Here is a 57671-nt window from a genome sequence, read left to right on the forward strand (position 1 = left end):
CCGGGTGGGCGTACCTGTTCCTGTGCCGTCGTCCGGGGGTGCGCAGTTCCCCGCGCCCCTGGGTGCTGCCCCGGTCCGTTGTCCGTCGGGTGCGGGCCTGTCCTCGTCCGTGCGCGGTTCCTCGCGCCCCTGAGGTCTGTCCGGGTGGGCGTACCTGTTTCTGTGCCGTCGCTCGGGGGTGCGCAGTTCCCCGCGCCCCTTTGGGGCGACCCTTGAGGCCGGCTCCCGGGTGCGGGCAGACGGGAACCCGGGAACCGGTGTCTGTCTCGGTGGGGAACTATCGTCGGGGGATGCGCCAGTACTCACCGGATCTGACACCGCCCTGGAAGAAGAAGGGGCCGATCGCCGAGGTCGTCGCGGAGGCGGGCCTTGTCGTGGAGGAGGCGACCACGGGCTTCTGCGGCGCGGTCACCCGCGTGGAGGCCGGCACCGTCACCCTGGAGGACCGCTTCGGCAAGCTCCGGGTCTTCCCCCTGGAACCCCGGGGCTTCCTGCTGGACGGCAAGCCGGTGACCCTGACCCGCCCCCCGGCCGGTGGGTCCCGTCGGCCGGCGCGTACCGCGTCCGGCTCCGTCGCCGTCCCCGGCACCCGGGCCCGGGTCGCCCGCGCGGGCCGCATCTACGTCGAGGGCCGCCACGACGCGGAACTCGTCGAACGGGTCTGGGGCGACGACCTCCGTATCGAGGGCGTGGTCGTGGAGTACCTGGAGGGCGTGGACGACCTCCCGGCGATCGTCGCGGAATTCGGCCCGGGCCCCGACGCCCGTCTCGGCGTCCTGGTCGACCATCTGGTCCCGGGCAGCAAGGAGTCCCGTATCGCGGCCTCCGTGACCGACCCGCACACCCTGGTCGTCGGGCATCCGTACATCGATGTGTGGCAGGCGGTGAAGCCCGCGTCCGTCGGTATCCGCGCCTGGCCGCAGGTCCCGCGCGGACAGGACTGGAAGACGGGCGTGTGCGCGGCCCTCGGCTGGCCCGCGAACACGGGCGCGGCCTGGCAGCACATCCTGTCCCGGGTCCGTACGTACAAGGACCTGGAACCCGAGCTGCTGGGCCCGGTGGAGCATCTGATCGACCATGTGACGGTCGGCACGAGCTGACGGCCCCGGCGGCGGGTCAGTCGACCAGGTCCCGGACCACCGCGTCCGCCAGCAGCCGTCCCCGCAGGGTCAGCACCGCCAGCCCCCGCTCGAAGGGCGCGCGCTCCAGGAGCCCGTCCCCGAGGGCGCGCCCCGCCGCTTCGAGGCCCGCCGGACGCAGCAGGTCCAGCGGGCAGCCGTCCCGCAGCCGCAGCTCCAGCAGCACACGCTCCACCCGGCGGTCCTCGTCGGACAGCAGCTCGCGTCCCGCCCCGGGCGAACGCCCCTCCGCGAGGGCGGCGGCGTACGCGCCGGGGTGCTTGACGTTCCACCAGCGCACCCCGCCCACATGGCTGTGCGCACCGGGTCCCGCGCCCCACCAGTCGGCGCCCCGCCAGTACAGCTCGTTGTGCAGACAGCGGCCGCCGGGCGAGTTCGCCCAGTTCGACACCTCGTACCAGTCGTACCCGGCGGCGGCGAAGGTCTCGTCGGCGATGAGATAGCGGTCGGCGTGGACGTCGTCGTCGGTCATGGGGATCTCCCCGCGGCGGATCTGGCGGGCCAGCCGGGTGCCGTCCTCCACGATCAGCGCGTACGCCGACACATGGTCCGGCGCGGCGCCGATCGCCGCGTCGAGGGAGGCCCGCCAGTCGTCGTCGGACTCACCGGGGGTGCCGTAGATCAGATCCAGGTTGACGTGCTCGAACCCGGCGGCCCGCGCCTCCGCGACACACGCCTCGGGGCGGCCGGGGGTGTGGGTGCGGTCGAGGATCTTCAGGACGTGCGGGCGGGCGCTCTGCATCCCGAACGACACCCGGTTGAAGCCGCCCTCGCGCAGGGCGGTCAGGTACGCCGGGTCGACGGACTCGGGGTTGGCCTCCGTGGTGATCTCCGCGTCGGGCGCCAGCCCGAACTCGTCACGGACCGCGGCGAGCATCCGCACCAGGTCGTCGGCGGGCAGCAGGGTGGGCGTGCCCCCGCCGACGAAGACGGTCCGGACCGGACGGGTGTCGTCCCCGAGCACCTTGCGGGCGAGGCGGACCTCGTCGACAAGGGTCGCCGCGTAGTTGTCACGGGACGCGAGGACGCCACCCGTGCCGCGCAGCTCGGTGGCGGTGTACGTGTTGAAGTCGCAGTAACCGCAGCGGGTCGCGCAGTAGGGGACGTGGAGGTAGAACCCGAGGGGCCGGGTGTCCGCGCCTTCGAGCGCGGCGGGGGGCAGCACGCCGCTCTCGGGCACGGGTTCCCCCTCGGGGAGTACGGAAGGCATACCCCCATTGTCCCCCCGGGCCCACCTCCCCCCGCCCCTCCGGACCACCCCGGGTGAGCGTTCTCACGTCGATACGGGCACCCGGCGGCCCGCGCGGTTACCCGCGCCCCTGGATGCTGCCCCGATCCGTTGTACCTCGGGTGCGGGTCGCCCTCGTCTTTGCGCAGTTCCCCGCGCCCCTTTGGGGCGCCTCAGCCTCCTGAGGTTGTCTTTCACCCTCCTCCCCGCGCACCCGCCCGACTACCGAAGGGGGTGGGCGGGAATCTCTGCCCGCAGACTCCGATGCTCTTCAGTAGCTCCACTGGACGTGTTACCGAGCGCGTTGGAGCGAGGACGGAGAATCCCGACCGGCACCGACCCGAAGAACCGGCAGATGGCGCCCCGATAGGGGCGCGGGGAACTGCGCAAAACCCACGAACGACGGCACAGGAACGAAGTGCGCCCCGCCGGACAGACCTGGGAAGCGCAAGCGAAGGCGACCCGCGCAGAAAACCCGGGGCGGGCCGCACGGCTACGTCGCCTGGAGGACCAAGATCGCCAGGTCGTCCTCAGGCGGCTCGACCGCGAACCCGTGGACCTCCGCCCGGATCCGCTCCGCCACCGCCTCCGCCGAAAGCCCCACGCAGTGGGACAGCGCCACGGCGAGCCCCTCGCCGTCATCGAACTGCCGCCGCCCGGACCTCCGCTCCGTGACCCCGTCCGTGACGCAGAGCAACGTGTCGCCGGGCGCGAGATCGAAGGACTCGGCCCAGTACGTCGCGTCCTCGACCACCCCGAGCAGCACCTGGGGCCCGGACACCACCGACACCTCCCCGTCGGGCCGCAGCACCAGCGGCAGCGGATGTCCGGCCGACGCGAGGGTGCACCGCACACCGTGCGGGGTGGGCACGAGCTCCCCGTACAGCGCGGACAGGAACCGCGGCATGAAACCCTCGGGCGGCATCCCGATGCCGCCCGTACCCGCGAGGGCCCGCGCCCCCGCGTCCGCCGCCTCCGTCGCGTCGTCGAGCAGCAGCTGGTTGAGCCGGTCCAGCACCGCGCCGACGGCGTACCCCTCGCGGGCGAGCAGCCGCAGCCAGGGCCGGGCCAGCCCGATGACGACGGCCGCCTCGGGGCCCTTGCCCTGGACGTCGCCGAGGGCGAAGCACCAGCGGCCGTCCCCGGCGGGGAACACGTCGTAGAAGTCGCCGCCGGGGCCGCCCCGCTCCCGGGGCTCGTAGACGAGGGCGCTGCGCATGCCCGGGATCTCGGCGACGGCGCTGGGCAGCAGCCCCCGCTGGAGGACCCGGCTGATGGTGGCCTGCCGGGCGTACTGACGGGCCGCGCCGATCGCGAGCGCGACCCGGCGGCAGAAGTCCTCGACCAGCCCGGTCACCTCGTCGGGGAACCGGGTCGCCCCGGACCGGCCGATCAGCAGGGCGCCCAGCGGCCGGCCGCCCGCGACCAGCCGGAACGCCACGGCCGCGCCGGTCGGCTCGGCCTCCCCGAACGACGCGCCGGGCCAGGGGACGGGCAGCGGACCGGACCGGGCCGGGTCCCCGCCGAGGACAGGCGGCTCCTTCTCCAGGACGCGGCGCAGCTCCTCCATCCGGTTCTCGCTGCCGTGCCACACCCGGGCCAGCCGGGGGCCGCCGCCGGTCGTGGCGCCCGCGCCGGGGTCGGAGCCGGAGCGGTCGGCCTCGTCGCTGAGCCAGACCGCGCACCACTCCGCGAGCCGGGGTACGAGGAGCTGCCCGGCCAGGGCGGCGACCAGGTCCTCGTCGAGCTGTCCGGCGAGCAGTTCGGAGGCTTCCGCGAGGAAGGACAGCGCGCCCCGGTTGACCCAGTCCTGGCCGCCCTGACCGCACGAACCGTCCTCCGCGCAGCTGCCCTCCTCGCCGCTCCGGGCGCACGCGGCGGTGCCGTCGGGGACGCGGGACGGGAGGGCGGGCGCCGGGCCGGAGGGCAGCGGTCCGGCCGGGCCGGGGGTGTGCCCGGGTGCCGCTCCCCCGGTGTCGTCGCCCGGTTCGGGCCAGCCGGGTCCGGTGGGGCGCGGCCCGCCGGGCTCGGAGCCCGCCATCACGCCGTACCCGGCGACGGCCTCGTACCCCGGCATCGCCTCGTCGGGCCGGGCGTCCGGTCCGGCGGCGGGGTGGTCGGGGCGGTGTGCGGGGAGCCGCGCCCAGACGGTCTTGGTACCGGAGCGGTAGGTGACACCCCAGGCGGTGGCGAGCCGCGCGACCAGTTGCAGCCCCCGGCCGTACTCGGGGGCGTCGCTGCTGCGGGCGGCAGGGGCGCCGTTGATGGGGCGCGCGGGGTGCTGGTCGGACACCTCGATGACCAGTGCGCCGGGGTCGTGCCCGCCGGCGTCCCCGTCGTGCCCGTGCGCCGCGCCATCGATGTCATCGGAGTCCGCCGCGGAGCCGTCAGAACCCTCGGACCCGCCGGAGCCACCGGAGCCCTCGGTACCGTCCCCGCCCCCGGCCCCGGCCCCGACCTCGTCCGCTTCCTCGCCCTCGTCCCCGCCCTCGTCCTCCGTGTCGGCGGACCGTTCCTCCCAGCGGCAGAGCAGTCCCACGTCCGTGCCCGCGTGGACGACGGCGTTGGTGACCAGTTCGCTGACCAGGAGGGTCGCGTCCTGCATCAGCCGCTCGGGTATCCGTACCCGGCCGGACGGCGCGCCCGGCGTGCCGCCGCGCGACCACTCCCCGAGGACGCTGCGGGCGAACACCCGCGCGGCCGAGGGCGCCGCGGAGTTCCCGGGCAGCGATGTGCGCGCCACGCGCGCCCGTGGGCGCCCCCGGCCACGGCGTACTCCGGCACGGACCGTGTTCTCCCGTCGCATCGGAACGGACCCCACTCCTCAACTGCTGGGAACTTCGGGCGAATACGCCTCGGGCGACACGGACAGAGTGACAGACCGAGCGCACCCGTACGCGCCGGGTGACCGAAGTGCCCCGTCCCGATCAGGGGACGTGTACTGGCCGTGCGACTGAGAACACCCGCTCCGTACCGGGCCGGTCCGGTACGGAGAACGGCGTACCCGGACCCATGGGCCCGGTGCCGCGGCGTCCGCTCAGGCCTCCCTGGCCCCGGTGTACATCTCGTCGAGAAGGTGCTTGAACTCACGTTCCACGGCGGGCCGCTTGAGCTTGAGGCTCGGGGTGAGGTCACCGTGCTCGACATCGAGGTCGCGCGGCAGGAGCCGGAACTTCTTCACGGTCTGCCAGCGCTGGAGCCCCTGGTTCAGCTCCGTGACATAGCCCTGGACGAGCGCGTTCGTCTCCGGCGCGGCGAGCACCTCGCCGTACGACTTGCCCTCCAGGCCGGTCTCCGCGGCCCAGCCGAGGATCGCGGGCTCGTCCAGGGCGATCAGCGCGGTGCAGAAGTTCCGGTCGGCGCCGTGGACGACGATGTTGGAGACGTACGGGCAGACCGCCTTGAACAGTCCCTCGACCTCCGCCGGGGCGACGTACTTGCCGCCCGAGGTCTTGATGAGGTCCTTCTTGCGGTCGGTGATCCGCAGATAGCCGTCCTCGGAGAGTTCCCCGATGTCCCCGGTGTGCAGCCAGCCGTCGCTCTCCAGCACCTCGGCGGTCTTCTCGGGCAGTCCGTGGTAGCCCTGCATGATGCCGGGGCCGCGCAGCATCACCTCGCCGTCCTCGGCGATCCGCACCTCGGTACCGGGCAGCGGTTTGCCGACCGTGCCCGTGCGGTACGCCTCGCCCGGGTTGACGAACGACGCCGCCGACGACTCGGTGAGGCCGTAGCCCTCCAGGATGTGCACCCCGGCCCCGGCGAAGAAGAACCCGATCTCCGGGGAGAGGGCCGCCGAGCCGGAGATACAGGCCCGCAGCCGTCCGCCGAACGCGTCGCGGAGCTTGCTGTAGACGAGGGCGTCGGCCACCTTGTGCTTGGAGCGCAGCCCGAACGGGACATCGGCGCGGCCGGTGCGGCGGAAGCTGTCCTGGCTGGTCCGCGCGTACTCGCGGGAGACCCCGGCGGCCCACTGGAAGATCTTGTACTTGGCGGGTCCGCCCGCGCGGGCCTTGGCGGCGACGCCGTTGTAGACCTTCTCGAAGATGCGGGGTACGGCCGCCATATAGGTCGGCTGCACCACCGGCAGATTCTCGATGATCTTGTCGATACGGCCGTCGACGGCGGTGACGTGCCCGAGCTCGATCTGTCCGGAGGTGAGCACCTTGCCGAAGACATGGGCGAGCGGCAGCCACAGGTACTGCACGTCGTCGGCGCCGATCAGACCCGTCGCCGCGATCGCCTTGGCCATGTACGACCAGTTGTCGTGCGGCAGCCGTACGCCCTTGGGGCGGCCGGTGGTGCCGGAGGTGTAGATGAGGGTGGCGAGCTGGTCGGCGGTGATCGCGGCGACCCGGTCCTTGACCACACCGGGCTCGCGTTCCAGCAGGGCCGCGCCCCGGGCCTCCAGCTCGGCGAGGGTGAGGATCCAGCCCTCCGGGTCACCGGGGTCGGCCTGGTGGCCGGCGGCGTCGATGAGGACGACATGGTCCAGCTCGGGCAGCGCGGCGCGCTGGGTACGGGCCTTGGCGAGCTGTTCGGCGTTCTCCGCGATGAGGACCTTGCTCGCGGAGTCCGCGACGATGAACGCGGCTTCCTCGGCGTTGGTCTGCGGATAGACGGTGGTCGTGGCGGCGCCCGCGCACAGGATCGCCAGGTCCGTGAGGATCCACTCGACCCGGGTGGCGGACATCAGCGCGACACGGTCCTCGGCCCGGAGCCCGAGATCGACCAGTCCGGCGGCGATGGCGAACACCCGCTCGGCGGTCCCACCCCAGGTCAGGGACTTCCACTCATCGGGTCCCGTGCCGGACGCGGCCGGTACGGGATACCGGTACGCCTCGGCGTCCGGTGTCTTGACGACGCGCTCCAGGAACAGATTCGCCACCGAGGGCGGCCGGTTCTCGATCAGGGTCTGTGTGTCGCTCACGACATCCTCCGGGCCCGCGACAGTGCGTGCGTCCGACTGCGTGCGGCTGCTTGGTTTCGGCTTGTTGTTTAACTCACCAGTAACTACCGGGCAGTGATCAGAGTAGAGCGAGGTCGCCCGCCGCGTAAGAGTCCGTGAGCTGTCACTTCCACGGGCCCTGTCCTGCCACGCCCGCAGTCCGTGAGCTTTCACTCCGCGGCCCGCGGCCTGTCACTTCCGCGGCCCCCGAGCTGTCACCCCGCGGCCCGTGAGCTGTCGCTTCCGCGGTCCGTGCCGGGACCGGGCGCGCCGGGCGGGGGAGGATCGCCGCCCCGGAACGGCCGGGGGAACGTCCGGGGAAACGGTCCGGCGGAACGGCCTCGGGGACCGGCGGAGGGATGTCCCCCCAACCGATCCCCGAGCCCGACGACCGTCACGGACCCCACGGGGCCCGCTCCGTCACTTCTTCGGCTTGCCACCGCTCTGACCGCTGTCGTCGCTCGACAGCACGGCGATGAACGCGTCCTGGGGGACCTCCACGGACCCGACCATCTTCATCCGCTTCTTCCCCTCCTTCTGCTTCTCCAGCAGCTTCCGCTTACGGGAGATGTCACCGCCGTAGCACTTGGCGAGCACGTCCTTGCGGATGGCGCGGATGGTCTCCCGGGCGATCACCCGGGACCCGATCGCGGCCTGGACGGGCACCTCGAAGCTCTGCCGCGGGATCAGTTCGCGCAGCTTCGCGACGAGCCGGACCCCGTACGCGTACGCGGCGTCCCGGTGCGTGATCGCGGAGAACGCGTCGACCTTGTCGCCGTGCAGCAGGATGTCGACCTTGACGAGATGGGCGCTCTGCTCGCCGGTGGTCTCGTAGTCCAGCGAGGCGTAGCCCCGGGTCTTGGACTTGAGCTGGTCGAAGAAGTCGAAGACGATCTCCGCGAGCGGCAGCGTGTAACGGATCTCGACGCGGTCCTCGGAGAGGTAGTCCATCCCGAGCATGGTCCCGCGCCGCGCCTGGCACAGCTCCATGATCGACCCGATGAACTCGCTGGGCGCGAGGATCGTCGCGCGGACCATCGGCTCGTACACCTCCGCGATCTTCCCCTCGGGGAACTCGCTCGGGTTGGTGACGACGTGCTCGACGCCGTCCTCCATGATCACGCGGTAGACCACGTTCGGCGCGGTCGCGATCAGGTCGAGGCCGAACTCGCGCTCCAGCCGCTCCCGGATCACGTCGAGGTGCAGCAGCCCCAGGAAGCCGACGCGGAAGCCGAAGCCGAGCGCGGCGGAGGTCTCCGGCTCGTAGACCAGCGCGGCGTCGTTGAGCTGGAGCTTGTCGAGCGCCTCGCGCAGATCGGGGTAGTCGGAGCCGTCCATCGGGTAGAGCCCCGAGAAGACCATCGGCTTGGGGTCCTTGTAGCCGCCCAGGGCCACGGTCGCGCCCTTGTGCAGGCTGGTGATGGTGTCACCGACCTTGGACTGCCGGACGTCCTTCACCCCGGTGATCAGATAGCCGACCTCACCCACGCCGAGCCCGTCGGAGGCCAGCATCTCGGGCGAGGTGACCCCGATCTCCAGCAGCTCGTGGGTGGCGCCCGTCGACATCATCCTGATCCGCTCACGCTTGCTGAGCTGACCGTCGATGACCCGGACATAGGTGACGACACCGCGGTACGAGTCGTACACCGAGTCGAAGATCATGGCGCGGGCGGGCGCGTCGGCGACCCCCACGGGCGGCGGGACCTCCGCGACGACGCGGTTCAGCAGCGCGTCCACGCCGAGTCCCGTCTTCGCGGAGACCCTCAGCACGTCCTCCGGCTGGCAGCCGACCAGGTTCGCCAGCTCCTCGGCGAACTTCTCCGGCTGCGCGGCGGGCAGGTCGATCTTGTTGAGGACGGGGATGATCGTGAGTTCGTTCTCCATCGCCAGGTACAGGTTGGCGAGGGTCTGCGCCTCGATGCCCTGCGCGGCGTCAACGAGCAGGACGGTCCCCTCGCACGCGGCCAGCGACCGCGACACCTCGTACGTGAAGTCCACGTGCCCCGGGGTGTCGATCATGTTGAGGATGTGGGTGTCGGCCACGTCGGGCCCACCGGTGGGGGCCCAGGGCAGCCGCACCGCCTGGGACTTGATCGTGATGCCGCGTTCACGCTCGATGTCCATGCGGTCGAGGTACTGGGCGCGCATCTGCCGCTGCTCGACCACTCCGGTGAGCTGGAGCATACGGTCGGCCAACGTGGACTTGCCGTGGTCGATGTGCGCGATGATGCAGAAATTACGGAGCAGAGCCGGCGGGGTACGGCTCGGCTCAGGCACATGGGGAGTGGTCGCGGGCACGCAGGGTCCTGTCTCTTGAGGCTTCTCACGCCTCGGCGCGGATCGTTACGTAGCCTCCATCGTCCCATGGGCGCGGCACTGCGACCGGTTTGGGCCGCCGGGAGCACGGCTGATAACCTAGGTCATTGTGTCTCCTGCCCCTCTCAGCGGGGACACGCGCGGCGCACCGGGTCCCGGTGTCCGCTCGGCACCCCGGTCCGGCCGGTTCTCCGGTCCTGGCCCGTGGCGCCACCCGAAGATTCAAATCATCGGCGGGTACGGACCGAGGTCCGTGCGCGCCTCTGAACCTGAGAAGGCTCATTCGTGGCGAACATCAAGTCCCAGATCAAGCGGATCAAGACCAACGAGAAGGCGCGGCTGCGCAACAAGGCCGTCAAGTCTTCCCTGAAGACCGCGATCCGCCGTACCCGTGAGGCCGTCGCCGCCGGCGACGTCGAGAAGGCCACCGCCGCGAACCGCGAGGCTTCGCGCAAGCTGGACAAGGCCGTCTCGAAGGGCGTCATCCACAAGAACCAGGCCGCCAACAAGAAGTCGGCCCTGGCTTCGCAGGTCGCCTCCCTCAAGGGCTGAGCCGAGGGCGTGGGGCCCCGCCCCACGGACCCGGCAGCGGCACGGACCGCCCGGCCCCCAGGGCCGGGACCGACGGACCCGTCCGCACCGACTTGACCGCCGGAAGGGACCCAGCGGGCCCTCTCTCTCCGCTCCCGTCCGGCACCCCGAGCCTGTACGCGGCCTGCGTTCGCCACGCGGGTACGGGCTCAGCATCGTGAACCGAGGACCCCGCGTCCGCCGCCTTCCCCAGGCGCCGGACCCGGGGTCCTCGGCGTTTTCACATCTGTACGTTACGTACGCTTACGTTCCGCATGCGTACGTTCCGTATGCGTGCGGGAGCCGTCCGTATCTGCACGGGGACCTGGGGGCGCGCCTGCGGGTACGGGAGCCGCAGGTACTGAGTCGTACGGGTACGGGGCCGTGACTACGGGGCGCTCTGGGTACGGGGGCTCTGGGTATGGGGCCGGTACGGGGAGCCGGGTGCGGGGCCGGTACGGGGAGCCGGGCACGGGGGCCACGCCCACACCCACACCGTCACGTCACGTCACGTCGAATGGGCCTCAGCCTCGTCGCGAACGGGCCGCGCGGGCGATCGTGACGACCGCCTTCTCCAGCGCGTACTCCGGATCGTCACCGCCGCCCTTGACCCCCGCGTCGGCCTCCGCGACCGCGCGCAGCGCGACCGACACCCCGTCCTGGGTCCAGCCGCGCATCTGCTGACGCACCCGGTCGATCTTCCAAGGGGGCATACCCAGCTCGCGGGCGAGGTCGGCGGGACGGCCGCCCCGCGCGGACGACAGCTTCCCGATCGCCCGCACCCCCTGCGCCAGCGCGCTGGTGATCAGCACGGGCGCGACACCCGTCGACAGCGACCAGCGCAGCGCCTCCAGCGCCTCCGCCGTCCGTCCCTCGACCGCCCGGTCCGCGACCGTGAAGCTCGACGCCTCGGCCCGGCCCGTGTAGTAGCGGCCGACGATCGCCTCGTCGATGGTGCCCTCGACATCCGCGACGAGCTGCGCCACCGCCGACGCCAGCTCCCGCAGATCGCTGCCGATCGCGTCGACCAGTGTCTGGCACGCCTCCGGGGTCGCCGCCCGGCCGAGCGCGCGGAACTCCCCCCGGACGAAGGCCAGCCGGTCCGCGGGCTTCGTCATCTTCGGGCAGGCGACCTCCCGCGCACCCGCCTTGCGCGCGGCGTCCAGCAGGCCCTTGCCCTTGGCGCCGCCCGCGTGCAGCAGCACCAGCGTGATCTCCTCGGCGGGCGCTCCGAGATACGCCTTCACGTCCTTGACGGTGTCGGCGGACAGGTCGTGCGCGTTACGGACGACGACGACCTTGCGCTCGGCGAACAGCGAAGGACTCGTCAGCTCGGCGAGGGTGCCGGGCTGGAGCTGATCGGACGTGAGGTCACGGACGTCCGTGTCCGCGTCGACCGCGCGGGCGGCCGTCACCACCTGCTTCACGGCGCGGTCGAGCAGGAGGTCCTCCTGGCCCACGGCGAGCGTGAGGGGGGCGAGCGGATCGTCGTTTGCGGTCTTCTTGGCCATCACGGTCCAGCATCCCACGCCCCACCGACAGTCCCCGCGTGGACGACGCGCTGAGCGGTTCCGTTGCGGGGGGAGCCGTTGCCGGGGGGGGGTCCGTTGCCGGGGGGGTCCGTTCCCCTGGCGGTCCCGTTTCCCGGGCGGCGCGGGGTACCTCGCCTCAACGGTGCCCCGCTGCCCTGGCGTGGATGCCGACCCACCCGGGCGGCACCGAAGAACTCGCCGGGTACGGCCGCCGGAACCGACCAGTGACGGCCGCCGCACCCACACGGCCGGCTCGCCGCTACGGCGCCTCGCGCCAGCCGTCCCACTCACCGGCGAAGGCGTCGAGCGCGGCGGCGTCCAAGCGGGCGTCGGGGTCCTCGACGACCACCAGCCACTGGGCGTCCTCGGCGTCGTCCTCCCCCGCCAGCGCGTCCCGGACGAGCTGCGGTTCCTCCCGCACCCCGAACCGGTCGCCCAACGCCTCGGCCGCTTCCTCCGCCGCGTCCCGGTCGGGCAGCACCAGCACATGTCTCACATCGCTCACCGGAACATTGTCCGGCACCGGCGGAACGCCGGGGACAGCGGCCGGCCCGGTCAGCGGTCAGCGGTCAGCGGTAAGTCCAGCCGCCAGCGGAGGTCCGGCCGTCAGCGACCAGCGGGCGTCGCGGCTGTCGGTGGGCGTCACGACTACCGGCGGTCAACTGCGGTCAACGGCCGAGGGTCACCCCGCCGCCATGGGGACGACCTGCACGTCGAGGGTGATCCCGATACTCGGGCCGACCACGGCTATCCCGCGCGCGAGCATCGTCTGCCAGCTGACCGTGAAGTCGTCACGGTGCAGTTCGGTGGTGGCCCGGCACGCGGCTCGTGTCTCGCCCTCCATACCGTTGCCCAGGCCCAGGTACTCCGCGTCGAGCGTCACGGTCCGTGTCACCCCGTGCAGCGACAGGGCCCCGGTGATCGCCCATCGCTGACCACCCCGGTGAGCAAAGCGTTCGCTGTAGAACTCCAGGGTCGGAAAGCGCTGGACGTCGAGAAAGTCCGCCGACCGCAAATGATCGTCACGCATCCGCACATTGGTGTCGATGGACGCCGCGTCGATCACCACATGCATCGCCGACTCCTCCATCCGCTCACCGATCCGCAACGCCCCCGCGAACCTGTTGAACCGTCCGTGAATCCGCGCCAGCCCGATATGCCGTGCCGTGAAACCGATCGAGGAATGCGTGGGCTCGATCTCCCAGTCCCCGGTCGAGGGCAGCGGTTGCGCCGGGGCGAGTTGCAGCACCACGTCACCGAGGGAGGAGTGCGTGCCCTCCGCGACCGTGACATCGGCCCGGTACGGTGCGTAGCCGTCCGAGGTCACCACGATCCGGTACTCCCCCGCCGGTACGGCCGCCACGAAAGATCCGTACGGGTCCGTGCCGCCGTTCACCGTCATACGTCCGTCGCTGTCCGTCACGGTCAGTGTCGCGCCGCGCGCCGGTTCATGCACCGGGTCGAGCACCCGGCAACCGAGCACCCCGGCGCTCGGCGGCACGTTCACCGCCGACACGGGACCGACCCGCTGAGCGTTCCTACGATTTCCCAGCCAACGGCCCAGCATTCCCGAAAACACTCCAGTGCGGCGCGACGTCGTTCGATTCGATAACGCATTCGACCATCCGCAGCGCATTCCCGGCAAACGCGTGCCGTATCCGCACCACCCCCACCGTCCGGTCCCGCTGCCCGCGACTTCCCCGGCACCGCCCATTCCCTCCCTCGCACGTTGATCCGCGGCTCCGTTCCCACCGTTCCGCCCGCTCCCCCCTTCCCCCTCCGCTTTGCCAACGCGATGCCCGGTGCCGGTCAGCGGTGCGCGACCGTCGCGGGACCCCGCCCGTCCCCGTCGAGCACGGCCACCGAACCGTCACGGTCCGTGCGCGACACCTGTGCCCCGGCCGCCTCCAGCGCCCCGATCGTCCTCGCCGAGGGATGCCCGTACGGGTTGTCCCGGCCGCAGGAGATCAGGGCGAGCCGCGCACGGGTCAGCTCCAGCAGCTCCGGGTCCTGGAAGGGCGACCCGTGGTGCGCCACCTTCACCACGTCCACCCGCGCGGACCGGCCGCCGAGCGGCCCCCGCACCAACGCCCGCTGCGCGGGCGGCTCCAGATCACCGAGCAACAACATCCGCAGCCCGCCGCTGCGCACCAACAGCGTCACGCTCGCGTCGTTCGGCTCCAGCGGACCCATCGCACCGGGCGCCCGTGTGTCCTGCGGCCACAGCACCTCCCACTCGACGGGTCCGGTGCGCCGCCGTTCCCCCGCCACCGCGTGCCGCAGCGCGATCCCCCGCCCGGCGGCGGTCCGTCGCACCGCCGCGGCTTGCGCGGCGGGCTCCGCGAGGCCCGTCGTCTCGATCACCCCCACGTCCCGGCCCCGCAACACCCCCTCCAGTCCCGCCACATGGTCCAGATGGAAGTGGGTGAGCAGCACCAGTGGCACCCGGGTGATCTGGAGCCGCCGCAGACACCGGTCGACCCGCCCCGGATCGGGCCCCGCGTCGACCACCACCGCACTGCCCCCACCCGCCGCCAGCACCAACGCGTCCCCCTGCCCCACGTCGCACATCACCAACCGCCACCCGGGCGGCGGCCATCCCGTCATGACCCGGGTCAGCGGCACCGGCTGCACCACGGCCAGCACCAGGGCGAAGGCGCACGCCGACGCGAGGGGCGGACTCCGCAGCAACCGCCGTACCGTCGGCACGGCCAGCGCGACCGCCGCCGCCAATAGCAGCGCGCCCCGCCAGCCGCCCGGCCACCCCAGCGAACCGCCCGGCAAGGCGGCCCCCGTCCGGGCGATCCCGGCGATCCACCCCGCCGGCCAGCCGCCGCACCACGCGATGACCTCCGCCACCGGCATCGCCACCCACGCCGTGATCAGGGCGCCGAACCCCAGGACCGTCGCGGGGGCCACCGCGAACTCCGCCAGCAGATTGCACGGCACCCCGACGACACTCACCCGCTGCGCGAACGTCGCCACCACCGGCGCGCACACCGCCTGGGCGGCGGCCGCCGCCGCCAGCGCCTCGGCGACCCGGCCGGGCACACCGCGCCGCCGCAGTGCGGCGCTCCACCCCGGCGCCACCGTGAGCAGGGCGCCCGTCGCGAGGACGGACAGCAGGAAGCCCGGCTTCCGGGCCAGCCACGGGTCATGGAGCACCAGCAGCAGGACGGCCGCCGCCAGCGCGGGCAGCAACGATCTCCGGCGTCCGGTGACCATCGCGAGCAGCGCGATCCCGCCGCAGGCCGCCGCCCGCACCACACTCGGCTCCGGTCCGCACACCACGACGAACCCGAGACTGAGCCCTGCGGCCAGGACCGCCGTCGCCCGCAGTCCGATGCCGAGCCTGGGCGCCAGCCCCCGCCGTTCCACGGACTGCGACATCCCCGGCGGGCCGACGAGCAACGCGAGCAGCACGACGAAGTTCGAACCGCTCACCGCCATGAGGTGCGTCAGATCCGTCCTCTCGAACGCGTCCCGCAGCTCCGGGGTGACCCGCGAGGTGTCCCCGACCACCAGTCCCGGCAACAGCGCCCGCGCGTCCTCGGGCAGCCCCGCGGTGGCCCGGCGCAGGCCCGTCCGTAACTCCCCGGCGATCCGCTGCACCGCCGATGGCGGCGCGACCACACGCGGCGGTCCCTCCCCGTCGACCCGTACGACGGCCGCGATGTCACCGCCGCGCCGCTGGGGCGGGGCGAGCCGTCCCATGACCCGCAGCCGGGTGGACGGCAGTACTTCCAGCCACCGCCCCGGCGCCCGGCCGGCGTCCACCATGAGCAGCACGGGCGTACGGGTCCGGGTGACCGCGCCGTCCGCCGCCGTCACCCGGACCACCCGGGCGTCGACCAGCACGAGCGGCGGCGCCGCGGCTCCCGTTGGACGCGGGCGCGCCCGGCGCGGGTCCGCCGCCACCTCCACCTCGAAGGTCGCCGCCGCGTACCGGTCGGCGAGCTCCGGGACCGGCCCCCGCCATAGATCGGCCCCGTGCAGACCGGCCGCGGCAGCCGAGGCCGCCACACACAGCAGCACCGCAGCCCAGGTCACCCGCCGTGCCGCCGTCCAGCCACCACTCGGGCGCCAGGGCACAAGCAGCGCCACGGCCGCGACCGCGGCGCACAGCACCACCCCCGCCGTCCACCACGGTGAGGCTCCGAGGAGCAGCGCGGCGGTCAGCCACACGGCAAGCGCGGGCGGCACCAGCCGGAGGTCCGCGGCCGTGTTGCCGAGCGCCGTGTTGCCGGATGCTGTGCTGCCAAGGGCTGGGCTGCCGGAGGAGACGACCCCAGGAGCCCCGCTCACGGCCGGACCAGGTCCTTCAGCGTGGCGAAGCGCCGGTCACCGATCCCGGTCACCTCGCGGAGCTGTGCCACGGTGCGAAAGCCGCCCTGCTGGGCGCGGTGGTCGACGATCCGCTGGGCGAGCACCGGTCCCACCCCGGGCAGCGTGTCGAGTTGGGCGGCGGTGGCGGAGCTGAGCGAGAGCGGCGCGGACCCCGGTGCGCCGCCCGCGGAAGGTCCTGCGCCGGTCACCGGCCCCGCCGGGGAACCGGCCACCGACCCGGCACCGGTCGCCGTCCCCGGTCCTTCGGGACGTGCCCCCACGACGATCTGCTCACCGTCCACGAGCATCCGCGCGCGATTGAGCCCGGTGAGGTCCGTGCCCGGTTTCACGCCGCCCGCCGCGCCCAGCGCGTCGGCCACCCGGGACCCGGCGGGCAGCCGCTGGAGCCCCGGATCACGTACCTTGCCGCCGACGTCGACCACCACCCGTGGCCCGGCGAGTCGCGCGGACGCGGTCGGTCCGGGAGGAGCCGCGCGCACCAGCTCCGGGGCGCGTACGGGCTGCGGACGGCCAGCCCAGAAGTGCTGGACAGCGAACCCGACCGCGATCACCAGGACGACGGTCAGCGCCACCAGGCTCCGGCGCTCCAGCCCGCAGCGCGTCCGGAGCCACAGCGGCAGCCGCTCGCGTACCGCGAGCACCGCCCGTGCCCCACGCGACAGCTCAGCGTCGGGGCCCGGAGGCAGTCGGCCCCCGGACTCCCGCCCGCCGAGGCCGGACCCCTCCGGCCCGGGGCGCGAAGACCCCCCACCCAACGGCCCGCGCTCCACAGGCCCGTGCCGCGAGACCCCGTCCCGCGACGGCCCGTACCGCTCCCCCGGCCCGGGTCCCCGCCGCCCGTACTCCGCGAACGACGCGTCCGCCCGCCGCCGCACCCGCCCGTCCGACCCCGCGGCCCGGCCGGGACCGCTGCCCGCTCCACTCGGCCCGCGCCGCCGCCGCGCTACCTCGGCCGGGGGCTCCGCGAGCTCCGCCGACGCATCCGTACCCTCACCAGGAAGAATTCGAGAACTCATGCCTTCGACGGTAGGGATTTCGCCCGACTCGCGATGATCATGAACGATTCCCGTGGACAGCACCCCACTTGTGGATAACTCCACCCCCCGAAGGAGTGACGGACACCTCCGGAACACACTTGGGCCCCCTCCTCGCGCGGTCGCAGGACTCACGGAAGGGGGTGGGCGGGAATCTCTGCCCGCAGACTCCGACGCCCCCACTACAGCCACTGAACGCCCGTACCGAGCGCGTTGGAGCGAGGACGGAGAATCCCGACCGGCCCCGACCCGAAGAACAAACAGAACGCGCCCCAAAGGGGCGCGAGGAACTGCGCGAAGACGAGGACAGACCCGCACCCGACGAACAGACCCGAAGGGGCAGCACCCAGGGGCGCGAGGAACTGCGCAAAACCACCGACCGACGGCACAGGAACAAGTGCGCCCAGCACAGGAAACCCAGGGGCGCGAGGAACTGCGCAAAACCCACGAGCGACCGCACAGGAACAAGCGCGTCCCGCCGGACAGACCTACGAAGCGCAAGCGAAGGCGACCCGCGAGGGACTACCGTCCGGACACCACGACCCCGAGCAGCCCGGGCCCGGTATGCGCCCCGATCACCGCGCCCACCTCGCTGACGTGCAACTCCCCCAGCCCGGGGATACGTTCCCGCAGTCGCTCGGCGAGCGCCGCGGCCTTCTCGGCCGCCGCGAGGTGATGGACCGCGATGTCGACCGGTCCCCCGACCCCCGCCCGGTCCGCCGCGATCTCCTCCAGCCGGGCGATCGCCTTCGCCGCGGTGCGTACCTTCTCCAGCGGTTCGATCCGCCCGTCGGCCAGTTGGAGCAGCGGTTTCACGGCGAGCGCGGACCCGAACAGCGCCTGGGCCGTCCCGATCCGTCCGCCGCGTCGCAGATAGTCGAGGGTGTCGACGTAGAAGTAGGCGGAGGTGGCCGCCGCGCGCTTCTCGGCCGCGGCGACCGCCTCGTCGATCCCCGCGCCCGCCGCGGCGGCCTCCGCCGCGGCGACGGCGCAGAACCCGAGGGCCATGGCGATCATGCCGGTGTCGACCACATGGACGGGCACCGGAGCGTCCCGCGCGGCGAGCACGGCCGCGTCGTACGTACCGGACAGTTCCGAGGAGAGGTGGAGCGAGACGATGCCCGGGGCTCCCGACCGGGCGACCTCGCGGTAGGTGGCGGCGAAGACCTCGGGGGCGGGCCGGGAGGTGGTGACGGGGCGGCGCTTCTGGAGGGCCTGGGCGAGCGAGCGGGCGGAGATCTCGGTGCCCTCCTCCAGCGCCTGGTCACCGAGGACGACGGTCAGCGGAACCGAGGTGATGTCGTGCTGCCGCATCGCCCGCTCCGGCAGGTAGGCCGTGGAATCGGTGACGATGGCGACATGGCTGGACATGGGCTGGAGATTACCCGCCGGGCCTGCGGAGCGGCAGTCCGGGCCGTCGGGGAGCGGTGACCGGAGGGGCCCGGTCAGGTGGTGCTCTCCGGGCGGGGCTTCTTCTCCCACGAGTAGGTGGGCCGGGCGACGGGCGGCGCGATGGCCGGAGCGGCCGGCTCGGCACCGCCTGCGGGCCAGGTCTGCTCCTGGGCCCCGGCGCGGCCTTCGGGACCGGCGGGCGCGGGCCAGGGCGCGGGGCCGTCCTTGGCGGGCTCGGCGGACGCGGACGCGGTGGACGCCGACGAAGGGGCGGCGGCCGGGTCCTGCGCGCCGGGGGCCGCTTCGGTGGTCCAGTGCCGCAGGGCGCCCGCCTCCATGTCGATCTGGAGGCTGAGGGAGTCCAGGTCGTCGTTGGCGAAGCGGTGGGCGCGGTCGCGGGCCGCCCAGCGCAGGGCGTCGGCGGACTTGGTGATCTGGTCGGTGCGCTCACGCATCTCGGGCAGCGCGGCGGAGAGCCGGGAGCGGTCGGGCTCGGTCTCCAGCCGCTTCAGCTCGCGGTCGAGCTCATGGCCGTGGGTGCTGAGCCGGTCGAAGAGGCTGAGGGACTCCCGCAGCGACTCGTCCTCGCCGACGGCCGCCTGGAGGGCGTCCTGGGTGGCCCGCATGGAGGTGCGCAGCTTCAGCCGCAGCTGGGCCAGCTCCCCGGCGGCACCCGGCTGGGTGTAGGACTTCGCCTTGAGGGTGGTGTCCTCGACGGTGCGCCGCGCCTGGTGGATCGTGCGGTCCACGCCGCGCTTGGCCGCGCCGACGACCTTGACCGTGGCGTACACCCCGAGCGCGACCAGCAGGACGAAGAGCAACGCCACGACGGCGATCACGGCTTCCATGACGGTCCTCTCCCGGTCCTGCGACGTCTCTTCAACGGTAAACGCAAAAGGCGGTGCGCGAGTTCCATCCCGGCCCCCGTCCCACCCGTAGGGGATACCCCCGGCCCGCCGACCGGGTCCGGTCCCCGAGGACAGTGTCCCCGGGGGCCGGGCCGTTCAAGCGGGCGGGCCGGTGGATCGGCGGGTCACATGGGGACGATGTTGACCAGCTTCGGCGCCCGTACGACGACCTTGCGGATGCCCGCGCCGTCCAGCGCGGCCCGTACCTTGTCGTCGGCCAGCGCGATCCGCTCCAGCTCCTCGTCTGAGATCGACGGGGAGACCTCCAGCCGGGCCTTGACCTTGCCCTTGATCTGGACGACGCAGGTCACGGTCTCGTCCACGACGTAGGCGCGGTCGGCGACCGGGAAGTCCTGGTGGACGACCGAGTCGGTGCGGCCCAGCTTGCGCCACAGTTCCTCGGCGATGTGCGGGGCCAGCGGCGCGATCATCAGCACCAGGGGCTCGGCCACCGCGCGCGGGAGGGGGCCGTTCGCCTTGGTCAGATGGTTGTTCAGCTCGGTGAGCTTGGCGATCGCGGTGTTGAAGCGCAGCCCCTCCAGGTCCTGGCGGACGCCGTCGACGGCCTTGTGCAGGGCGCGCAGCGTGTCCTCGGCGGGCTCGTCGCCGGTGACGGTGACGTCGCCGGTCGTCTCGTCCACGAGGTTGCGCCACAGCCGCTGGAGCAGCCGGTACTGGCCGACGACCGCGCGGGTGTCCCACGGCCGGGAGACGTCCAGGGGGCCCATGGCCATCTCGTACAGCCGCAGGGTGTCGGCGCCGTACTCGGCGGCGATCTCGTCCGGGGTGACGGCGTTCTTCAGGGACTTGCCCATCTTGCCGAGCAGTCGGCTCACCCGCTCGCCCTGGTGGAAGAACGCGCCGTCGCGCTCCTCGATCTCGGCGGCGGGTACGGCGATGCCACGGCTGTCGCGGTAGACGTACGCCTGGATCATGCCCTGGTTGAACAGCTTGTGGAACGGCTCCGGCGAGGAGATGTGGCCCAGGTCGAACAGGACCTTCGACCAGAAGCGGGCGTACAGCAGATGCAGGACGGCGTGTTCGGCGCCGCCCACGTACAGGTCGACGCCGCCGGTGGGCATCCCCGCGCGCGGGGACATCCAGTAGCGCTCGATGTCGGGGTCGACCAGCCGCTGGTCGTTGTGCGGGTCCAGGTAGCGCAGTTCGTACCAGCAGGAGCCCGCCCAGTTGGGCATGGTGTTGGTCTCGCGGCGGTACGCGCGCGGGCCGTCGCCGAGGTCCAGGGTGACGTTGACCCAGTCGGCGTTGCGCGACAGCGGGGTCTCGGGGCGGGTGTCGGCGTCGTCGGGGTCGAAGGTGCGCGGCGAGTAGTCGTCGACCTCGGGCAGTTCCAGGGGCAGCATCGACTCGGGCAGGGCGTGGGCGACGCCGTCCTCGTCGTAGACGATGGGGAAGGGCTCGCCCCAGTAGCGCTGGCGGCTGAACAGCCAGTCGCGCAGCCGGAAGTTGACGGTGCCGTGGCCGATGCCCTCGCGCTCCAGCCACTCCGTGATACGGGCCTTGGCGGCGGTGACGTCCAGGCCGTCCAGGGTGATGCCGTCGCCCGCGGAGTTGACGATCCGCGCGTCGTACGAGGCGAAGGCGTCGTCCCATTCGGCGGGGTCGGTACCGCGGCCGTCGCTCGGCTCGACGACGCAGCGCATGGGCAGTTCGAAGGCGCGCGCGAAGGCGAAGTCGCGGGTGTCGTGGGCGGGCACGGCCATGATGGCGCCGGTGCCGTAGCCCATGAGGACGTAGTCGGCGATGAAGACGGGGACCTGTTCGCCGCTGACCGGGTTGGTGGCGTGGGCGCCGGTGAAGACGCCGGTCTTCTCCTTGGCGTCGGCCTGCCGCTCCACGTCGGACTTGGCGGCGGCCTGCTTGCGGTAGGCGGCGACGGCGTCACCGGGGGTGGCGTGGCCGCCCGTCCAGACGTCGTGGGTGCCCTCGGGCCAGGCGGCCGGGACGATCCGGTCGACCAGGTCGTGTTCGGGCGCCAGCACCATGTAGGTGGCCCCGAAGAGGGTGTCCTGGCGGGTGGTGAAGACGGTGATGACGCCGGTGCCGGGCGCGGTGGCCGGGCCGCCGGAGACGGCGCCGGTGGCGGGGACGGCCCCCGGGCCGTCGGTGCTCACGGGGAAGTCGACGCGGGCGCCCTCGGAGCGGCCGATCCAGTTGCGCTGCTGGAGCTTGATGGCCTCGGGCCAGTCCAGGCCGTCCAGGTCGTCCAGCAGGCGGTCCGCGTAGGCGGTGATGCGCATGTTCCACTGGCGCAGCTTCGACTTGAAGACGGGGAAGTTGCCGCGCTCGGAACGGCCGTCGGAGGTGACCTCCTCGTTCGCCAGGACGGTGCCCAGACCGGGCGCCCAGTTGACGGGTGCCTCGGAGGCGTAGGCCAGGCGGTAGCCGCTCAGGACCTCGGCGCGTGCGGCGGCGTCCAGCTCGGGCCACGCGCGCGTGGCACCCGGTACGGCGCGCTCACCGGAGGCGAACTGGGCGATCAGCTCGTCGATCGGGCGGGCCTTGCCGGCCTCGTCGTCGTACCAGGAGTTGTAGATCTGGAGGAAGATCCACTGGGTCCACTTGTAGTACGCGGGGTCGATCGTGGCGATCGAACGGCGCTGGTCGTGGCCCAGGCCCAGCCTGCGCAGCTGCCGCTTCATGTTGTCCATGGCCGCCTCGGTGGACACCCGGGGGTGGGTGCCGGTGGCGACCGCGTGCTGTTCGGCGGGCAGGCCGAAGGCGTCGAAGCCCAGGGTGTGCAGGACGTTGTGCCCGGTCATGCGCTGGTAGCGGGCGTACACATCGGTGGCGATGTACCCGAGGGGGTGGCCGACGTGCAGTCCCGCGCCCGAGGGGTACGGGAACATGTCCATGATGAACTTCTTGGGGCGGGCGACGGTGGCGGGGTCACCGGCCAGGTCACCGGTCGGGTTGGGCGCCTCGTAGGTGCCCTCGGCCTCCCAGAAGTCCTGCCAGCGTGCCTCGATACCGGCGGCCATGGCGGCCGTGTAGCGGTGCGGAGCGGCCGCCTCGACGGCGGCCTGGGCGATCCCGCCCGCGGGCCCCTCGGGGGCGCTCTCCGCGGCGGCGGGGGAAGAATTCGTCTCGCTCATGATCCCTAAAGCTCCATCGATCGTCATCTGCCTGCGGGCGTCGACCCGTTCGGGTCCGGTCGCGGCACGGTCCGGAAACGAAAAAACCCCTCGCACAGGAGGGGGCGCCGCGCCGATGCCGACCGGATTCGTCATCCGTCGGGACTGATCAGCGCGGCCCGCTAAGCAGAAGGCGTACGGCACGCATGGCGCCAGGGTACCGCAGGGCCCGCATCGTCGCGACGGTACAGGCGTGCGGTCGCCGCGCGCGCGTGGGAGCCCTCTCACCCGGACATGGGAGCGCCCTCACGCGCGCGGGGTGACCGGCGGCGAGCTGTGGGTGGGGGCGTCCGGCACGGGAGTCCCCACGCGTGCGTGGATGCGACCGAAGGGGCGCGGTGTCCGGCGTCATGTGAGAGACCGGTGACGTCTTGATGAGGATCGGCACACAGAATCATTGGCCATCGATTACTTCGCGTACCGCCCGCTAACGGGACAACACAAAGATCATGCGCCTCTTTGATAACAGGGTAATAACTCAAACCCCGCACCCCTCGGTATGGGGCCACTTAGAGTGCGGCGGCGGGACCACTGTGCCGCGTCGTTCGGAGTCGCCCCATGAACCCTCGTCGGAAAGTCCGCCCCTCTCGCGCCCCGAAACCGTGGGCCCGGGGAGGCACGGCAGCCGGAGTGATGCTGCTGATACCCCTGCTCGTCGTCATCGGAGGTGAGGGATTCCGTGATTTCGTCAACCACGGCGCGGGAGTGCTCTCCCTGGTCTCGCTCACCTCCTCGGTGCTCTGGGGACTCGTCGCGTCGGACCGGGTCTTCCTGAACTCCCGTCAGCGACTGGTGGCCCAGGGCATCCACCGCGCGACGGCCGTCGCCGCGATCGTCTTCCTCCTGCTGCACATCAGCGTCAAGATCGCGCTGGACCACACCACCGTCCTCGCCACCCTGGTCCCCTTCGGGCTCGGCGTGGACGGCGCCGCCGGACTCATCGGGTTCGGCTCGCTGGCGGCCCTGCTGATGGTCGCCACGGGCCTCACCGGCGCCCTGCGCAGCGCCTTCGCCTCCCCGGCCCCGGTGGCCGCCCGCTGGCGTGCGGTGCACACGCTGGCGTACCCCGCCTGGTGCTCGGCCCTGGTGCACGGGCTGTTCGCCGGACGCCCCGCGGCGGGGTGGATCACGTTCCTGTACGGCATGAGCCTGGTGGCCGTCATCGGGGCGCTCGGGCTGCGTGCGGCGCCCGCCCCGGTGCGGCGGAGGGTCACCGCCCAGGTGCTCGCCGTCCTGGGGTCCGGCCCCCGGCCGGGCGGCCGGGCCCCGCGCGACACCGCCGAGATGCCGCTGCCGGGTGTCGCGCCCCCCACGCGCGGGTGGGCCACGGCATCCCGCGCGTGGGACACCGGTCCGCCGCCCCTGTCCACCACGCTCCGGCCCCGCTCCGGCGAACCCCCGGCGCCCGCCCCGGCCGCCCGGGTCACCGCGTCCCCGGGGCGCCCCGACGAACCGGGCGGCGGGCTCGGGATGGCCGCCGCGTACCGGACCGTCCCGACGCCCCCGCCGCCGTACCCGGAGGCGCCGCCCGGCGCCTTCCCCGACGACCACCGGGCGGTACCGGACAGCTACCCGGGCAGCCGGGTCCCCGTGGATGTGCGGCCCACCGGCGGCGTCCCCCGCCAGGGCGACGGCGCGGAGCGCTGGCCGGCCCCGTCACCCCGGCCGCCCGCCGAGGCCCCGCGGTCGCTCTACGACCCGCTCGCCTCGACGCCCTACGGAAGCACCCCCACGTACCCCGCGACCGGCCACACCCCTACCGAACAGCTCCCGGGGCCCTTCCAGGCGCCCAGCTCCGGTGAGCCCTGGAACGCGCCCACCGGAGGAGTCAATTGAACGGCGGAGCGGCCCTGCCCGACGTGCCCGAGGTCCGGGTCGTCGGACTGCCTCAGCTGACCTCGGGGTTCGACCTCGTGGAACGGCTCGACCTCGGCACGCATCTCCAGGTGCACGGTCCCCTCGAACCGATCGGCGGGGAGCGGTTGGCCGCGCTGGCCGAGCGGATCTCGCTGCGGGGGCGCGGCGGCGCCGGGTTCCCGTTCGCCAGGAAACTGCGTTCCGTGGCCGACGCCGCGATCCGCCGGGGAGTGCGCCCCGTGGTCGTCGTCAACGGCAGCGAGGACGAGCCCGCGTGCCGCAAGGACACGGTCCTGATCAACCGGGCCCCGCATCTCGTCCTCGACGGGGCGCTGCTGGCCGCGGAGGCCGTCGGTGCGCGGACCCTGGTGGTCGGGGTGACCAGGGAGTCCACCCAGCGGTCCATGGAGCGGGCACTCGCCGAACGTGGTCTGTCCAACCGGCGCGGGGCCTCCATGCGCGCGCGGGTGCAGCGCAACCCGGTGCGCATGGTCACCGGTGAGTCGTCGGCGTTGATCCGCTCGGCCGACGGGGGCCCGGCCCGGCCGCCGGGGCGCAAGGTGCGCGCCTCGGAGGCGGGTGTCGGTGGCGCCCCGACGCTGCTGTCCAACGCGGAAACGTTCGCGCAGCTCGCGATAGCCGCCCGGACGGGCGCCGACCGGTACCGCAGGACCGGTCTGCGGGACGAGCCGGGCACGGTGCTGCTGACGGTGTCCGGCGCGGTCGCCCGGCCGATGGTCCTGGAGGCGCCCTCGGGTGTCCCCCTGCGATACGTCCTGCAACTGGCCGGCGCCCCACCGCTGCCGCAGGGCGTGCTGACGGGCGGCTACCACGGCAGATGGCTCGACACGGCCACCGCGCACGACGCGATCGTCTCCCGCGCGGCGCTGGAGGCGGCGGGCGGCGCGCTCGGCGCGGGCGCGATCCTGCCTCTCGGCCAGGACACCTGTCCGCTGGGCGAGGCCCTGCTGGTGGCACGGTGGCTGGCGGGCGAGAGCGCCGGGCAGTGCGGCCCCTGCTACCGGGGGCTCCCGGCCGCCGCCCGGGGCCTGGAGGACGTGCTGAACGGCGGCGGACCGGCCGCTCTGGAGGCGTTGCGGCAGATCACCCACGCCGTGAAGCGGCGGGGCGCGTGCAAGCACCCGGACGGTTCCGCGGCGTTCATCGAGTCCTCCGTCTCCGCGTTCACCGACGACCTCGCGGCGCATGTGCTCGGCAGCGGCTGCGGCCGTCCCGTGCGGGGCGTGCTGCCGCTCCAGGAGGAGCCCGCGGCGGGTACGGGTACCGGGGGCGACGCGGGCCCCAGCGGACAGCGCCTCGCGGTGGACTGGACGCTGTGCCAGGGGCACGGGCTGTGCGCCGACATCGTGCCCGAGCTGATCCAGCTCGGGCAGGACGGCTATCCGTCCGTGGCGGAGGCCGCGGTGCCGCGCTACTCGCAGGCCCGCGCGGTGCGGGCCGTGCGCCGCTGCCCGGCCCTGGCGTTGCGGCTGGAGGAGGACCCCGCGAAGGCGGCGGGCCGTTCGGTGCTGCCGATGCTCCAGCCGGGCCGGGGCCGCCGCGCCCTGGGCAGCGGCCGGGAGTGAGACCACGCGCACGCACGCGCGCGGGACGTTGACTGAGACGACGGGGTGAACGCGGAAGGTCCCGCCCGGAGTACCGGGCGGGACCTTCCGTCAACCGCTTGTGGAGCTAAGGAGAATTGAACTCCTGACCTCCTGCATGCCATGCAGGCGCTCTACCAACTGAGCTATAGCCCCTCGTGGTGCACCGCCCGGTCTCCCCGGCGGCGACGCCAACATTAACGGTCCTCCCAGCCGTTCACCAAATCGATTCCGGTTCGCGGCGGCGCGGAGGATTCCGCCCGGGATGTCCCCCGCCGGGGCGGGCGGGCGGATCAGGCCGTGGCGAAGGAGTAGAAGCGTTTGAGGGTGCAGTGCTCGTCCAGCAGCCGGCCGTAGATCGGCTCGCCCTCCAGCTCACGGTAGGTCTCGATGGGGTCGCCTTTTATGATCAGCGCCCGCGCGCATTCCTCGCACCAGTACTGGTAGTCCGGGTTGACCGGCTCCATGTCCCGGACGATCGGCGTCCCGCTGCCGCACCAATCGCATTTGCGCCTGTGTGCACCCATCGATCAGCTCCAGGAGTGGCCGCAGGCCGTGCACATGAAGGAGACCCCGCCGTTGTCGCCGAGCAGCTGGGCGACCTGGGTGGAGCCGCAGGAGGGGCAGTCGATGAGGGACCTGGTGGGGCGCCCGGGGAGTATGCCGTCCCCGCGTGGCACCGCCAGGGCGAGGAGGTGGTCTTCCCCCTCGCGGATGCTCGCAGGCATCGCTTCTCCCTCCCGTCGGGACGCGTCCCCCATCCGGCCGTTTGATTCTGCCACGACGGGAGCACCACGGTCAGCGACGTACGCGTACCGGTCCGGACACGGCGTCCGCCCAGGGCCCAGGCTTGTACGAGGACCCGTGCGCGGGGAACGCGTCCACCGGTGCGATACGTCTGTGCCCCTCCACGTACCTCGACGGAGCGCCGGGCAACCGCGCGGGCCGGGAAAATGGCCACGAAGAACCCGCGTTTGTCCAGTACCCGTGCCCCGCACAGGCGTCCTGTCTCGGCACGGGCATACGCGAAGGGCGACCGGGCCGCGTCCCGCGCGGTACCGATCGCCCTTCCAAGTGTGGAGCTAAGGAGAATTGAACTCCTGACCTCCTGCATGCCATGCAGGCGCTCTACCAACTGAGCTATAGCCCCTTGCGTTCTTCCCGCCCTGCGGGCTGAACAAGAAGAACTTTAGCCTGGGAGCCGCCGGAAAGTGAAATCCGTGCCGACGGCCGCCCGACCGGTCACGCGGTGGCGTGAACCCGTCAGTCGTCGTCGCCGAGGACCGGCTCCGGGAGGGTGCCCGCGTTGTGCTCCAGCAGGCGCCAGCCGCGCGCGCCGCGGCCCAGTACGGACCAGCAGCAGTTGGACAGGCCGCCGAGGCTCTCCCAGTGGTGGGAGTCGAGCCCGAGGAGGCGCCCGATGGTGGTGCGGATGGTGCCGCCATGGCTGACGACGACCAGCGTGCCCTCGTCGGGAAGCTTCTCGGCGTGCGCGAGGACCACGGGGGCCGCGCGGTCGGCGACCTCGGTCTCCAGCTCGCCGCCGCCCCGGCGGATGGGCTCGCCGCGCTTCCACGCCGCGTACTCGTCACCGTGCCGCGCGATGATCTCGTCGTGCGTGAGGCCCTGCCACACGCCCGCGTACGACTCGCGCAGGCCCTCGTCGTGGGTGACGTCGAGGCCGGTGAGCGCTGCCAGCTCGGCGGCCGTGGAGGCCGCGCGCTGGAGGTCCGAGGCGATGATCGCGTCGGGGTTCAGCGAGGCGAGCAGCCGGGCGGCACGACGGGCCTGGAGGACACCCGTACCGGTCAGGCCGATGTCCGTGGTGCCCTGGAAGCGCCGCTCCAGGTTCCACGCGGTCTGGCCGTGCCGCCAGAGGATGATCCGGCGGCTGGGGCCCGACTCGGAGAAGGGCTTGAGGTCCGTGCGGGAGGAAGCGCTCACAGCATTTCCCCGCCGAGCTCGCGCAGCCCTGAAGCCTCCTCGGCCGCCTGGGTGCGCTGGGAGTGCTCGGCGCCCTTGCCGCGGGTCGCCTTGGCCTCTTCGGGCAGGTCGATCTCGGGGCAGTCCTTCCACAGCCGCTCAAGGGAGTAGAAGACGCGCTCCTCGCTGTGCTGCACATGGACGACGATGTCGACGTAGTCCAGCAGGACCCAGCGGGCCTCGCGGTCGCCCTCGCGGCGCACGGGCTTGACGCCCAGCTCCTTGCTCAGCCGCTCCTCGATCTCGTCGACGATCGACTTGACCTGGCGGTCGTTGGGCGCGGAGGCCAGCAGGAAGGCGTCCGTGATCGACAGGACGTCACTGACGTCGTAGGCGATGATGTCGTGCGCGAGCTTGTCGGCAGCGGCCTGTGCGGCGGCGGAGATCAGCTCAAGGGAACGGTCAGTTGCGGTCACTGCGCGGCTTTCCTTCGACGGTCGGGTGTCTCCCAAGCGTCTCACGGACCGCTGACAGCTCACGAAACGGTCACCTTCCGTGGCCGCACGGATACGCCCCGCCTGGGCGGAGGCGGGGGTCCACGCGCGCGTGGACCCCCGCTCCGAACACTCGCTACGGGCTGTCGGCGCCCTTCTTGGGGGTGTAGTCCGGACCGAGGACCACCGCGACCTCCGCGTTGCCGTCGACCTCGCCCTTGCGGACCGCCGACGCGGGCAGGTCCAGGGTCTTGGCGACCTCCACGGCGTCGGACTTGCGGGCGTCACTGGCGTAGAGCACCCGGGTCGTCGCGACAGTGTCGCCCTTGCCGCCCTCGACGAAGGTGTAGCCGCCGTTGACGAGGACGACCCGCGCGGCTTCGGTGGCGTCACCGGAGCCGCCGGCGTCACGGACGCTGACCCGGACGGCGTCGCCCTGTTCGGGGCTCTTCACGGTGCCGCCGAGCAGCGGTTTGACGACGGTCTCGGTGGCCTGCGCGGTGAGCGCGCCGTCGGACTCGACGGGCAGCAGCGCGGTCTTGTAGTCGCCGCCCTTGGCCCGGTCGGAGAGCCTCGCCAGGAAGGCCCCCAGGTCCTTCTCCGACAGGGACGGGTCGAGGATCTGCGCGAGCGACTCGACGGTGACGGTGGCGGACCCGGCGTCGGACGAGATCTTGCGCAGGATGCCCTGCATGACCTGGCCGAAGCGGGCGAGCTGGAACTCCTCGCCCTCCCCCGGGGCGCGGTAGGTGGCGTAGGCGACGGCCATCCGGCCGCTGAGGGTCTGCTGAGCGCCCTGCTTGACGAGCGGCGCCTCGCCCTTCCTGGCCTTCTCCGAGGGCACGTTCGCGTCGGTGTCGATGTCGATGTTGCCGACCAGGTCGACCAGGTTGCTCAGGAACGGGGTGTCCAGTCGCCAGGTGCCCTCGATACGGGTCCCCAGGAGGGTGTCCACGGACTCGCGGGTGCCGCTGGAGCCGTCGGCCTCGACGGACTTGGCGAGCGTGGTGGTGGAGCCGTCGTCGGCGCTGACGGAGAGCGCGTTGGGCAGCAGGACGGTGTTGCCCTGCTTGGTGGTGGTGTTGTCGACGAGCAGCGCGGTGGAGGTGCCGCCCTTCTTGGTGTTGTGCAGGTGCACGAGGACCACGTCGCGCTTCTGCGGTCCCGCCGCCGGGCCGCCGGACCCCTCGTCGTCCGAGAGTCCGGGCAATTTGCCGGCGAGCCACAGATAGCCGACGCCGCCGACCACGATCAGCGCGAGGACGACGACGAGCGCGACGACCCGGCCCCGCGCGCGGCGCTTGGCCTCCTCGCGGCGCTCGGTGCGGTTCTCGGTGAACGAGAGCCAGTCGATGACGTCCTCGGGTTCGCCCTCGGGTTCCTCCACGAAGGCGAACTGTTCGGTGCGGTAGTCGCGTTGTCCGTCCGCCTGGTCCGACGCGTCCGGACCGGTCGGCCCGGCCGCGGTGTCCGGTGCGGCGGCCTCGGCCGCGTACTGCGTCCCGGGGCCGCCGTCGGTCTGTCCGGGGTCCGTCCCGTGGCCCGGGTACGCCGTGGGTCCGGCCGGGTGGGCGGCGGTGGGCGCGGCGGTCTGCTGGGGGATGTAGGCGGTCTGTTCGGCGGTGCCGGGGGCCGGCGCGTCGGCGTGCTGCCGCTGTCCGGCGCCGCCCGCCTGGCCGTAGGGGTCGTAGGGGTCGGCCTGGACTTGGCCCTGGGCCCCGGGCCCGTCCCCGTAATCGCCGTAGGAGGGCGCTGGGGCCGCGTAGGAGCCGTAGCCCTGGTCCTGGCCGCCATGGGCGTCGCCGTGGCCCTGAGCGGCGCTCACGTGGCCCTGAGCGGCGTTCCCGTAGCCCTGGGAGGGGTCACCGTAGCTCTGCCCGGTGTCGCCATAGTTCTGCCCGGTGTTGCCGTAGCCCTGGGAGGCGCTGTCGTAGCCCTGGGAGGAGTCGCCGTAGCCCTGGCCGGTCCCGTAGCCGCCGCCCTGGCCCTGCGCCGGGTCGTAGCCCGTGGCCGTGCCGTAGGGCTGCTGCTGGTCGGCCGGGAAGGTGCCGTACGACTGCTGCTGCTCGCCGTAGCCGCCGTGGTCCTGTGGGGTGCCGTAACCCTGGGCGTCCGGGGTGCCGTAGCCCTGCTGGGCGTCGTACGACTGCCCCGGTGCCTGGCCCTGGCCGCCGTACGGGTCGGTCCACTCCGGCTGCCGGCGGGACTGCTCGGGGGCGTTCGCCTGCTGGTAGACGGGACGGCCGTACTCGTCGTAACCGGCCAGTTCGTAGCTGGCGAATCCGTCGGAGCCGTCGGAACCCTCGGGGTCCGTCCCGCCCGGATGGCCGTCGTAGCGGTCGTCTCGACCGTTCACAGGTCCCCCTCCCGGTTCAGTCGCCGCGGTACAGGTCGCGCTTGTCGATGTAGCGCACCACGCCGTCGGGCACCAGGTACCAGACGGGGGCTCCCGCCGAGACTCTCGCGCGGCAGTCGGTGGACGAGATGGCGAGTGCCGGGACCTCCACGAGGGAGACACCGCCCTCGGGGAGTCCGGGGTCGGTGAGGGGGTGGCCCGGCCGGGTGACCCCGACGAAGTGTGCCAGGGAGAACAGCTCTTCCGTGTACCGCCAGGTCAGGATCTGGCCGAGGGCGTCGGCGCCCGTGATGAAGAAGAGGTCCGTGTCCGGGTTGAGCGCGCGCAGATCACGCAGCGTGTCGGTGGTGTAGGTGGGGCCGCCGCGGTCGATGTCGATCCGGCTCACGGAGAACTGGGGGTTCTCCGCGGTGGCGATGACCGTCATCAGATAGCGGTCCTCGGCGGGCGACACGCGCGTGTCGCTCTTCTGCCAGGGCTGCCCGGTCGGCACGAACACGACCTCGTCGAGATGGAACTGCGCGGCGACCTCGCTCGCCGCCACGAGGTGCCCGTGGTGGATCGGGTCGAACGTTCCGCCCATGACGCCGAGGCGGCGCTTGCCGCTGTCCGCCGGGCCGGTAGGCATGTCCTGCTGTCCCATGCGTGCAGACCCTACCGGCCCGTACCGCGGGACCGGACGCCGGAGGGATTCCGTCACGTTCGGCGGGCGCGGTGGCTCAGCGGGCCGGTGATCCGCCTGCGTACGAAGGTCAGCGGTCCCGGTTGAAGCGGGTGGTGATCCAGAGCAGCAGGAGCAGGGCGAGAAGGGCGCCACCACCCGTGACGAACGGGTTGATGCTCGCGTGGGGGCCGTGGTGCCCGCCCTCGGCGAGGGTGACGAGCTGGGCCGCGTTGCTGTGCAGAGTCATCTTCGGGAGGACCAATCCGGAGTGGGAACGGGCTGGAGACAGGAAGCCTCTGAGGCCATCGTAAGCGTGAGGTAAAGCGGATTCGCGGGAGGGCCGTGGTTACGGGGACCCGGGTCGCCGCGGCGGCGGTCACGCCCCGTCACCCGGGGAGTCCCGACCGGACCCCGGGCAACGGCACGGCGCTGTTCGGCGTCCCTCTCCACGACCGCGCCCCGCGCCCCGCGGCGAGCCGTCCGTGACGAGCCGTCGCCACGAGCCGTCCGGGCGGAACGGCGCGGCACGGGAACCGAAGCGGACGGCCACCCGTTCAACCGGACGACAACGCGAGACATGGGGGGCGTCATGAGCGACGACAACACCAACGGCACACCGCGGCCGACGGGCGAGGACACCGGCGCGGAGAATCTGCCCGGCAGGCGGCGCAGGCGTTTCCCCGGTATCTCCTCGCGGGCGTACGAGCATCCGGCCGACCGCTCGGCGCTGGTGGCGCTGCGCAAGCTCAGCGGTTTCGACACGGTGTTCAAGGCGCTGAGCGGGCTGCTTCCCGAGCGGAGCCTTCGGCTGCTGTTCCTCTCGGACTCGGTGCGGGTCTCCGACGCCCAGTTCGCCCATCTCAACGACATGCTGCGGGACGCGTGTTACATCCTGGACCTGGAGAAGGTCCCCGCGATGTACGTCAGTCAGAATCCCCAGCCGAACGCGATGTGCATCGGTCTCGACGAGCCGATCATCGTCGTCACCACCGGTCTGATCGAGCTGCTGGACGAGGAGGAGATGCGGGCCGTCGTCGGCCATGAGGTCGGGCACGCCCTGTCGGGGCACGCGGTGTACCGCACGGTCCTGCTGTTCCTGACGAATCTGGCGCTGCGGGTGGCGTGGATACCGCTCGGCAATGTCGCGATCATGGCGATCGTGACGGCGCTGCGCGAGTGGTTCCGCAAGTCGGAGCTGTCGGCCGACCGCGCGGGGCTCCTGGTGGGCCAGGACCTCCAGGCGTCGATGCGGGGCCTGATGAAGATGGCGGGCGGCAACCACCTCCATGAGATGAACGTCGACGCGTTCCTCAAGCAGGCCGAGGAGTACGAGCAGGGCGGCGATCTGCGGGACTCCGTCCTGAAGATCCTGAACGTGCTCCCGCGTACGCACCCCTTCACCACGGTGCGGGCGGCCGAGCTCAAGAAGTGGGCCGAGTCCCGTGACCACCAGCGGCTCATGGACGGTCACTACCCGCGGCGCGACGAGGACAAGGACACCTCCGTGACGGACTCGTTCCGTCAGTCGGCCTCGGCGTACGCCAGTGATGTCCGTGATTCCAAGGACCCGCTGATGAAGCTGGTGACCGACATAGCGGGCGGCGCGGGCGACCTCGGCGGCCGGGTGCGCAGCAGGTTCGGCGGCTCCGGCAAGAGCTCGGGCGGCTCCGGCAGAGGTGCGGACGCCTCCGGCGAGGAGAGCGGCGGGAGCGGCGAGGCCAAGGGCGGCCCCTCCGCGACCTGAGCGCCTGGCGTCCCGCGCCGCGGCCTGAGCGCCCCGGGTCCCGCGATCCGCGCCCGCCGAGCCCGCCGAGCCGGACACTCCGGTGCCCCGACGAGCCCGGTGCCCCGTGGAACCTCACCGCGGGACTCAGTCGCGGGGCGGATCCGGCTGGGCCTTCGAGGAGAGCGTCCCGCACAGACTCGTCGGGGTGCCCGTGGCGTAGGGGTCGGTCCCCGGGGGCGTCCCGGCCCCGGGGACCTGCCCCGCGAGCAGTGGCCGCAGATGCCTCGCCCAGTCGGCCGCGCAGGCCAGCGGCCCGGCCTGCGCGTAGGACATCACCAGCTCGGTCTGATGCCGCCGCAGATCGTCCCGGTCGAACCGGAACAGCAGCTCGCGGCGGACCGTGAACAGCGACGCCGGTGCCGAGGGTCCGCCCCGCGCGGGCCGCAGCGCGTACACGAAGGTGTGGTCGCTGCTGACCTCCAGGGTGTCCGGCCCGGTCTCGGCGGCCCGCAGCGTCCCCTGGACATGGACGCGGGGTTCCGCGAGGGCGGCGCGGGCGGGGTCGAACCGCACCAGCCATCCGGTCGCGGCGTGCAGTCCGTCGGTGGCCGGGCGGGCGAAGCTGCGGTCGAACTGGGTGAGCTGCTCCGGGTCCAGCAGGATGCGTACCGGCCGGACGGCGCGGCCGGTGAGCACGTCCGGGTCGAGGGAGGACTCCACCAGATAGTCCTTGGCGGTGGTCAGCGCGGTGACGACCTGGCTGTCGGAGAAGTTCGCCGTACGCCGTGCGGCCGGAAGGGTGATGCCCTCGGCCCCGATCCGGAACTGGGCGGCGGGGCTGTGCGCGTAGAGCCGGGACGGGACGCCCCCGGGCACGGCGGACAGGGGCGCCAGCGGGATGACCGTCATCCGCAGCGCGCCGGGCGGTCTGACCACCGGGGTGTCGTACGGATGGCGGACACCGAGGTAGACGGCGGTGACGAAGGCCATGGCGATCAGCAGGACGAGGAGCAGGGCCTGCCGGGGCATACCGCCACGGCGCTGCGGGGCGCGGCGGCGGACGGCGGGCGCGTGCTCGGTGATGCGTTCTTCGGCGGAGAACTCCTGGAGCCGGGCAGCACGGACGAACGACTCGTCGAAGACGACGGATCGGTACTCGTCCTCGCCGGGGCCGCCCTCGGGTGTCCCCGGCGGTGGGTCTCCTGGCCCGCCCATACCTTCAGGGTAGGTCTGAAGAGGGCACGGTAAACGCGCTGCCGCGCGACAACTTGCCCCAGGGGTGAGGGCGGCCGGAACCCTACGGTGCCGTGCGGTGTCAGGGGGTGCGGGGCAGTGCCGTCACGGGGGGCCGGGAGTGGTCGGCGGACGTGGCGGGGCCCGTCGGGAGGCTCTTCTCCAGTCCGGTGGAACTGGGCCGGGGCACCGGGTCCTGCCGGCTGGAGGAGGCTCCCCGGTAGACCGCGGCGAAGGCGAGGGCGACCATGCCGACGCCCATGACGAGGGCGAGCAGCCAGGCCACGGGCCGGTGCCAGCGGGCGTGTCCCATGAAGGTGGCGGAGCGGCCGTAGGACTCCTCCAGGATGTCCCGGGCGTACCGGTCGTCGGGGTCGTAGTCGCGGTGCGGACCGAATCCGTCCTGGTCGGAGCCGTCCGGGTCGTCATGGCGACCCGCGCGTGAGCCCGTGCGGCGGGCCTCCGCCTCGGTCGCCTCGGCCCGGGCCTCGGCGGCGGCGAGCAGTCGCTCCACCGCGCTGGGCTCGCGGATCTCGGCGGCCCGGATGAAGTCCTCGTCGAGGACCACGGAGGCGAACTCCTCGTCCGCACTTCCGTGGTCGCGGTCGTCGGGCTCCTCGCCGCCCGGAAGCGGCCTGCCCCCCACGTCCTCCGGCACGTCTCCAGAGTAGACCCGGGGGGTCGTTTTGGGCAGACGGACGGAGGATTCCCGGCCGCCCGTCCCCCGGCGCGGACGGGGCCGTCCGGGGGGGGGTGGACGCCCGGTCGGGGTCAGCCCCGGATGTGCCCGTCGCCCGTGACGATGTACTTGGTGCTGGTGAGCTCGGGGAGGCCCATGGGGCCCCGGGCGTGCAGCTTCTGGGTGGAGATACCGATCTCGGCGCCGAAGCCGAACTGTCCGCCGTCGGTGAAGCGGGTCGACGCGTTGACGGCGACCGTCGTGGAGTCGACCAGCTGGGTGAAGCGGCGGGCCGCCTGCTGCGAACCGGTGACGATGGCCTCGGTGTGGCCGGAGGACCACAGCCGGATGTGCTCGACGGCCTTGTCGAGGGAGTCCACGACGGCGGCGGCGATGTCGTACGAGAGGTACTCGGTGTCCCAGTCCTCGGCGGTGGCCTCCACCACGGTCGCCTTGCTGCCCTCGGCGTACGCCTGGACGCGGGGGTCGGCGTGGACGGTGACCCCGGCCTCGGCGAGCGCTTCGAGGGCGCGCGGCAGGAAGGCGTCGGCGATGTCCGCGTGGACGAGGAGCGTCTCGGCGGCGTTGCAGACGCTGGGGCGCTGCGCCTTGGAGTTGATGAGGATGTCGACGGCCATGTCGAGGTCGGCCTGCGCGTCGACGTAGACATGGCAGTTGCCGGTGCCGGTCTCGATGACCGGGACGGTGGACTCCTCCACGACCGTACGGATCAGGGAGGCGCCGCCGCGCGGGATGAGCACGTCGACCAGGCCGCGGGCGCGCATCAGCTCCCGGACCGACTCACGGCTCTCGCCGGGGACGAGCTGGATGGCGTCGGCGGGCAGTCCGGCGCCGCCGACGGCGTCCCGCAGCACCCGGACGAGTGCGCTGTTCGACTCGTACGCGGAGGACGAGCCGCGCAGCAGGACCGCGTTGCCGGACTTGAGGCAGAGCGCTGCGGCGTCGACGGTGACGTTGGGCCGGGCCTCGTAGATGATCCCGACGACGCCGAGGGGGACCCGGACCTGCCGCAGGTCGATGCCGTTGGGCAGGGTGGAGCCGCGGACGACCTCACCGACGGGGTCGGGCAGCGCGACGACGTCCCGTACGTCGGAGGCGATGGCGCGGACCCGCTCCGGGGTCAGGGTGAGCCGGTCGACGATGGCCTCGCTGGTGCCCGCCTCGCGTGCCTTGGCGATGTCCCGGGCGTTGGCCTCGACGATCTCGCGGGCCCGTACCTCCAGGGCGTCGGCGATCGCCAGCAGCGCGTCGTCCTTGGTGGCCCTGGGCAGCGGCGCGATGTCGGCGGCGGCGGCGCGGGCACGGTAGGCGGCGCGGGCGACCTCGGACATGTTGTCGTACGGCGAGGGCGCGGAGAGCGGGGGATGCGGCGGCAGCGACGTCATGACGGCAGGGTAATGCGCCGCCGCGCGCCCGTCGGCGGTTGTCCCATCCCCCGAGACAGGCGTCCGGAGGATGGAACGGCGCGGGTCGCCGGTGGTCCCGGGCGGCCCGCCGCGCACCCCGCGCCCGGCGGCGGCTCAGTACGGGTGGACCCCGACGGGGGTCGCCGGAGCCGGGCCGTAGCCCGCCGCGACGCGCTGGTGGTACGTCTCGCGGTCGATCACCTCAAGGCCGACGATCTCCCACGGCGGCAGCTTCGCGGTCTGCCGGTGCTCGCCCCACAGCCGCAGCGCGACGGCGGCGGCGTCGTGCAGGTCACGTGCCTCCTCCCAGTACCGGATCTCCGCGTGGTCACGCGCGTACCGGCTGGTCAGCAGGAAGGGGTGGTCGTGGGCGAGCTGCTCCAGCCCCCGTCTCACCTCCGCGAGCGGCGCCTCGGCGCCGGAGACGCTGAGCGTCACGTGCCACAGCCGGGCCACCGGCCCCGGGCCCTCCCCGGCTGTTCCGCCCGCCAGGTTCGTCACCGCGCGCTCCTCCCCCACCGACTGGAGGGTGTGGGAGGCACGGGCGCCACGTGTTGCCGCCCCTTGGCGCACTCGTCTCACGACGACCTCCTTCACGCAATGGTCATGCCGCTGGTCCCTGCAACAAAGTTGACAGCCGATCGACTCCGATGGGGCACTTTTACGGAACGTCCACCTGGTAGGACGTTCGGATGGTGCGGTAAGTGACACCTGGGCCGGGGGTCCGGGGGTCGCCCCCCGGGTGGACGCAGCACGGAACGTCCACCTGGTAGGACGTTCGGATGGTGCGGTAAGTGACACCCCGGCCGGGGGTCCGGGGGTCGCCCCCCGGTGGACGCAGCACGGAACGTCCACCTGGCAGGACGTTCGGATCGTGCGGTAAGTGACACCTGGGCCGGGGGTCCGGGGGTCGCCCCCCGGTGGACGCAGCACGGAACGTCCACCTGGCAGGACGTTCGGATCGTGCGGTAAGTGACACCTGGGCCGGGGGTCCGGGGGCCGCCCCCCGGACAGACACCGCACGGAACGTCCGCCTGACAGGCCGCGCCCCGGCCAGGATCTCGCGGACCAACCCCCGGACGGACACCGCAGGGAGCGTCCAGCTGGCAGGACGTTCGAAGGGTGGGGCGAGTCGCGCGGGCCGGTCCAGGTTCCGGGGGCGTTCCCGGAACGGCACCGCGCGACTCGCCCCACCCGGTAGGACGCGCGGATCGTGCCGTTGGTCACACGTCGGTCCGGGCCTCTTCGGTCACCGGTACCGGCACTGGCGTTCGGGATGTCCGCCGGACGGGGACCCCTGTCTCACGGAGCGAGCAGGACCAGATCGTCGCGGTGGACGACCTCCCGCTCGTACGCGGGCCCGAGGTCCCGGGCGAGGTCCCGGGTGGAGCGGCCGAGCAGCTGGGGCAGCTCCTTCGCGTCGAAGTTGACGAGGCCGCGGGCGACCGCCCGTCCCGCGGTGTCACGGAGTTCGACGGGGTCACCCGCCGTGAACTCGCCCTCGACCGCGGCGATCCCGGCGGGCAGCAGCGACTTGCGGCCCTCGACGACCGCCCGTACGGCGCCGTCGTCCAGGGTGAGGGCACCGCGCGGGGTCGACGCGTGCTGGAGCCACAGGAGCCGGTCGGCGGAGCGGCGGCCGGTGGCGTGGAAGAACGTCCCGGTGTCCCGTCCGGCGAGGGCGTCCGCCGCGTGGACGGCGGAGGTCAGCACGACGGGAATCCCGGCGGCGGCGGCGATCCGGGCCGCCTCGACCTTGGTGACCATGCCGCCGGTCCCGACCCCGGCGCGGCCGGTGCTGCCGATCTCCACCCCGTCGAGGTCGGCGGGCCCGCGGATCTCGGCGAGCCGGGAGGTGCCGGGGCGGCTCGGGTCACCGTCGTACAGACCGTCGATGTCGGAGAGGAGGACGAGCAGGTCGGCGCGGACCAGATGGGCGACCAGGGCCGCCAGCCGGTCGTTGTCGCCGAAGCGGATCTCGTCGGTGGCGACGGTGTCGTTCTCGTTGACGACGGGCAGCGCCCCCATCGCGAGGAGCTTGTCGAGGGTGCGCGACGCGTTGCGGTGATGGGCGCGGCGGCTGGTGTCGTCGGTGGTGAGGAGGATCTGGCCGACGCGGATGCCGTACCGGGCGAACGACGCGGTGTACCGGGCCATGAGCAGCCCCTGGCCGACGCTGGCGGCGGCCTGCTGCCGGGCGAGGTCCTTGGGGCGGCGGCGCAGCCCGAGCGGGGCGAGTCCGGCCGCGATCGCGCCGGAGGACACCAGGACGAGTTCTCTCGCCCCGCCGTCGCGGGTCTTGGCGAGGACGTCCACGAGGGCGTCCACCCGGTCCGCGTCGAGTCCGCCCGCCGCGGTGGTGAGCGAGGACGACCCGATCTTGACGACGATCCGGTGCGCCTGCCCGACCCCCCGCCGGATGTCCGCGTCCCGCCGGGGGTCCGCGTCCCGCCGGGCGTCCGTACCCTCCCGGGCGTCCGTGCCCTGACCGGAATCCGTGCCCTCCCGGGTGCCCGTACCGTCCCGGCCGCCCGCGTCCCGCTCCGTTCCCGGCACCCGCCTTGCCCCTGACACGTGCTTCCTCCCAGCCGCCCCGCACACCGGTCCCGGCACAACGCCGGACGCCGCTTCGCAATCTACGGGAGACCTGTGACGGCCCCCGTGCCGGTCCGGTGACTGGAACCGTTGCGTCCCTCTCACGGAAATCTCACGGGTGGGTCACTGACCACAGGGAACGATTCCATAGCGTGAACCCGGAAACGAACCCGATACCGGCACCCCCGCCCCAGCGTTGACCAGCAAGCCCGACAGCCGCGCCGCGTTCCCCACACGCCCGCGCGGATCTCGCGTTCGAGCTGCTAGGAGAGTCCCCATCTTGCGTTCCATCCCCCCAACCCTGCTCCGCGTGGGGAAGCTCGGCCTTCCCGCTGTCCTGGTGCTGTCGTTCGCGGCCCAGGTCATGGGAGCCCTGCTGCCCGACATCCGGCTGCTGGTCGCGGCGACCGCGGCCGGACTCGCGGCCGAGGGCGTACTGCACCGCTGGCAGCGGCCGGTGGCGTCGGCGATCGCCCGTACCCGAGCCGATGTCACCGTCCGTGTGGTGCTCCGCGACCTGCTGCTGGTCGCCGGACTGCTCGGCCATCAGCATCAGCCGGAGCAGCGCACGGTGTACCTGCCGCTGCTGCTCGGGCTGTTGACGTTCTACGCCCTGCACTTCGCGTGCCACGCCACGGCGCTGCTGGTGCGGCGCACCCGTACCCTGCCGGTCGTCACCCGCAACATCGACGCCTCGGCGCTGCGGCTCAGTGCGGCGCCGCCCGCGCTGCTGGCCCGCAGGCCCAGCAACCGGCTGCTGCTCTTCGGACTGCCGGCCACGGCGGGGCTGATGGCGACGGCCCTCACCGACCGGCCCTGGTACGCGGCGGCGGGCGTGGGCCTGTCGATCGCCGCCGGGGCGGTGGGCCTCGCCGAGCTGCTGGTGCGGCTGCTGCCGGGACGGCGTCCCGCGCGGCCGGAGGAGGTCCTCGAATGGTTCGACGCGTGGCTGGCGGAGTACCGGCCGACGGTCGGCATGTACTTCTCCGGCGGCACGTCGTCCGCCTACCAGGCGAACATGTGGCTCGACACCCTCGGCAAGGTGGAGGGCCGTCCGCTGATCGTGCTGCGGGAGCGGTTCATGCTCCAGAAGATCGGCGCGACGGACCTCCCGATCGTGTGTGTGCCGAAGGTCGCCGACCTGATGCGGCTGGAGCACTCGACGCTCCAGGTGCTGCTGCATCCGGCGAACTCCGGGAAGACCTCGCAGGTGCTGCGCATCCCGACGATCAAGCACGCGTTCGTGAACCACGGGGAGAGCGACAAGCTGTCGTCGGTCAACCCGTACTCGAAGGCGTACGACGAGGTGTGGGTGGCGGGCGCCGCGGCGCGGGAGCGGTACGCGCTCGCCGATGTCGGTGTCGAGGACAAGGACATCGTGGAGGTCGGGCGTCCCCAGCTGGACGGTATCCGCGCGGACACCGGCGGGCCCGCGGGCGGTCCGGTCACCGTGCTGTACGCGCCGACCTGGGAGGGCTGGGACGGCAATCCCGGCAACACCTCGGTCGTCGAGGCGGGCGAGAACATCGTCCGGGAACTGCTCGCGGACCCGGGGGTACGGCTGCTGTACAAGCCGCATCCGATGACCGGTTCGGTCGATCCGTGCGCGGGCGCGGCGAACCTCCGTGTCCAGGAGCTGATCCGGGCGGCGAACGCGCGCCGGGAGGCAGCGCGGCCCGACCCCGGGGTCACGGCGGAACTGGAGCGGGCGACGGCGGAGCTGGAGCGGCTGACCAGCGGCGGGTTCCGGACGGCGGCGGACGAGGCGGAGCGGATGCTGCTCCAGTCCACGCCGGAGCCGGGCCGCGCACAGGCGGTGGCGGAGGCGACCGCGCGCTGGGAGGACCTCTACTGGGCGTCGCTCCCGGCCGGTGAGCACCAGGTCGTGACGGGGTCGCGGCCCGCGCTGTACTCCTGCTTCGACCAGGCGCATCTGCTGATCAGCGATGTGTCGAGCGTGGTCTCCGACTATCTGGCGAGCGAGAAGCCGTACGCGGTGGCCAATACCAGCGGGCTGCCGGAGGAGACGTTCCGGGAGGTGTTCCCGACGGTCGGCGCGGCGGCGATCCTCACCCCGGACGGCGCCGGGGTCGCGGAGCTGCTGGACATGGTGCGGCATCCGGCGCGCGACGGACTGGCCGGGGCGCGGGCCACGCTCCGGACCCGGCTGCTGGGACCGGCCTCCGAGGCGTCGGCCCTGCGCTTCCAGGACGGGGTCCGGGCCCTGGCCGAGGCCGCGCGGGCGCACCGGGAGCGGATCGTGTCGGCGATCCCGACCCAGCCGGGCGCGCCCCGGCGGGAGGCGTCCGCGCGGGGCGCGGTGCCGTCGCGGACCGTGGAGGGCTAGCCGGTCCGCCCTGACCGGCGGGAACGGCGCAGGACCCGCACACCGGGCGTGCGGGTCCTGCGCCGTTCGTACGCGGTGGGCCGGGCGCCTTGTACGCGGTGCGCCGGGCCCCAGGACCCGGCGCCGGAGGCCGGCAGCCCAGGACCAGGCCAAAGGTCCGGGCCGGAGCCCAGCGCCGGTCCGGAGGTCACCGGAGGTCGGCGACCGGGCCGGGGATCAGGACCGACCCGGCCGGAGGTCAGGGGTGGCGGTGGCGCCAGCCCGCCCACGCCGACTCGATCATCTCGTCCACCCCGTGCCGCGCGGACCAGCCGAGTTCCGCGCGGATACGGTCGGCGGCGGCGACGACCCGGGCCGGGTCGCCCGGCCGGCGGGCGGTGACCTCGGGGGCGATGTCCTCGCGCCCGGTCACCTTGAGGATGCGTTCCACCATCTCCTGGACCGAGCTGCCCTCACCGCGGCCGATGTTGAGGGTGAGCGCGGTGCCCGGCTCGGCGTCCGTGAGCCGCAGGGCCGCCGCGAGATGCGCGGAGGCGATGTCCTGGACGTGGATGTAGTCGCGTACGCAGGTGCCGTCGGGGGTGGCGTAGTCGTCGCCGAAGATCAGCGGGGCCTGGTCGGCCTCCAGCCGCTCGAAGACCATCGGGATCAGGTTGAAGACCCCGGAGTCGGCCAGTTCGGCGGAGGCGGCGCCCGCGACGTTGAAGTACCGCAGCGAGGCGGCCCGCAGCGCGTACGCGCGGGAGGCGCCGTTGATCAGCCACTCGCCGATCAGCTTCGTCTCGCCGTAGGGGCTCATCGGGGCACAGGGGGTGTCCTCGGTGACGAGGGTCACGTCCGGCATGCCGTAGACGGCGGCGGACGAGGAGAACACCAGCCGGTCGATGTCCGCGTCACGCATGGCGTCGAGGAGGGTCTGGAGTCCCGTGACGTTCTCGCGGTAGTAGAAGAGCGGCTTCTCGACGGACTCCGCGACCTGCTTCTTCCCCGCGATGTGCACCACGCCCGTCACCCCGTGCTCGCGCAGGGCCGCGTCGAGCGCGGGACGGTCCAGGACGCTGCCGACCACGAGCGGCACCCCGTCCGGGAGCCGGTCGCGGCTTCCGGTCGACAGATCGTCGTAGACGACGACCCGCTGGCCGCCCTCGGTCAGCGCGCGCACGACATGCGCCCCGATGTATCCGGCACCGCCCGTCACCAGCCAGCTCATGGACTTCCCTTCGTCGACGCTGTCCGAGGCAGAATCACCCGGCGGCGCCCGAAAATCGAATCGGACATTCCGTACGGCTTGCTGGTTTTGCGGTGAACGGCCGGTTCTGTGACACATCTCTCCACGATCGAAGCCGATCGTGTGCCGGTCATGTACCGACCATTACCATCCGATCCGGGTACGGGTTTCGACCGTCACAGGAGTGCGACGGTGTGCTACCGCCCCCGGGAAACTTCGGGTGAATCCTTTAGGATTGGCCGGCGCGGTCTCGGCACTGGTCCGGCGAAGTCCCAGCGCAGCCCGACGCTCCCCCGGACAGTTCTCGGAACAGGTTGAAGGATGCCCAGACTCACGCTCGTCGTTCCCGTTTTCAAGGTGCAAGGCTATGTGGCCGAGTGTCTCGACTCGATCCTGCGCCAGGACTGGACGGACTTCGAGGTCGTCGCGGTCGACGACTGCTCGCCCGACGGATCCGGCGCGATACTCGACGACTACGCGTCACGCGACGACCGAATACGCGTGATCCACCTCACGGAGAACGTCGGCCTCGGCCGCGCCCGCAACGCCGGCCTCGCGCAGGCCCGTGGCGACTACGTCCTCTTCCTCGACAGCGACGACACGCTGGACCCGGGCGCCCTGGCGGCAATAGGCCACCGCCTTGAGGCAACCGGTGACCCCGACATCCTTGTCTATGACTATGTGCGCACCTACTGGAGCGGTGAGATACAGCCGAACAAGTGGGCCGGCGTACTGCGCGACGAGGGCGACGGGGCACTCCCCCTCCAGGACCGCCCCGAGCTGCTGGACCTGCTCCAGATCGTGTGGAACAAGGCGTACCGCCGGGAGTTCGTGGAGCGCGAGGGCCTCCGCTTCCCGCCCGGGTACTACGAGGACGCCCCCTGGACGTTCTGCGCGCTGATCTCCGCGGAGCGCATCGCCGTACTGGACCGGGTGTGCGTCCACTACCGGCAGCGCCGTGAGGGCGGCAACATACTCGGTACGGTCAGCCGCGACCACTTCGACGTGTTCGAGCAGTACGAGCGGGTCTTCGGCTTCCTGGCGGCGCGTCCCGAGCGGGACCGGTGGCGGCCCCGGCTGTTCCGCAAGATGGTCGACCAGTACCTGACGATCCTCGGCCGTCCGGACCGCCTCCCGCAGGACGCGCGCGCCGAGTTCTTCCACCGGGCCGCCGCCGACTACGCCGCCCGGGTCCCGGAGGGCTTCACCCGCCCGTCGGGCCCCGTCGGCTACAAGTACGCGATGCTGGAGCGGGACTCCTACTCCGCGCTGGTGGGCGCCACCAAGGCGGTCCGGACCCGGGCGGCCGTCAAGCGCCGGGCCACCGCCGCGGTCAAGCGCTCCAAGCGCGGCGCGATGGGCCTCTACTACCAGTCTCAGCTGCGCGCCCCGATCGACGAGAACCTGGCGCTGTTCTCCGCGTACTGGAGCCGCAGCGTCTCCTGCAACCCGGCCGCGATCGCCGCGGAGCTGGCGCGGCTGGCCCCGCGGATGCGGCAGGTGTGGGCGGTGCGGGCCGACAGCACGGCCGGGGTGCCGAAGGGCGTGGAGATCGTCCGGGTCGGCTCCCGTGAGTACTGGTCGGCGCTCGCCCGCGCCAAGTACCTGGTGAACAACGTCAACTTCGCCGACGCGCTGGTCAAGCGCGAGGGCCAGATCCATCTCCAGACCCACCACGGCACCCCGCTGAAGACCATGGGGCTCGACCAGCGGAAGTACCCCGCGTCGACCAGCATGGACTTCGAGAAGCTGCTGGAGCGCTGCGACCGCTGGGACTACAGCCTCGCCTCCAACCGCCACTCCACCACCGTCTGGGAGCGGGTCTACCCCTGCTCGTACACCTCGCTGGAGACCGGCTACCCGCGCAACGACGTGCTGGTGAACGGCACCGCGGACGATGTCCGCCGGGCCCGTGCCGCGCTCGGGCTGTCCGACTCGACGACCGCCTTCCTCTACATGCCGACCCACCGCGAGTACCAGGGCGAGTTCCGCTCCCGGCTGGACCTCGCCCGGATCGTCGAGGAGCTGGGGGAGGACGTGACGCTGCTGGTGCGCGGTCACTACTTCTACTCCTCGTCACCGCAGCTCGCGGACCTCCAGCGCAGCGGCCGGGTCATCGACGTGTCCGGGACGCACCCCGTCGAGGACCTGTACCTGGCGGCGGACGCGCTGATCACCGACTACTCGTCGGCGATGTTCGACTACGCCGTGCTGGACCGTCCGATCGTCGTCTTCGCGGACGACTGGGACGTGTACCGGGTGGTGCGCGGCACCTACTTCGACCTGATGGCGGAGCCGCCGGGTCCGGTGGCCCGTTCCGAGGACGCGCTGATCTCCCTGCTGCGTTCCGACGAGTGGCGCGGCGCCGACGCCGCGCGGCTGCGGTCGGCGTTCCGCCGCAGGTTCTGCGAGTTCGACGACGGCCGGGCCGCCGAGCGGGTGGTGCGCCGGGTGTTCCTCGGCGAGCAGACCCCGCTCCCCCTCGTGCCGTTCGACGAGCGTTCACACGCTCCGTATCCCGCCCAGCTGCTCGAACTGGTCGAGCGGGCCTGAACGAAAGGAAACCCACGTCACATGGCCCCCCGGCTCAGTGTCGTCGTACCCATCTACAACGTGGAGGAGTACCTTCCGGCGTGCCTCGACTCGCTGGAGGCGCAGACGCTGCGTGAGATCGAAGTCCTCATGGTGGACGACGGGTCCCCGGACGGCTCGGCGGCCATCGCCGCCGAGTACGCGGCCCGCGACTCCCGCTTCAAGCTCATACGCAAGGAGAACGGCGGTCTCGGGGCGGCCCGGAACACCGGCATCGGCCGGATGTCCCCCGTGTCGGAGTTCCTGGCCTTCGTCGACAGCGACGACGTGATCCCGCCGGACGCCTACCGGCTGATGGTCACGAGCCTGGACGAGTCCGGCTCGGACTTCTGCACCGGCAACGTCTTCCATCTGCGGGGCGAGAAGTCCTGGCAGGTGCCGCTGTTCAAGATGCTCTCCGGTGAGGCGCAGCAGCGCACCCACATCTCGGAGATGCCGAAGCTGGTCGCGGACCGTATCGCCTGCAACAAGGTGTTCCGCCGGACCTTCTGGGAGAAGTACGACTTCTCCTTCCCCGAGGGCATCCTGCACGAGGACATCCCCGTCGTGCTGCCCGCGCACTACCGTGCCGAGGCCATCGACATCATCGGTGAGCCGACGTACTTCTGGCGGCTGCGCGAGGGCGAGGCGGCCCCGTCGATCACCCAGCGCCGCAAGGAGCCGCAGGCGATCCGGGACCGGGTCGCCGCGGTCAGCATGGTCAGTGAGTTCCTGGCCGCCCAGCCCGGCCCCGAGTTCGCCGAGTACAAGCGGAAGTACGACAACCGGGTCCTCCGTGACGACCTGCGGCTGTTCCTGCGGGTGCTCCCCGAGGCCGACGCGGAGTTCCACGCGGCGTTCCTCGAAGCCACCAACCGCTATCTCGACACGATCGACCAGAAGATCGTCATGGCGCTGCCGATCAGCCTGCGGGTGCAGTGGCTGCTGGTCCGCAAGCACCAGATGGCCGAGCTGATCGCGCTGCTCGCCTCGCAGCGCCGCAAGGACCCCATCGAGGTCACCGGCACGTTCCGCAAGTACGCCGGGTTCGCGCCGCTGGAAGCGGCCGGTATCGAGCTGCCGAAGGCCGCCCTGCGGATCGACAAGGACCTCGCGCTGAAGGCGCCGCTGCGTTCGGTGGAATGGCACGACGGCAAGCTGGTGCTGTCCGGTGACGCGTGGATCGACAAGGTCGACATGGCCTCCAAGCGCAGCAGCGTGAAGGTCGTCCAGCTCAAGCACGGCAAGTCGGGCCGCCGAATCTTCGCGCCCGCCAAGAACGTCCACCGCCCCGAGACGACCACCGACTCCGGTCAGAAGCGCTACAACTACGACTGGGCCGGCTGGGAACTGACCGTCGACCCGGCCAAGCTGCGCAAGGGCGGAGCCTGGCAGGAGGGCATCTGGCACGTCGGCATCAATGTGTACGCCTCCGGTCTGGTGCGGCGCAGCGGTGTCTGGGCGCGCGGCGGTTCGGCCGCGAACTTCCCCATGTACCACTGGCTCGACAACGACCACCGGCTGCTCCCCGTGGTGGAGCGCAGTGCGCTGAAGCTGCGGCTGGAGAAGGTCAAGGCGGTCATCACCGACCGCCGGGTCGAGGACGACCACCTCGTGGTCATCGGTGAGCTGCGCGCGGGGGCGCCGTCCGCCGAGAACCTGACGCTGCGGCTCAGCAACTCCAAGAGCGGCGAGGCCATGGAGTACCCGGCCGACGTGCAGATCACGTCCGCGGGCCGGGTCTTCACCGCGCGGGTGCCGCTCGCGGAGGTGGCGCTGGTCCCCAACCCGGCTCTGGAGGGCAAGGCCCAGCCGCGCCGCCGGATGTGGAGCACGGTCCTCGTCGCGACCGACGCGGACGGCACCGAGCACCGCTACAGCAGCGTCATGCGGGACGGCCTGGTGGACCTGCGCCAGGACCTCCCGGCGTCCATGGGACCGGACGCGGCCCACCATGAGATCGCGATGATCTCCGGCAACAACGGCTATCTCAAGGTCGTCGGGCGGGCCCGTCGCGCGGTGCTGACCGCCATCGCCGAGCGCGGCGGCAAGCTCGTCCTCAACGGCTACAGCAGCGAGCGGCTCATCGGCGCGGAACTGCTGGTCAAGGCCCGCGGCCGGTACGACGAGCGGACCGTGCCCGTCGAGTGGCAGTCGGACGGGCGCTTCGCCGTGGCGTTCGACCCCTCGTCGCTGGGCGGCGCGGGCAACGTCTCGCTGAAGGCCGGCCGCTGGAACATCTTCCTGCGGCTGCCGGACCAGGACGAGGTGCCGAAGGCCGCGTTCGTCATCGAGCGCCTCGCGGCGAAGAGCTTCCCGCTCCATACGGTGATCGCCGGCCGCCGCTACTGGTTCGAGAACCGCTGGGGCGACTTCCCCCAGCTCAACTGCCGTTCCGAGCTCAACGACATGGAGCGCGGCCCCTACCGTCAGCTCCAGCTGCGCCGCGAGGTGTACGAGCCCAGCCGTCAGCTGCCGCTGAAGGACCAGGTGTTCTTCTTCAGCTACAACGGCAAGCAGTACTCCGACAGCCCCCGGGCCATGCACGAGGAGCTGCTGTCGCGCGGCAGCGACCTCAAGTACCTGTGGGCCGTGCGCGACGGACAGGTGGTCCTTCCGCCGTCCGCCGACAAGGTCCGGATGTGGGGCCGGGAGTGGTTCGAGGCGCTGGCGACCTCCCGCTACATCGTCACCAACGGACATCTGCCCGAGTGGGTGGAGCGGCGGCCGGGCCAGGTCATCGTGCAGACGTGGCACGGCACCATGCTGAAGAAGATCGGCCACGACATCGAGACGCTGCACTTCGACCGCGAGTACCAGGCGCGGCTGGCCCTGGAGGCCAACAACTGGAGCCTGCTCGTCTCGTCCAACCGGTTCTCCACCCCGATCCTCAAGCGGGCCTTCTCGTACGACGGGGAGATCCTGGAGGCGGGCTACCCCCGCAACGACTATCTGTACTCCCCCGACCGGGACAAGATCACCGAGTCGGTGAAGACGAAGCTGGGGCTGCCGCCGGAGAAGAAGGTCGTGCTGTACGCGCCGACCTGGCGGGACGACCGGTCGCACAGCGCGGGCCAGTACCGGTTCGACATGAAGATCAACCTTGAGGACGCGAAGGCCCGGCTGGGCCACGACCATGTGCTGCTGGTCCGGCGCCACTCGAACATCGTGGACGCGGTGCCCGGCGCGGGCAACGGCTTCGTGTACGACGTCTCCGAGTACCCGGACATCGCCGAGCTGTACCTGGCCGCGGACATCATGATCACCGACTACTCGTCCGTGATGTTCGACTACGCGCACCTCAAGCGGCCGATGCTGTTCTTCACGTACGACCTGGAGCACTACCGGGACACGCTGCGCGGGTTCTACTTCGACTTCGAGGAGGACTCGCCCGGTCCGCTGATCCGTACCTCGGAGGAGCTGATCGAGTCGATCCGGCGGATCGAGGAGGTCAAGGTGGAGTACCAGGCGCGGTTCGACCGCTTCCACCACCTGTTCTGCGACCTGGACGACGGGTCCGCGTCGAAGCGGGTCGTGGACCGGATGCTGGAGCAGGCCCGCCAGGGCTGAGGTGTGGGCCGTTCGGCCCACGCGTACGGGGCCGGGAGGTTACCTCCCGGCCCCGTACGCGTCCCCGGCCCCGTCCCCGGCACCTGCGGACCTGCGGACCGGCGGATGCACGGACTCTTCCCCGCCCGCCCCGGGGTGCGCGGGGGCTTCGGGGCCGGGTAGGAACAGGGACGCCCCCGGCAGGGAAACCTGCCGGGGGCGCCGTGACGGTGTTCGGGCCGGTCAGAACGGCTCGAAGTCGTCGTACTCGCGCTGGGCCTCGTCCCGCTCCGCTTCCTTGTCCCGGCGGCGCTGCTCGGCCGGGCGGGGCGGCTCGAAACGGTGGTCCTCACCGCGGCGGCCGAGCATCTCCGCGCCGGCCATCATGGTGGGCTCCCAGTCGAAGACCACCGCGTTGTCCTCGGGTCCGATCGCGACCCCGTCACCGCTGCGCGCGCCCGCCTTCATGAGCGCGGCCTCGACACCGAGCCGGTTGAGCCGGTCCGCGAGGTAGCCGACGGCCTCGTCGTTGCTGAAGTCGGTCTGCCGCACCCAGCGCTCCGGCTTCTCGCCGCGCACCCGGTACAGGCCGTCCTCCTCGGGAGTGACGGTGAAGCCCGCGTCGTCCACCGCCTTGGGACGGATGACGATCCGGGTCGCCTCTTCCTTGGGCTTGGCGGCACGCGCCTTCGCCACGATGTCGGCGAGCCCGAAGGACAGCTCCTTCAGACCCGTGTGCGCGACCGCCGAGATCTCGAAGACACGGTATCCGCGCTTCTCCAGATCGGGGCGGACCAGCTCCGCGAGGTCCTTGCCGTCGGGGACGTCGATCTTGTTGAGGACCACGACGCGGGGCCGGTCGTCCAGCCCGCCGTAGCTCTTCAGCTCCTCCTCGATGACATCGAGGTCGGAGACGGGGTCACGGTCCGACTCCAGCGTCGCCGTGTCGAGGACATGGACGAGGACGCTGCACCGCTCCACATGGCGCAGGAACTCCAGGCCGAGGCCCTTGCCCTGGCTGGCGCCCGGGATGAGTCCGGGCACATCCGCGATGGTGTAGACGGTCGAGCCCGCGGTCACCACCCCGAGGTTGGGCACCAGGGTGGTGAAGGGGTAGTCCGCGATCTTCGGCTTGGCCGCCGAGAGCACGGAGATCAGCGAGGACTTGCCCGCGCTGGGGTAGCCGACGAGCGCCACGTCCGCGACCGTCTTCAGCTCCAGGACCACGTCCTGGAGGCCGCCGGGCACACCCAGCAGCGCGAAGCCGGGCGCCTTGCGGCGGGCCGACGACAGCGCGGCGTTGCCGAGCCCGCCCCGGCCGCCCTGCGCGGCGACATAGGTGGTGCCGTTGCCGACGAGGTCCGCGAGGACATTGCCCTGGCCGTCGAGGACGACGGTGCCGTCCGGCACCGGCAGGACCAGGTCCTGACCGTCCTTGCCGGAGCGGTTGCCGCCCTCACCGGGCTTGCCGTTGGTCGCTTTGCGATGGGGGCTGTGGTGGTAGTCGAGCAGGGTGGTGACCGACTGGTCGACTACCAGGGTCACATCACCGCCCCGGCCGCCGTTGCCGCCGTCCGGGCCGCCGAGCGGCTTGAACTTCTCCCGGTGAACGGAGGCACAGCCGTGGCCCCCGTTACCCGCGGCGACATGCAGCTCGACGCGGTCCACGAAGGTGGTCATGGTTCAGTGCCTCCAGTTACTACGGATGTCTGTGCGGTACGGCGTACTCGCCGTTCCGGCGAAGAGACGCCGGCTCCATCTACAACAAACGGAAGGCGGACCAGCTTCCCCGCACACCATGGTGCACGGGAAAACCTGGTCCGCCTCCGCGAAAGAGAACCGCTCTACGGCTGCCTGATCAGGCGACCGGAACGATGTTCACGACCTTGCGGCCACGGAACGTGCCGAACTCCACCGCACCGGGCAGAAGCGCGAACAGCGTGTCGTCCCCGCCACGGCCGACGCCGGAGCCCGGGTGGAAGTGGGTGCCACGCTGACGGACCAGGATCTCACCCGCGTTGACGACCTGACCGCCGAAGCGCTTCACGCCGAGCCGCTGGGCATTCGAGTCGCGACCGTTCCGGGTGGACGATGCGCCCTTCTTGTGTGCCATCTCTCCTCAGTCCCTTACTTCGCAGCCGTGGGGATCGCCGTGACCTTGATCGCCGTGTACTGCTGGCGGTGGCCCTGACGACGGCGGTAGCCGGTCTTGTTCTTGTAGCGCAGGATGTCGATCTTGGCGCCCTTGTGGTGGTCCACGATCTCGGCCTGGACCTTGATGCCCGCCAGCACCCACGGGTCGCTGGTGACGGCGTCGCCGTCGACCACGAGCAGGGTCGAGAGCTCGACCGTGTCGCCGACCTTGCCGGTGGAAATCTTGTCAACCTCAACGGTGTCGCCGACAGCAACCTTGTGCTGGCGACCACCGCTGCGCACGATGGCGTACACGCGGGTCTCACTCTCTGTTTTCGAAACGGAACCTCTGAAGCCAGCCGCCCACACAGGCCCGAGGGCCCGATGATCCGCAAGGATGAGCGGCCTCTCCGGTTCGGCCGAACGGCCCCACCTGGAGGGATTTGCTCAGAAGCGCGACGCAACAACGCCGACGGTCAAGGTTACGGTCCCCCACCCACACGGGTCAAACCGGCCCCGTCGGGGCCACCCGCCGTGACGGGGACCGCCACGGAAGGACAGCGCCCCCGTACGGTGCGCGCCGGAGGAACCGGCGCGCACCGTACGGGGGCTCGCACTCACGCGTCGTCGGTGGTGGCGGTGACGGAGGGACCCGCCGCCTGCTCCGCCGCGACGGTCTTCTTCGCCGTCTTCTTGGCGACGGCCTTCTTGGCCGTGGTGGCCTTCTTCGCCGTCGTCTTCTTGGCCACGGTCTTCTTCGCCGCCGTCTTCTTGGCGGCGGGTGCCTTCTTCGCCGCGGGCGCCTTCTTGGCGGCCTTGCGCGCGGTCTTCCTCACCGGCGCGGCCTCCTCGTCCGCCGAGGTCTCGTCGGCCGCGGCCTCCGCCACGGCCTCCTCGTCACGGCCCGCCGCCTCGTTCGCCTCGACGGGCGTCTCGGCCGCGGGGACGACCACGACGGCCGCCTCCTCGGACGCGGTGGGCGCCGTGGCCTTGCGGACGGCACGCCGCTTGGGACGGGCGGGAGCCGCCTCGGCGGCCTCCGCGGCCGGGGCCTCGGGCTCCGGCGCGACCGGCTGCGGCTCCGGGGCCGCCACCGGGATCGTGACCTCGGCCTCGGCGGCCGGCGCCGCACCCTGCGGGGAGCCCGCCGGAGCGGACGCCTTACGGGTGGCCCGGCGACGGGTGCGCCCCTTCGGAGCGGCCTCCGCCACCGGCTCGACGGGAGCGGCCTCGGGCTCGGCGGCGACCGGCTCGGCGGCCGGCGCGGCCTCCTCGGCCACGGGCTCCGCGACCGGGGCCGGAGCCTCGGCACCGCGCGGCGCACCGGCCGGGGCGGACGCCCGACGGGTCGCCCGACGGCGCGAACGGCCACGGCCCGCCGCGGCCTCCGCCTCGGCGACGCTGCTGTACAGCTCCTCGTCCGCGGCGAACTCCGGCGCGCTCAGCGCGACGGGCTCGGCCGCCTCCGCCTCGACCTCGGCGGCCGACTCGTGCTCCGGGTGCTCCGCCACGGCCTCGTGCGCGGTGTCCTGGGTGTGCTCGTGCGTGTGCTCGTGGTCGTGCTCGCCACCGGCGCCGCGCCCGCGCTTCTTGCGCTTGCCGCCGCCACCGGTGGAGGTGGGCTGCTCCATGTGGACGATGACACCGCGGCCGTTGCAGTGGACACAGGTCTCGGAGAAGGACTCCAGCAGGCCCTGGCCCACCCGCTTGCGGGTCATCTGCACCAGACCCAGCGAGGTGACCTCGGCGACCTGGTGCTTGGTGCGGTCCCGGCCGAGGCATTCGAGCAGCCGTCGCAGCACGAGGTCGCGGTTGGACTCCAGGACCATGTCGATGAAGTCGATGACGACGATGCCGCCGAGGTCCCGCAGCCGCAGCTGACGGACGATCTCCTCCGCCGCTTCGATGTTGTTCCTCGTCACGGTCTCCTCAAGGTTGCCGCCCTGACCCGTGAACTTCCCGGTGTTGACGTCGACCACGATCATGGCCTCGGTCTTGTCGATGACCAGGGAGCCGCCCGAGGGGAGCCAGACCTTGCGGTCGAGCGCCTTCATCAGCTGCTCGTCGATGCGGTACGTCGCGAAGACGTCGACCTCGGAGGTCCAGCGCTGGAGCCGGTCGACCAGATCGGGCGCGACATGCGCGACATAGCCCCGGATGGTCTCCCAGGCCTCGTCACCGCTGACGATGACCTTCGAGAAGTCCTCGTTGAAGATGTCGCGGACGACCCGGACGGTCATGTCCGGCTCGCCGTAGAGCAGCGTCGGGGCGTTGCCCGTCTTCGCCTTCTTCTTGATGTCCTCCCACTGCGACTGGAGGCGCTCCACGTCACGGCGCAGCTCGTCCTCGCTGGCGCCCTCGGCGGCGGTGCGCACGATGACGCCCGCGTCCTCGGGGACGACCTTCTTGAGGATGGACTTCAGCCGGGCCCGCTCGGTGTCGGGCAGCTTGCGGCTGATCCCGGTCATCGAGCCCTCGGGCACGTACACCAGGTAGCGGCCGGGGAGGGAGACCTGGCTGGTGAGCCGGGCGCCCTTGTGGCCGATGGGGTCCTTGGTGACCTGGACGAGGACGGACTGGCCGGACTTCAGCGCGCTCTCGATCCGGCGGGGACCGCCGCCGAGGGCCTCGAAGTTGACCTCACCCGCGTACAGGACGGCGTTGCGGCCCTTGCCGATGTCGATGAAGGCGGCCTCCATCGACGGCAGGACGTTCTGCACCTTGCCGAGGTAGACGTTGCCGACGTAGGAGGTCGACTGCTCCTTGTTGACGTAGTGCTCGACCAGGACGTCGTCCTCCAGGACGCCGATCTGGGTGCGCTCGCCGTGCTGGCGGACGACCATGACCCGCTCGACGGCCTCGCGACGGGCGAGGAACTCGGCCTCGGTGATGATCGGCACCCGGCGGCGGCCCTGCTCACGGCCCTCGCGGCGGCGCTGCTTCTTGGCCTCCAGGCGGGTCGAGCCCTTGATGGACTGGACCTCGTCGGACGCGGGCCGCTCCTCCTTCTTACGGGGTTCGCGGACCTTGACGACCGTGCGCTCCGGGTCGTCGGCCCCGGTGGGGGCGACGGCCTCGCCGGAGCTGTCACCGGCCCGGCGCCTGCGGCGGCGACGGCGACGGCTGCTGCTGGAGCCCGAGCCGTCCTGGTCGTCGCTGTCGTCGTGGTCGTCGTGCTCGGCGGGGCGCTGCTCGTCGGTGTCCTCGTCGGCGGCGCCGTCGTCCTCGGTGTCGTCGGCGGAGTCGCCGTTGCCCTCGGCGTGCTCGCCCCGACGGCGCCGGCGGCCGCCACGGCGGCGACGGCGGCGCGAGCCGGGCCCGTCGCTGTCGTCGTGGTCGTCGCCGTAGGCGTCGGCGCGCTCCTCGTCCTCGGTGTCGCTCCCGGCGGCCTCGACAGGCTCCTCGACCGGCTCGGCGGCGGGGGCCGGCGCGTCGGCGACGGGGGCGTCCGTGGTGGTGGCGGGGACGGCGACCCGGCGGCGGCGACGGCGACGGGAACCGGCGGTGTCGTCCTGGGCCTCCTGGGCCTCCTGAGCGGGGGCCTCGGGGGCCTCCACGACCGGCTCGGCGGCCTCGGCCGTCGCGGTGTCCTCGGGCTCGGGCTCCTCCTCGACGACGGCGTTGCGGGCCTGGGCGGCCTCGGCTGCGGCGCGCTCGGGGGTCTGGAACATCGGCTCGGCGAAGACCGGCGGCTGGAACACGGCCACGGCGGGCCGTGCGGGCCGGTCGTCGCCCTTGCCGCGGGTGCGCTGCTGGGCGGGCTCGGAGAATCCGACGGCGGCGCGGGCGACCCGGCGGCGGCCACGGCCACGCGGGGCCTCGTCGGCCTCGGGGGCGCTCTGCCGCGCCTCCACGGGTGCGGCGGGCGCGGCTTCCTGGGCCTCGGCGGGCGCGGCTTCGACGGTGCGGGTGGCGCGGGTCGCCCGGCGGCGGGGGCGCTTGGGGGCGGCGTCCTCGGCGGGCGCGGGCTCGGCGGCCCGCTCCTCGGCCACGGGCGCGGCGGCGGGCTCGACGGCCGGGGCCGTGTCGCTTTCGGCGGCGGAGGCGGCGGCGCGGGTGGCCCGGCGGCGACCGCGGGTGCGGGGCGCCTCCGTGCTCTCGGCGGGCGCAGGGCTCTCGGCGGGCGCAGGGCTCTCGGCGGGCGCCGCGGCGGGCTCGGGAGCCGCCTCGGCGGCGGGCGCGGCCTCGGCCGCGGGGGTGCTGTTCTGCGGCGCGGCGGCGGTCCCGGCGGCGCGGGTGGCGCGGCGGCGGGCGCGCTTGGGCGCGGCGGTGTCGTCGGTGGCGGAGGCGGGAACCTCCGGCTGGTCGGTCGCGGTCACGGCGACCTCCTCGGGTGCGGTGGCCTGGGGGGTGGTGGTCGCGGTGGCGACCTCCTCGGTGGCCTGCGGCGCGCCCGCGGGGGCGGCGGCACGGCGGGTGGCCCTGCGGCGGGTGCGCGCGGGCGGTGCGGCCTCGGTCGCCTCGGCGGCGGGTTCGGCGGCCTCGGCGGCCTCCTCCGCTTCGTCCGGGGCGGCGGGCTCGGCGGCGGCCGGTGCGGTCACCTCGGCGGCGGGCGCCCCGGTGGGCGCGGTGGCGCGGCGGGTGGCACGGCGGCGGCGGGGCGCGGGGGCCTCGGTGGCCTCGGTGGCCTCCGCCGGGTCGTCGGCCGGGCCGGCCGTACCGGAGGCGGCTGCCTCGGCGGTGTCGGCCCCGGCGGCGGCCGGTATGGCCGGATCGGCGACCGGGGGGCCCGCGGGGCGGGAGGCGGCGCGGCGCCGGCGGCGCGGCGGCAGGGTGTCGCTGGGGCTGTCGGCCCCGGCGGCGGGATCGTTGTCGGTGGCGGAACCCTTTACGGGTTCGGTCGGTTCGAGCATGCGGGCGGTTCTCCCGTCGGCTCCCGGGCGCCGCGCTGATCCGGTTGACGTCCGCGGCTCGCGCGTCCTGCGCGGAGCCGCCGTCCGGGGCGCGTGCGCCGCTCGGGAGCGATCTGTGTCCTGTCTCGCCGGTTCCGTACACCATGTCGCGTACGGCCTGGCGAAAGTCTTGTGGTCGGTGCGCTGCCCGACCCAGGTGGCTCCCGGATACAAGGGCGGCGCTACGACGTACGTCCTTACGCGGGGCCTTCCGGCGTCGGCGCCTTCGCGGCGGCGGCCTCGGCGGTCCCTGAAGCATGAACTGGGGCGGCCACGACTGCCTCGCGGTCGGGCGCGAGCGGGTCGGTCACCGTGCCGGTCTCGTCATCGAAAAGCCCCTGCGCCAGCCTGGTCACCGCTGCGGGGACCGGCGGCGCCAGGTCGGCCACAGCTCGGAGACCGGACAGGACGTCGTCGGGTCGTACGGCAGGCGTCACGTGCCGAACAACCAGGCGCAGTATCGCACAGGGCCGGTCGCCCGGCCCATCAGCCGGGGTTCCGTGCGTGCCCGGGGCACCGGGCCCGGTGGTCGTGAGCTGGGCGACAGCGGCGCGCGCGTCGAACGTACGTACGCCGTTCTTCGTCTGACGGCTGACCTCGACCGACTCCGCCGCCAGGAAGGCGGCGGCGGCGTGGCGTGCCGCTTCCGGCTCGACACCGTCGAGCCGCAGCTCCCACACGGAGCCCGTCAGCCGGTCCGCGAGACCCGGGGTACGGGCCTCGACCGCGTCGACGATGTCGAGCCCGGTGGGCAGCGACTCGTCGAGCAGGGCCCGCAGCCCGTCGGGGTCACGCGGCTCGGTGAGCGCGATCTCCAGGTACTCCGCCTCACTGCCCGTGCCGGTGGGTGCGGCATTGGCGTACGACACCTTCGGATGGGGCGTGAACCCCGCCGAGTACGCCATCGGCACCTCGGCTCGGCGCAGCGCTCTCTCGAACGCGCGCTGGAAATCACGGTGGCTGGTGAACCGGAGGCGGCCACGCTTGGTGTAGCGCAGTCTGATGCGCTGCACCGCCGGTGCGGGCGGAGGGCCTTCGGGCTGTCGCTTGCCCAGTGTCGTCAGTCCTTCGTGAGTGCGGTCGTGCTGCTACCTAGAGTACGTCGCGGATCGCCGCCGGGTTCCCGTGGCCCGGAACCCGTTGCGCGCGACCCGCCCGCCACGGCGGTCCCCGGTACGCCCTCCCCCGGCCCCGGCAGCGGTACGGGACGGGGTACGGGCCCGCTCGCGGCGGCCGGTGCGAGCGGGTCGCCGTACCGTCCGCCCCCGGGAGCGCCGACCCGTGCGGGACCGGCGGTGGAACCGCCCGCGGCACCGGTCGCCGCGGGCTCCCGCGCGGCGGCCGGTACGGCCACGGCGACCGGCTCGCGCCGGGCACCGGAGAAGGCCCGGCGGATGTCGGCGCGGGTCTGGCGGGCGGCGTCCCGGACGGTCCCGAGCGCCTGGCGCGTCGCACGGCCGGCCTCCCGGGCGAGCCGCGCGGCGGGACGCCACAGGGTGTCCCGGACGGCGTGGCCCACCGGGACGCAGACCGCGCGGTAGAAACGGACGGCGGGGCCCACGACCAGCAGCCGCAGCAGCCCGCCGAGGAACCGGCCGACCGCGCGGGAGATCCGGCCCGCGATCCGCCAGGCGTGCCCGAAGGCGTCCCCGACCTCCCGCCCGACGACGGCGAGCCCCCGGCCCACCGGGGCGAGCAGCCACCGCCACAGTCCGAGCGCGGGGTAGTACAGCAGGACCCGCAGCGTCCAGTAGAGGCCGATACCGATACCGCGGGCGCCCTTGACCAGGACGTACCCGACCGCTTTGCCGACCGGTGCGAGCACCC

At 72.6% G+C, this 57671-nt stretch carries 39 protein-coding genes and 2 tRNA genes (1 of these 41 cut by a window edge); 8 read left to right on the forward strand and 33 right to left on the reverse strand.

Annotation, left to right across the window (positions count from 1 at the left end):
* The first annotated feature begins 290 nt into the window (after positions 1-290).
* A complete protein-coding gene (locus AB852_RS31835) occupies positions 291-1100 on the forward strand; it encodes a DUF3097 domain-containing protein (protein WP_073793671.1) in 810 nt (269 codons plus the stop codon).
* A 16-nt stretch (positions 1101-1116) separates the two neighbouring features.
* Here AB852_RS31835 and hemW read toward each other — a convergent pair whose 3' ends face one another.
* From hemW to lepA, 4 genes are all read right to left on the reverse strand, one after another.
* Positions 1117-2349, reverse strand: coding sequence for a radical SAM family heme chaperone HemW (gene hemW, locus AB852_RS31840; RefSeq protein ID WP_073793672.1), 1233 nt, complete (start codon positions 2347-2349; stop codon positions 1117-1119).
* Between the two features lie 511 nt (positions 2350-2860).
* A complete protein-coding gene (locus AB852_RS31845) occupies positions 2861-5110 on the reverse strand; it encodes a SpoIIE family protein phosphatase (protein ID WP_245876993.1) in 2250 nt (749 codons plus the stop codon).
* 294 nt (positions 5111-5404) lie between these two features.
* The gene (locus tag AB852_RS31850) at positions 5405-7294 is read right to left on the reverse strand and encodes an AMP-dependent synthetase/ligase (RefSeq protein WP_073793674.1); all 1890 of its coding nucleotides are present in this window, start codon (positions 7292-7294) and stop codon (positions 5405-5407) included.
* A 438-nt stretch (positions 7295-7732) separates the two neighbouring features.
* Complete coding sequence (gene lepA, locus AB852_RS31855) at positions 7733-9610, reverse strand: translation elongation factor 4 (protein ID WP_073793675.1); 1878 nt, start codon at positions 9608-9610, stop codon at positions 7733-7735.
* A gap of 303 nt (positions 9611-9913) precedes the next feature.
* Between lepA and rpsT the strand changes: the two genes are divergently transcribed.
* A complete protein-coding gene (gene rpsT, locus AB852_RS31860) occupies positions 9914-10180 on the forward strand; it encodes a 30S ribosomal protein S20 (protein WP_073793676.1) in 267 nt (88 codons plus the stop codon).
* Between the two features lie 542 nt (positions 10181-10722).
* On the opposite strand, the gene holA is transcribed toward rpsT, so the two are convergent.
* The 8 genes from holA to leuS form a co-directional block, all read right to left on the reverse strand.
* Positions 10723-11709 carry a DNA polymerase III subunit delta gene (holA, locus tag AB852_RS31865; RefSeq protein ID WP_073793677.1) on the reverse strand — a complete coding sequence of 329 codons (987 nt, stop codon included), beginning with the start codon at positions 11707-11709 and terminating at the stop codon, positions 10723-10725.
* Positions 11710-11989: 280 nt separating this feature from the next.
* Entirely contained in the window at positions 11990-12235 is a 246-nt protein-coding gene (locus AB852_RS31870; RefSeq protein ID WP_073793678.1) for a hypothetical protein, read from the reverse strand.
* Positions 12236-12412: 177 nt separating this feature from the next.
* The gene (locus tag AB852_RS31875; RefSeq protein ID WP_073793679.1) at positions 12413-13297 is read right to left on the reverse strand and encodes a YceI family protein; all 885 of its coding nucleotides are present in this window, start codon (positions 13295-13297) and stop codon (positions 12413-12415) included.
* 242 nt (positions 13298-13539) lie between these two features.
* Complete coding sequence (locus tag AB852_RS31880; protein WP_079185067.1) at positions 13540-16035, reverse strand: ComEC/Rec2 family competence protein; 2496 nt, start codon at positions 16033-16035, stop codon at positions 13540-13542.
* Positions 16032-17093: a ComEA family DNA-binding protein gene (locus AB852_RS31885; RefSeq protein WP_073793680.1), complete on the reverse strand. Its 1062-nt coding sequence runs from the start codon at positions 17091-17093 to the stop codon at positions 16032-16034. The genes AB852_RS31880 and AB852_RS31885 overlap by 4 nt, the downstream gene beginning before the upstream one ends.
* Positions 17094-17633: 540 nt before the next feature.
* Complete coding sequence (locus AB852_RS31890) at positions 17634-18482, reverse strand: DegV family protein (protein WP_073793681.1); 849 nt, start codon at positions 18480-18482, stop codon at positions 17634-17636.
* Between the two features lie 74 nt (positions 18483-18556).
* Positions 18557-19351 (reverse strand): hypothetical protein, encoded by a 795-nt coding sequence (locus tag AB852_RS31895; RefSeq protein WP_073793682.1) that lies wholly within the window; start codon positions 19349-19351, stop codon positions 18557-18559.
* Between the two features lie 185 nt (positions 19352-19536).
* A complete protein-coding gene (leuS, locus tag AB852_RS31900) occupies positions 19537-22527 on the reverse strand; it encodes a leucine--tRNA ligase (protein ID WP_073793683.1) in 2991 nt (996 codons plus the stop codon).
* 672 nt (positions 22528-23199) lie between these two features.
* On the opposite strand from leuS, the gene AB852_RS31905 reads away from it, so the two are divergent.
* Entirely contained in the window at positions 23200-24402 is a 1203-nt protein-coding gene (locus tag AB852_RS31905; protein WP_073793684.1) for a hypothetical protein, read from the forward strand.
* A complete protein-coding gene (locus tag AB852_RS31910; RefSeq protein WP_073793685.1) occupies positions 24399-26009 on the forward strand; it encodes an NADH-quinone oxidoreductase subunit NuoF family protein in 1611 nt (536 codons plus the stop codon). The genes AB852_RS31905 and AB852_RS31910 overlap by 4 nt, the downstream gene beginning before the upstream one ends.
* Positions 26010-26110: 101 nt before the next feature.
* Here the strand turns inward: AB852_RS31910 and AB852_RS31915 are convergent.
* The 9 genes from AB852_RS31915 to AB852_RS40080 form a co-directional block, all read right to left on the reverse strand.
* A tRNA-Ala gene (locus tag AB852_RS31915) sits at positions 26111-26183 on the reverse strand.
* Between the two features lie 137 nt (positions 26184-26320).
* Positions 26321-26554 (reverse strand): hypothetical protein, encoded by a 234-nt coding sequence (locus AB852_RS31920; RefSeq protein ID WP_016643127.1) that lies wholly within the window; start codon positions 26552-26554, stop codon positions 26321-26323.
* A gap of 3 nt (positions 26555-26557) precedes the next feature.
* Positions 26558-26755 (reverse strand): hypothetical protein, encoded by a 198-nt coding sequence (locus tag AB852_RS31925; RefSeq protein ID WP_073793686.1) that lies wholly within the window; start codon positions 26753-26755, stop codon positions 26558-26560.
* A 349-nt stretch (positions 26756-27104) separates the two neighbouring features.
* Positions 27105-27177, reverse strand: a tRNA-Ala gene (locus tag AB852_RS31930).
* 113 nt (positions 27178-27290) lie between these two features.
* Entirely contained in the window at positions 27291-27971 is a 681-nt protein-coding gene (locus AB852_RS31935; protein ID WP_073793687.1) for a histidine phosphatase family protein, read from the reverse strand.
* Positions 27968-28426, reverse strand: coding sequence for a ribosome silencing factor (rsfS, locus tag AB852_RS31940; protein ID WP_073793688.1), 459 nt, complete (start codon positions 28424-28426; stop codon positions 27968-27970). Before rsfS ends, AB852_RS31935 begins: the two co-directional genes overlap by 4 nt.
* Before the next feature lie 154 nt (positions 28427-28580).
* Positions 28581-30800 (reverse strand): LCP family protein, encoded by a 2220-nt coding sequence (locus AB852_RS31945; protein ID WP_245876994.1) that lies wholly within the window; start codon positions 30798-30800, stop codon positions 28581-28583.
* A gap of 16 nt (positions 30801-30816) precedes the next feature.
* Positions 30817-31443, reverse strand: coding sequence for a nicotinate-nucleotide adenylyltransferase (gene nadD, locus AB852_RS31950; RefSeq protein WP_073793689.1), 627 nt, complete (start codon positions 31441-31443; stop codon positions 30817-30819).
* Positions 31444-31552: 109 nt separating this feature from the next.
* The gene (locus tag AB852_RS40080) at positions 31553-31711 is read right to left on the reverse strand and encodes a hypothetical protein (RefSeq protein WP_099284147.1); all 159 of its coding nucleotides are present in this window, start codon (positions 31709-31711) and stop codon (positions 31553-31555) included.
* Positions 31712-32053: 342 nt separating this feature from the next.
* Here AB852_RS40080 and AB852_RS31955 point away from each other — a divergent pair, with 342 nt between their 5' ends.
* The gene (locus AB852_RS31955) at positions 32054-33208 is read left to right on the forward strand and encodes a M48 family metallopeptidase (protein WP_073794297.1); all 1155 of its coding nucleotides are present in this window, start codon (positions 32054-32056) and stop codon (positions 33206-33208) included.
* 126 nt (positions 33209-33334) lie between these two features.
* Here AB852_RS31955 and AB852_RS31960 read toward each other — a convergent pair whose 3' ends face one another.
* From AB852_RS31960 to proB, 5 genes are all read right to left on the reverse strand, one after another.
* Positions 33335-34405 carry an SCO2583 family membrane protein gene (locus AB852_RS31960; protein ID WP_073793690.1) on the reverse strand — a complete coding sequence of 357 codons (1071 nt, stop codon included), beginning with the start codon at positions 34403-34405 and terminating at the stop codon, positions 33335-33337.
* A gap of 100 nt (positions 34406-34505) precedes the next feature.
* Complete coding sequence (locus AB852_RS31965; protein ID WP_073793691.1) at positions 34506-35081, reverse strand: SCO2584 family spore wall biosynthesis protein; 576 nt, start codon at positions 35079-35081, stop codon at positions 34506-34508.
* Positions 35082-35194: 113 nt separating this feature from the next.
* Entirely contained in the window at positions 35195-36508 is a 1314-nt protein-coding gene (locus AB852_RS31970) for a glutamate-5-semialdehyde dehydrogenase (protein WP_073793692.1), read from the reverse strand.
* A gap of 135 nt (positions 36509-36643) precedes the next feature.
* Positions 36644-37102 carry a hypothetical protein gene (locus AB852_RS31975; protein ID WP_073793693.1) on the reverse strand — a complete coding sequence of 153 codons (459 nt, stop codon included), beginning with the start codon at positions 37100-37102 and terminating at the stop codon, positions 36644-36646.
* A gap of 729 nt (positions 37103-37831) precedes the next feature.
* Positions 37832-38950 (reverse strand): glutamate 5-kinase, encoded by a 1119-nt coding sequence (proB, locus tag AB852_RS31980; protein WP_073794300.1) that lies wholly within the window; start codon positions 38948-38950, stop codon positions 37832-37834.
* Positions 38951-39488: 538 nt separating this feature from the next.
* Here proB and AB852_RS31985 point away from each other — a divergent pair.
* Positions 39489-41471 carry a hypothetical protein gene (locus AB852_RS31985; RefSeq protein ID WP_107499420.1) on the forward strand — a complete coding sequence of 661 codons (1983 nt, stop codon included), beginning with the start codon at positions 39489-39491 and terminating at the stop codon, positions 41469-41471.
* Between the two features lie 238 nt (positions 41472-41709).
* On the opposite strand, the gene galE is transcribed toward AB852_RS31985, so the two are convergent.
* A complete protein-coding gene (gene galE, locus AB852_RS31990) occupies positions 41710-42681 on the reverse strand; it encodes a UDP-glucose 4-epimerase GalE (RefSeq protein WP_073793694.1) in 972 nt (323 codons plus the stop codon).
* A 339-nt stretch (positions 42682-43020) separates the two neighbouring features.
* Between galE and AB852_RS31995 the strand changes: the two genes are divergently transcribed.
* Positions 43021-45252 carry a bifunctional glycosyltransferase/CDP-glycerol:glycerophosphate glycerophosphotransferase gene (locus tag AB852_RS31995; protein ID WP_073793695.1) on the forward strand — a complete coding sequence of 744 codons (2232 nt, stop codon included), beginning with the start codon at positions 43021-43023 and terminating at the stop codon, positions 45250-45252.
* A gap of 21 nt (positions 45253-45273) precedes the next feature.
* Entirely contained in the window at positions 45274-48840 is a 3567-nt protein-coding gene (locus tag AB852_RS32000; protein WP_073793696.1) for a bifunctional glycosyltransferase/CDP-glycerol:glycerophosphate glycerophosphotransferase, read from the forward strand.
* Positions 48841-49062: 222 nt separating this feature from the next.
* Here the strand turns inward: AB852_RS32000 and obgE are convergent, their stop codons facing one another.
* From obgE to AB852_RS32030, 6 genes are all read right to left on the reverse strand, one after another.
* Positions 49063-50499 (reverse strand): GTPase ObgE, encoded by a 1437-nt coding sequence (obgE, locus tag AB852_RS32005; protein WP_073793697.1) that lies wholly within the window; start codon positions 50497-50499, stop codon positions 49063-49065.
* Positions 50500-50677: 178 nt separating this feature from the next.
* Positions 50678-50932 (reverse strand): 50S ribosomal protein L27, encoded by a 255-nt coding sequence (gene rpmA, locus AB852_RS32010; protein ID WP_073793698.1) that lies wholly within the window; start codon positions 50930-50932, stop codon positions 50678-50680.
* 14 nt (positions 50933-50946) lie between these two features.
* Positions 50947-51267 (reverse strand): 50S ribosomal protein L21, encoded by a 321-nt coding sequence (rplU, locus tag AB852_RS32015; protein WP_073793699.1) that lies wholly within the window; start codon positions 51265-51267, stop codon positions 50947-50949.
* Between the two features lie 302 nt (positions 51268-51569).
* A complete protein-coding gene (locus AB852_RS32020) occupies positions 51570-55805 on the reverse strand; it encodes an Rne/Rng family ribonuclease (protein WP_073793700.1) in 4236 nt (1411 codons plus the stop codon).
* Positions 55806-56041: 236 nt separating this feature from the next.
* Positions 56042-56857 carry a TIGR03936 family radical SAM-associated protein gene (locus AB852_RS32025; protein ID WP_073793701.1) on the reverse strand — a complete coding sequence of 272 codons (816 nt, stop codon included), beginning with the start codon at positions 56855-56857 and terminating at the stop codon, positions 56042-56044.
* Between the two features lie 47 nt (positions 56858-56904).
* Positions 56905-57671 carry the 3' portion of a hypothetical protein gene (locus AB852_RS32030; protein WP_178391168.1) on the reverse strand. It continues 484 nt past the right edge of the window, so 767 of the gene's 1251 nt are visible here — the last part of the coding sequence; its start codon lies beyond the right edge, outside the window — the gene reads right to left on this strand; it ends in the stop codon at positions 56905-56907.

It is taken from the genome of Streptomyces uncialis, assembly GCF_001905345.1.
GTDB lineage: Bacteria > Actinomycetota > Actinomycetes > Streptomycetales > Streptomycetaceae > Streptomyces > Streptomyces uncialis.

Bases quoted from the DNA above. Each gene is read 5' to 3' on its own strand.
- AB852_RS31835 (WP_073793671.1), top strand. From the start codon at position 291: ATGCGCCAGTACTCACCGGATCTGACACCGCCCTGGAAGAAGAAGGGG.
- hemW (WP_073793672.1), bottom strand. From the start codon at position 2,349: ATGCCTTCCGTACTCCCCGAGGGGGAACCCGTGCCCGAGAGCGGCGTG.
- holA (WP_073793677.1), bottom strand. From the start codon at position 11,709: ATGGCCAAGAAGACCGCAAACGACGATCCGCTCGCCCCCCTCACGCTC.
- AB852_RS31875 (WP_073793679.1), bottom strand. From the start codon at position 13,297: ATGCTGGGCCGTTGGCTGGGAAATCGTAGGAACGCTCAGCGGGTCGGT.
- AB852_RS31885 (WP_073793680.1), bottom strand. From the start codon at position 17,093: ATGAGTTCTCGAATTCTTCCTGGTGAGGGTACGGATGCGTCGGCGGAG.
- AB852_RS31890 (WP_073793681.1), bottom strand. From the start codon at position 18,482: ATGTCCAGCCATGTCGCCATCGTCACCGATTCCACGGCCTACCTGCCG.
- AB852_RS31895 (WP_073793682.1), bottom strand. From the start codon at position 19,351: ATGGAAGCCGTGATCGCCGTCGTGGCGTTGCTCTTCGTCCTGCTGGTC.
- leuS (WP_073793683.1), bottom strand. From the start codon at position 22,527: ATGAGCGAGACGAATTCTTCCCCCGCCGCCGCGGAGAGCGCCCCCGAG.
- AB852_RS31905 (WP_073793684.1), top strand. From the start codon at position 23,200: ATGCTGCTGATACCCCTGCTCGTCGTCATCGGAGGTGAGGGATTCCGT.
- AB852_RS31920 (WP_016643127.1), bottom strand. From the start codon at position 26,554: ATGGGTGCACACAGGCGCAAATGCGATTGGTGCGGCAGCGGGACGCCG.
- AB852_RS31925 (WP_073793686.1), bottom strand. From the start codon at position 26,755: ATGCCTGCGAGCATCCGCGAGGGGGAAGACCACCTCCTCGCCCTGGCG.
- nadD (WP_073793689.1), bottom strand. From the start codon at position 31,443: ATGGGACAGCAGGACATGCCTACCGGCCCGGCGGACAGCGGCAAGCGC.
- AB852_RS40080 (WP_099284147.1), bottom strand. From the start codon at position 31,711: ATGACTCTGCACAGCAACGCGGCCCAGCTCGTCACCCTCGCCGAGGGC.
- AB852_RS31955 (WP_073794297.1), top strand. From the start codon at position 32,054: ATGAGCGACGACAACACCAACGGCACACCGCGGCCGACGGGCGAGGAC.
- AB852_RS31960 (WP_073793690.1), bottom strand. From the start codon at position 34,405: ATGGGCGGGCCAGGAGACCCACCGCCGGGGACACCCGAGGGCGGCCCC.
- AB852_RS31970 (WP_073793692.1), bottom strand. From the start codon at position 36,508: ATGACGTCGCTGCCGCCGCATCCCCCGCTCTCCGCGCCCTCGCCGTAC.
- AB852_RS31985 (WP_107499420.1), top strand. From the start codon at position 39,489: ATGGGAGCCCTGCTGCCCGACATCCGGCTGCTGGTCGCGGCGACCGCG.
- galE (WP_073793694.1), bottom strand. From the start codon at position 42,681: ATGAGCTGGCTGGTGACGGGCGGTGCCGGATACATCGGGGCGCATGTC.
- AB852_RS31995 (WP_073793695.1), top strand. From the start codon at position 43,021: ATGCCCAGACTCACGCTCGTCGTTCCCGTTTTCAAGGTGCAAGGCTAT.
- AB852_RS32000 (WP_073793696.1), top strand. From the start codon at position 45,274: ATGGCCCCCCGGCTCAGTGTCGTCGTACCCATCTACAACGTGGAGGAG.
- obgE (WP_073793697.1), bottom strand. From the start codon at position 50,499: ATGACCACCTTCGTGGACCGCGTCGAGCTGCATGTCGCCGCGGGTAAC.
- rpmA (WP_073793698.1), bottom strand. From the start codon at position 50,932: ATGGCACACAAGAAGGGCGCATCGTCCACCCGGAACGGTCGCGACTCG.
- AB852_RS32020 (WP_073793700.1), bottom strand. From the start codon at position 55,805: ATGCTCGAACCGACCGAACCCGTAAAGGGTTCCGCCACCGACAACGAT.